Origin of the sequence: Rhizobium sp. LjRoot98 (assembly GCF_964252935.1) — a bacterium.
Taxonomy (GTDB): Bacteria; Pseudomonadota; Alphaproteobacteria; order Rhizobiales; family Rhizobiaceae; genus Pararhizobium.
In genome coordinates, this window is the sequence record NZ_CAXUPW020000021.1 from 1 (window position 1) to 42,631 (window position 42,631).

38 protein-coding genes are annotated in these 42,631 nt (G+C 58.5%); 15 read left to right on the forward strand and 23 right to left on the reverse strand.

Translation table 11 applies throughout. The annotated features are described in order from the left end of the window. The first annotated feature begins 157 nt into the window (after positions 1 to 157). Positions 158 to 313, forward strand: coding sequence for a DUF3309 family protein (locus ACSQ3J_RS29605; protein WP_436040939.1), 156 nt, complete (start codon positions 158 to 160; stop codon positions 311 to 313). Between the two features lie 54 nt (positions 314 to 367). Next, positions 368 to 616, forward strand: coding sequence for a YMGG-like glycine zipper-containing protein (locus ACSQ3J_RS29610; RefSeq protein ID WP_060503239.1), 249 nt, complete (start codon positions 368 to 370; stop codon positions 614 to 616). Between the two features lie 332 nt (positions 617 to 948). Here the strand turns inward: ACSQ3J_RS29610 and ACSQ3J_RS29615 are convergent, their stop codons facing one another. Further along, positions 949 to 1,866, reverse strand: a complete 918-nt coding sequence (locus tag ACSQ3J_RS29615) for a LysR substrate-binding domain-containing protein (protein WP_436040940.1) — start codon at positions 1,864 to 1,866, stop codon at positions 949 to 951. 135 nt (positions 1,867 to 2,001) lie between these two features. On the opposite strand from ACSQ3J_RS29615, the gene ycaC reads away from it, so the two are divergent. Then, on the forward strand, positions 2,002 to 2,628 hold the full coding sequence (gene ycaC / locus ACSQ3J_RS29620) for an isochorismate family cysteine hydrolase YcaC (protein ID WP_436040941.1): 627 nt from the start codon (positions 2,002 to 2,004) through the stop codon (positions 2,626 to 2,628). A 205-nt stretch (positions 2,629 to 2,833) separates the two neighbouring features. Here the strand turns inward: ycaC and ACSQ3J_RS29625 are convergent, their stop codons facing one another. Continuing rightward, the gene (locus tag ACSQ3J_RS29625) at positions 2,834 to 4,525 is read right to left on the reverse strand and encodes a SulP family inorganic anion transporter (protein ID WP_436040942.1); all 1,692 of its coding nucleotides are present in this window, start codon (positions 4,523 to 4,525) and stop codon (positions 2,834 to 2,836) included. 246 nt (positions 4,526 to 4,771) lie between these two features. Here ACSQ3J_RS29625 and ACSQ3J_RS29630 point away from each other — a divergent pair, with 246 nt between their 5' ends. After that, positions 4,772 to 5,122, forward strand: coding sequence for a potassium channel family protein (locus ACSQ3J_RS29630; RefSeq protein ID WP_436040943.1), 351 nt, complete (start codon positions 4,772 to 4,774; stop codon positions 5,120 to 5,122). 238 nt (positions 5,123 to 5,360) lie between these two features. On the opposite strand, the gene ACSQ3J_RS29635 is transcribed toward ACSQ3J_RS29630, so the two are convergent. The 3 genes from ACSQ3J_RS29635 to ACSQ3J_RS29645 all read right to left on the reverse strand — a co-directional run bounded on the left by ACSQ3J_RS29635 (position 5,361) and on the right by ACSQ3J_RS29645 (position 11,539). Continuing rightward, entirely contained in the window at positions 5,361 to 8,072 is a 2,712-nt protein-coding gene (locus tag ACSQ3J_RS29635) for a decarboxylase (protein WP_436040944.1), read from the reverse strand. Between the two features lie 96 nt (positions 8,073 to 8,168). After that, a complete protein-coding gene (gene aspT, locus ACSQ3J_RS29640) occupies positions 8,169 to 9,860 on the reverse strand; it encodes an aspartate-alanine antiporter (RefSeq protein WP_436040945.1) in 1,692 nt (563 codons plus the stop codon). 53 nt (positions 9,861 to 9,913) lie between these two features. Beyond that, complete coding sequence (locus ACSQ3J_RS29645; protein WP_436040946.1) at positions 9,914 to 11,539, reverse strand: bifunctional aspartate transaminase/aspartate 4-decarboxylase; 1,626 nt, start codon at positions 11,537 to 11,539, stop codon at positions 9,914 to 9,916. A 311-nt stretch (positions 11,540 to 11,850) separates the two neighbouring features. Between ACSQ3J_RS29645 and ACSQ3J_RS29650 the strand changes: the two genes are divergently transcribed. Both ACSQ3J_RS29650 and ACSQ3J_RS29655 read left to right on the forward strand, forming a co-directional pair. Continuing rightward, positions 11,851 to 12,318, forward strand: a complete 468-nt coding sequence (locus ACSQ3J_RS29650) for a hypothetical protein (RefSeq protein ID WP_060503232.1) — start codon at positions 11,851 to 11,853, stop codon at positions 12,316 to 12,318. A gap of 105 nt (positions 12,319 to 12,423) precedes the next feature. Next, entirely contained in the window at positions 12,424 to 13,536 is a 1,113-nt protein-coding gene (locus ACSQ3J_RS29655) for an AI-2E family transporter (RefSeq protein WP_060503231.1), read from the forward strand. Between the two features lie 168 nt (positions 13,537 to 13,704). On the opposite strand, the gene ACSQ3J_RS29660 is transcribed toward ACSQ3J_RS29655, so the two are convergent. From ACSQ3J_RS29660 to ACSQ3J_RS29690, 7 genes are all read right to left on the reverse strand, one after another. Then, the gene (locus ACSQ3J_RS29660; protein WP_436040947.1) at positions 13,705 to 15,543 is read right to left on the reverse strand and encodes a hypothetical protein; all 1,839 of its coding nucleotides are present in this window, start codon (positions 15,541 to 15,543) and stop codon (positions 13,705 to 13,707) included. A 118-nt stretch (positions 15,544 to 15,661) separates the two neighbouring features. Further along, complete coding sequence (locus ACSQ3J_RS29665) at positions 15,662 to 16,624, reverse strand: DUF2950 domain-containing protein (protein WP_436040948.1); 963 nt, start codon at positions 16,622 to 16,624, stop codon at positions 15,662 to 15,664. A gap of 27 nt (positions 16,625 to 16,651) precedes the next feature. Next, positions 16,652 to 18,103 carry a DUF3300 domain-containing protein gene (locus ACSQ3J_RS29670; RefSeq protein ID WP_436040949.1) on the reverse strand — a complete coding sequence of 484 codons (1,452 nt, stop codon included), beginning with the start codon at positions 18,101 to 18,103 and terminating at the stop codon, positions 16,652 to 16,654. Positions 18,104 to 18,358: 255 nt separating this feature from the next. Next, positions 18,359 to 19,186: a polyphosphate kinase 2 gene (gene ppk2, locus ACSQ3J_RS29675; protein ID WP_436040950.1), complete on the reverse strand. Its 828-nt coding sequence runs from the start codon at positions 19,184 to 19,186 to the stop codon at positions 18,359 to 18,361. A 17-nt stretch (positions 19,187 to 19,203) separates the two neighbouring features. Beyond that, complete coding sequence (locus tag ACSQ3J_RS29680; RefSeq protein ID WP_436040951.1) at positions 19,204 to 20,931, reverse strand: SulP family inorganic anion transporter; 1,728 nt, start codon at positions 20,929 to 20,931, stop codon at positions 19,204 to 19,206. Positions 20,932 to 21,027: 96 nt separating this feature from the next. Then, positions 21,028 to 22,185 (reverse strand): HlyD family secretion protein, encoded by a 1,158-nt coding sequence (locus ACSQ3J_RS29685; RefSeq protein WP_060510376.1) that lies wholly within the window; start codon positions 22,183 to 22,185, stop codon positions 21,028 to 21,030. Next, a complete protein-coding gene (locus ACSQ3J_RS29690) occupies positions 22,185 to 22,532 on the reverse strand; it encodes a DUF3302 domain-containing protein (protein ID WP_436040967.1) in 348 nt (115 codons plus the stop codon). Before ACSQ3J_RS29690 ends, ACSQ3J_RS29685 begins: the two co-directional genes overlap by 1 nt. A gap of 341 nt (positions 22,533 to 22,873) precedes the next feature. On the opposite strand from ACSQ3J_RS29690, the gene ACSQ3J_RS29695 reads away from it, so the two are divergent. Beyond that, on the forward strand, positions 22,874 to 23,179 hold the full coding sequence (locus ACSQ3J_RS29695) for a hypothetical protein (protein ID WP_436040952.1): 306 nt from the start codon (positions 22,874 to 22,876) through the stop codon (positions 23,177 to 23,179). Positions 23,180 to 23,365: 186 nt separating this feature from the next. On the opposite strand, the gene ACSQ3J_RS29700 is transcribed toward ACSQ3J_RS29695, so the two are convergent. From ACSQ3J_RS29700 to ACSQ3J_RS29740, 9 genes are all read right to left on the reverse strand, one after another. Beyond that, on the reverse strand, positions 23,366 to 24,673 hold the full coding sequence (locus ACSQ3J_RS29700) for a hypothetical protein (RefSeq protein ID WP_436040953.1): 1,308 nt from the start codon (positions 24,671 to 24,673) through the stop codon (positions 23,366 to 23,368). Positions 24,674 to 24,695: 22 nt separating this feature from the next. Further along, entirely contained in the window at positions 24,696 to 25,460 is a 765-nt protein-coding gene (hutC, locus tag ACSQ3J_RS29705; RefSeq protein WP_436040954.1) for a histidine utilization repressor, read from the reverse strand. Continuing rightward, a complete protein-coding gene (locus tag ACSQ3J_RS29710; RefSeq protein ID WP_436040968.1) occupies positions 25,457 to 26,485 on the reverse strand; it encodes a zinc-dependent alcohol dehydrogenase in 1,029 nt (342 codons plus the stop codon). The genes hutC and ACSQ3J_RS29710 overlap by 4 nt, the downstream gene beginning before the upstream one ends. Positions 26,486 to 26,487: 2 nt before the next feature. Continuing rightward, complete coding sequence (gene hisD / locus ACSQ3J_RS29715; protein ID WP_436040955.1) at positions 26,488 to 27,804, reverse strand: histidinol dehydrogenase; 1,317 nt, start codon at positions 27,802 to 27,804, stop codon at positions 26,488 to 26,490. A 43-nt stretch (positions 27,805 to 27,847) separates the two neighbouring features. Beyond that, positions 27,848 to 28,648 (reverse strand): ABC transporter permease, encoded by an 801-nt coding sequence (locus ACSQ3J_RS29720; RefSeq protein ID WP_436040956.1) that lies wholly within the window; start codon positions 28,646 to 28,648, stop codon positions 27,848 to 27,850. Continuing rightward, positions 28,645 to 29,589, reverse strand: coding sequence for an ABC transporter permease (locus ACSQ3J_RS29725; RefSeq protein ID WP_436040957.1), 945 nt, complete (start codon positions 29,587 to 29,589; stop codon positions 28,645 to 28,647). Before ACSQ3J_RS29725 ends, ACSQ3J_RS29720 begins: the two co-directional genes overlap by 4 nt. A gap of 158 nt (positions 29,590 to 29,747) precedes the next feature. Then, positions 29,748 to 30,863, reverse strand: a complete 1,116-nt coding sequence (locus ACSQ3J_RS29730; RefSeq protein WP_436040958.1) for an ABC transporter substrate-binding protein — start codon at positions 30,861 to 30,863, stop codon at positions 29,748 to 29,750. Positions 30,864 to 30,897: 34 nt separating this feature from the next. Then, the gene (locus ACSQ3J_RS29735) at positions 30,898 to 31,947 is read right to left on the reverse strand and encodes an ABC transporter ATP-binding protein (protein ID WP_436040959.1); all 1,050 of its coding nucleotides are present in this window, start codon (positions 31,945 to 31,947) and stop codon (positions 30,898 to 30,900) included. A 40-nt stretch (positions 31,948 to 31,987) separates the two neighbouring features. Next, positions 31,988 to 32,761 carry an SDR family NAD(P)-dependent oxidoreductase gene (locus tag ACSQ3J_RS29740; RefSeq protein ID WP_436040960.1) on the reverse strand — a complete coding sequence of 258 codons (774 nt, stop codon included), beginning with the start codon at positions 32,759 to 32,761 and terminating at the stop codon, positions 31,988 to 31,990. Positions 32,762 to 33,373: 612 nt separating this feature from the next. On the opposite strand from ACSQ3J_RS29740, the gene ACSQ3J_RS29745 reads away from it, so the two are divergent. The 8 genes from ACSQ3J_RS29745 to ACSQ3J_RS29780 all read left to right on the forward strand — a co-directional run bounded on the left by ACSQ3J_RS29745 (position 33,374) and on the right by ACSQ3J_RS29780 (position 41,772). Continuing rightward, complete coding sequence (locus ACSQ3J_RS29745) at positions 33,374 to 34,984, forward strand: arylsulfatase (protein ID WP_060510400.1); 1,611 nt, start codon at positions 33,374 to 33,376, stop codon at positions 34,982 to 34,984. A gap of 78 nt (positions 34,985 to 35,062) precedes the next feature. Next, entirely contained in the window at positions 35,063 to 36,040 is a 978-nt protein-coding gene (locus ACSQ3J_RS29750) for an AAA family ATPase (protein ID WP_060510402.1), read from the forward strand. Positions 36,041 to 36,049: 9 nt separating this feature from the next. After that, positions 36,050 to 37,000 (forward strand): DUF58 domain-containing protein, encoded by a 951-nt coding sequence (locus ACSQ3J_RS29755; RefSeq protein WP_060510404.1) that lies wholly within the window; start codon positions 36,050 to 36,052, stop codon positions 36,998 to 37,000. Next, a complete protein-coding gene (locus ACSQ3J_RS29760; RefSeq protein WP_436040961.1) occupies positions 37,000 to 37,527 on the forward strand; it encodes a DUF4381 domain-containing protein in 528 nt (175 codons plus the stop codon). Before ACSQ3J_RS29755 ends, ACSQ3J_RS29760 begins: the two co-directional genes overlap by 1 nt. Then, a complete protein-coding gene (locus ACSQ3J_RS29765) occupies positions 37,514 to 38,503 on the forward strand; it encodes a vWA domain-containing protein (protein WP_436040962.1) in 990 nt (329 codons plus the stop codon). Before ACSQ3J_RS29760 ends, ACSQ3J_RS29765 begins: the two co-directional genes overlap by 14 nt. Continuing rightward, positions 38,500 to 40,056: a VWA domain-containing protein gene (locus ACSQ3J_RS29770; protein ID WP_436040963.1), complete on the forward strand. Its 1,557-nt coding sequence runs from the start codon at positions 38,500 to 38,502 to the stop codon at positions 40,054 to 40,056. Before ACSQ3J_RS29765 ends, ACSQ3J_RS29770 begins: the two co-directional genes overlap by 4 nt. Further along, positions 40,056 to 41,372: a BatD family protein gene (locus ACSQ3J_RS29775; protein ID WP_436040964.1), complete on the forward strand. Its 1,317-nt coding sequence runs from the start codon at positions 40,056 to 40,058 to the stop codon at positions 41,370 to 41,372. The genes ACSQ3J_RS29770 and ACSQ3J_RS29775 overlap by 1 nt, the downstream gene beginning before the upstream one ends. A 94-nt stretch (positions 41,373 to 41,466) precedes the next feature. Then, positions 41,467 to 41,772, forward strand: coding sequence for a hypothetical protein (locus tag ACSQ3J_RS29780; RefSeq protein WP_060503211.1), 306 nt, complete (start codon positions 41,467 to 41,469; stop codon positions 41,770 to 41,772). Between the two features lie 334 nt (positions 41,773 to 42,106). Here ACSQ3J_RS29780 and ACSQ3J_RS29785 read toward each other — a convergent pair whose 3' ends face one another. Together ACSQ3J_RS29785 and ACSQ3J_RS29790 are read right to left on the reverse strand one after the other, a co-directional pair. Further along, entirely contained in the window at positions 42,107 to 42,340 is a 234-nt protein-coding gene (locus ACSQ3J_RS29785; RefSeq protein ID WP_436040965.1) for a multicopper oxidase domain-containing protein, read from the reverse strand. 81 nt (positions 42,341 to 42,421) lie between these two features. After that, the coding region (locus ACSQ3J_RS29790) for a hypothetical protein (protein WP_436040966.1) at positions 42,422 to 42,631 on the reverse strand (210 nt) is incomplete at its 5' end.

Here is a 42,631-nt window from a genome sequence, read left to right on the forward strand (position 1 = left end):
AAGAGCTGCGGAAGGGGAAGGACCGCGACTGTGCCGCTCGGCAATACTCTGCCACTCGGCCTTTAATGAAAATCTCACACGGGAACAAATCCCCGTGAGCGGCGTTACCGCAGCAGACCCCGTGCCTGGCACGGCAGAAACACGAAGAGGAAACAACATGCTCGGTACAATTCTCCTGATCGTCCTGGTGCTCTTGCTTATCGGCGCACTACCCAGTTGGGGCCACAGCCGCAATTGGGGATATGGACCGTCAGGTGGCCTCGGGCTGGTCATCGTGATCCTCCTCATCCTCGTATTGATGGGCCGCATCTGATCTGCCCGCACCGTCGCTTTTCGCCCATCAACACCCCTTGAAAAGGAACCAGTCATGAAGAAAATTCTCCTCGCAGCCGTTCTCATTCTTCCGCTCGCCGCGTGCACCCAGACCGAGAAGGGGGCCGGAATCGGCGCCGCATCCGGCGCCGTCATCGGAGGTGTGGCAACAGGCAATGTGCGCGGGGCAGCAGTCGGCGCTGCAGTCGGCGGCGTGGCCGGTGCCTTGATCGGTAATGCCAGCGAACCGGGCCGCTGCGTCTACCGCGACCGTTATGGCCGCCGCTACACGGCATCCTGCTGATCAGACAGCAGAGATAAGCCAAAACAGGAAAACGGGCTTTGGCCCGTTTTTTTTGCGTCTGGATACCCTGGAGTGAATGACCGCGCATTTGGATCGGTCATCGAGGACTTTTTGCTAATTCCGCACCTATGGACGACCTGATGGCACGTCCCATCAAACGCTAAACTTTTGGAGTGTTAACCAGCCTGCCGGGAATCCGCAACCTTTGCGGGCAAGGCTCCACACCTGACGAATCTATCCGCAAATGCTGGAGGAGAGCGTGAAAAACTCAGCCGCAATCCAAGCCGTCAGATACCGGAACCAGCCATTCAGGTTGCCCAGGTGGTTTACGGTCAGAAAAGGCTCTCATCAATGGTTTGCCGTTGAACGGCGCATTCTCGCGCCAGAAAATCGATGAGGGTGCGTACGGAGGGCAGCAGACCGCGCCGGGACGGAAATACCGCGTGCACGATGCCTGACGCTGGGCGCCAATCTGGCAAGACGGGCACCAATGTGCCTGCGGCAAGATCCTGCCAGATCATCATGGTTGGGAGTTGAACGATCCCGGCTCCATCGAGTGCCGCGTCCCGCAGCGCTGTCATATCATCGGTCAGGAAGCGGGGGCGATGGGGAATTGCAACCTGCTCGCCATCCCGTCTTTCAAGCCGCCATTCATAAGTATTGGATACAGAGGTCCATGCTATGCTGGGCAATCCCCGCAGATCGGCTGGCGTTGCGAGCGGTCTTTCGAGAAATCCCGGCCGCGCGACGAGATATTGTGAACTATCGTCCAGTTTCCTCATCAGGAGATCGGTCTGCTCCAAGGGCGGGAAGCGCACACGAATGCAGACGTCGAAACGCTCGCCGAGCACATCCACACGGCGGTTGGTGCTTTCCAGATGCAGTTCGACCTTTGGATGGGTCGTGAGAAATTTGGCAAACAGCGCACCGAATTGGAACGAAATGAGCGCGGTCGGGCAACTGATCCGAACCACGCCCTGTGGCTCATCGCGGTGCTGTGCGATGAAAGCCGTTGCAGCCTCCGCCTCAACGAGAACCGCCAGACAGCGGTGGTAGTATTCGCGTCCGAGATCGGTGACTGAAAAATGGCGCGATGAACGTTGGATCAGGCGGACGCCAAGCCTCTCCTCGAGAAGAGCGATACGACGGCTGAGTTTTGACTTCTGTACGCCCATGGCGCGTCCCGCTGGCGCAAAACCACCATGGTCCACCACCTGGACGAAAAAATAAAGGTCGTTCAGATCTTCCATCGTCCTATGAATAGAACGCTTCGTCGCCTTTGGCAATCTTCCGTGTCTTTCGTTGTTGATATATTCCTTCTCAACGCCACGGCGCGACGTGACGAGCTACGGCCCAAACCTTTAGCCACGAAAAGGAAATGTCCGATGACCAAGCCATATGTACGCCTCAACAGGGATGACGTTGCCGTTCTTCTCGTTGATCATCAAACCGGCCTGCTTTCTCTGGTACGGGATTTTGATCCGGACAAGTTCAAGAACAACGTGCTTGCGTTGGCCGATCTTGCAAAATATTTCAAACTCCCGACAATTCTCACGACCAGCTTTGAAAATGGCCCCAATGGCCCATTGGTGCCGGAACTCAAGGAGACATTCCCCGAAGCCCCGTACATTGCCCGGCCTGGCCAGATCAACGCCTGGGACAATGAAGAATTCGTCAAGGCGGTGAAGGCTACCGGCAAGAAGCAACTGCTTATTGCGGGCGTCGTTACCGAAGTCTGCGTCGCTTTTCCGGCATTGTCGGCCATCGAGGCAGGATTTGACGTATTTGTCGTCACCGATGCCTCAGGGACCTTCAATGAAGTGACCCGCCATTCGGCCTGGGACCGCATGAGCGCCGCCGGTGTCCAATTGATGACTTGGTTCGGCGTCGCCTGTGAATTGCACCGCGACTGGCGCAACGACATCGAAGGTTTGGGCACGCTGTTTGCTAACCACATTCCGGACTACCGCAACCTGATCACCAGCTACAACACGATGGCATCCGGCAAGTAAGCCGGCGCCAGCTACTCTCCATGGCAGCTGCATCCGCTGCCATGGAGTTGAAGGTTAAAGCAATACGTCATGGCCGCCACCTCCGGTGGAGGCCATGACGGCTCAGGGCTGTTTGTTCGAGCCAATAGCAGCAAGTTGCTGCAATCTTGCTGCACCGGTTGATGTCACCCTTCACGTTTTCCGGTCAGCGCGCAAATCCGAGACTTCAGGCTCCGGCAAGGGGTTGCGCCGGCATTGCCTCGATGCTGCTCTGGTAATGGCGGATCCCTGCCCGTGTGCCCGAAAACATGCGTGCGGCACCAAGCTGTGCAGCAAAACCCGATGCGCGCACGTAATCGAGCACCTCGGGATTGAGGTCCGCGAGCCATAGCTCAATACCCTGCCCCGCAAGGTTACGCTCTCCCTCCATGATCATCTGAAGGGCCGAATACTCGATATCCACAACGCGGCTGAGATCCATCAGCAAAATGCGTGGCTTTTCCTGATCGACCAGTTCGCGGATACGATCGCCGACCAACTGGGCATTCAAGAAGAAGAGGCGTCCCTCCGGCCGCAAGATCAGAAGGCCTTCGAAGGTTTCATCGTCCTGGCGCTCTGCCGTAAGCGGCCGCAGCAAATCCTCCCCTCGCTTGCGGCCAATGATATGGAGACGTGGATTGGCGACCTGGCTTGCGAGACCAACCAGCGAAAGGATAATGGCAACGATGATGCCTTGCAGCGTACCAAAAAAAAGCACTCCCAAGAAAGCTGCCAACGCCCAGCGAAACTCCATGCGGCGGGCCTTGCGGATCGACATGAACTCTGCGGGGTTGATAAGGCCGATGGAGTAGACGATCACAATGGCTGCGAGCACGGCCTGCGGCAGCAATCCGAGCAACGGCGCAAGTACCAGCATCGTCGCAGCGGAAGCCGCCGCGGTGACCAACGACGCTTTCTGCGTAGATCCGCCCACAGCACGCACCACCGCCGTCTGCGACGTGCCGCCTCCCGCCGGCATAGCGCCGAAAAAGCCGCCACCGAGGTTGGCGAGGCCTGTAGCTACCAGTTCGCGGTTGGGCCGGATCGGCTGATCCCCGGGCACGGCAAACGCCCGTCCGGCGGCAATCGTCTCTGTGAAACTCATCAATGCGATACCGCTTGCACCCGGAAGCAATTGCAAAATGAGATCGGTATCTGGCAAAGTCAAGGACGGTAGTGCCTGAGGAATGTGACCCACGATCGGCACGCCGCTGTCGCCAAGCCCAGCCATCCAGGACACAGCAATGCCTGCCCCGAGCACGGCGAGCGGCGCGGGGGAATGGGGCCACATCCGTTCCAGCAGTAACAAGAGCGCAAGCGCGGTCACACCAATGCCCAACGTGACGATCGATGCATGGGGCAAATCTTGCACGAAGTTTAGGATGTCGCGGAAAAAGCCCTGCTTGACGATATGAAGGCCGAACAGTTTCGGAAGCTGATCGAGAACGATCACCAGTCCGATCCCCGCCTTGAAGCCGGTCAAGACCGACGAAGATATGAAGTTGGCAACAAAGCCCAAACGGAGAGCCGCCGCCACTATGAGGAGCAGGCCTGTGAGTGCAGTCAACGTTGCTGTCGCCGTCAGCAACTGACCAGGCTCTCCGTCCGGCACGACGAGGGCAAGCTGGCTTGCCGTCAGAATGGCAAGGGTTGTCGTGGAGCTGACGCTCAGCACCCGGGAGCTACCCAGCAGCGCATAGACAATCATCGGCACGAAGGCCGTGTAGAGGCCGACGTTGACCGGTAAGCCCGCAACCGTTGCGTATGCCATCGCTTTCGGCAAGACAACCGCAGCAGCGGTCAGGCCCGCGATGATGTCCAGGCGCAACGTCCCGTCCGGCGGCAATGGCAATTGACCGGCATTCGGCAATGGAACCATGACTTTGCACCTCCATCAGTTTAACAGCGTCCGGCCGGTTGACACGCCGTTGCCCGAGGTCACCTGTTGATCGTTCCAGTCGCTGCATAGGCAGGTTAGCAAACGCCGAAATAGTGTAGTGTAACTATACCGGCACTGCAGGGCCGAAACTCGAATGGTAGAACCGCGACTTTCCATTTGTTTCATTTCTCGGCAACGGTAAGGGACCGTTGCGGGTGAAATGCAGAAATTCAGGGGCTTAAGCATATGCCAGCAAGCAAAAGGTCCAAGCCTAGTGCGAAGAATATGAGACGATTTTTCTTCTCCGAACTGCTACAGCAAATTCGCATTTTGTGGCCCTTGTTCTCCGGAATCCTCGTTATTATCATTGGGTCTGGAATAGTTGTTGGATACATCGAAGATTGGCGAATAGATGAATCATTGTACTTCACTTTCGTCACTGGACTGACCATTGGCTACGGCGATTTCGTGCCCAAACACCTCATGACCCGCCTATTGTCTCTGCTGATTGGCTTTTCCGGTATTGTCCTTACAGGCTTGGTGGCGGCCGTGGCCGTGCGGGCGCTCAATGCGACGGACGACGATAGAACGAAGTAGAAGGGTATCTCGTCGAGCTCGTAGCATGACACCGAAACCCGATAGACGCACCCAATCCCGGTGCTGCCGATAGTTTGTCAAACGGTCAGTTCCACCACGCGATCCCGCTGACGATCGGCGCAGCGGGGGTGTCTCCGAGAACGGCAATGGTACTGCCAAGGGATGTCCCGGCCCGCGCGTAAAAAGCCCGCGGATGAGCATGCAGCCCCGCTCCGCCTGCTTTCTCAGCAAAGATTGGTCATCTTTTCGCCTTCGCGGCCACAACACCCGGCTTGACCAGCTTCAGTCCCCGCGCCTTTTCGTAGCCATGGATTTCTTTCACATCCAATTTGCGCATGAAGTCGATCGTCTCCTGTGTCAGGACCTGTCCCGGCACCATGATTGGAAAGCCTGGCGGATAAGGAATGACAAAGTTTGCCGAAACCATCTCCGGGCCTTCGCGCAAACGCCGGTCGCATTCCGCACCGATGAGCGGCACATATTCGCATACCGAGGCATCATATGCTTTGAAGAAGGCGGTGCGCATGTCGCCCTCCGGTGTCGTCCGGCCAGCGTCGCCGCGGAAGGCCTCATGGAAGTGGCTGAAGTTGGGAAGATCAGGCACGTCCGTCATCAGCGATTTCACTCGCCTTGCGAACGTCGCACGTTCCCCCTCGCCGCCGTCGGCCAGACGTTTCTCGATCCCGCGGCATATCTCGACGAGAACGCGGACGAGATGCGCGACATCACTGCGCGTATTGTTGATATTCGATTGTAGCAGCACGCTGTTGCGGGATGTCTTGTTCAGCTGGATGCCGTACTCATTCGCCAGCAATCCCTTGAATTGGGTTCCATCAAAACCTGCAGTCCCGCAGACCAGTGTCATGCGGGTGGGATCAAGATAGAACTCATCTTCACGCATAGCCTTCACAACTGTGGCCCAAGTCGATCCAGGTGCCAGATAATCCGTGAAGCCGGACTGCCGATATATGCCGGGGATCATCTCATCAGCACCCAGAATGTGGAAGTACTTCGAGATCAGCGGATGTTCGTTCACCGCCCGGCGAATTTTGAGCGCAATCTCCAGCGCATTCATCACCAAGCCATAGCCCTCGAGCTCCATTTGCCGCCGGGCAACATCGAGACTGCCGATCAGCTGCTGGTTGGGGCTCGTCGAAGCGTGCGTGAACACCGCCTCGTGAAACTGGGCTTCAACCGTGTGAAAGTCCACGTCTTTCACCAGCAGCATGGAGCCTTGCCGGATCGCCGACATGGATTTGTGCGTCGAGTTTGTCTGGTAAACGCGAAGGCGAACCAGACGAGGATCGGGGATCAGGTGGGCGGCAAGCAGGGCATCATCCGTCGGATTTTTGCCGAGTTCCGCTTGTTGCCGTTCATACTCCTTGATCGAGCCTGGAGCGCGCAACCATTCCTCAAGATCCGCTGCGGCTCCCATCGCGGTGCGTGGACGCAGAAACGGTGAGAACCTGGCAAATCCGGACCATGCTTCATCCCACAGAAAAATCAGGTCAGGCTTGATAGCGAGACATTCCTGCATCACCCGCCGGACGTTGTACATGTGTCCATCGAAGGTGCAGTTGGTGAGATCCAGCAGCCGCAACCGGTCGAGACGACCCTCCGCTCTCAAGGCGAGCAGCGCGCGTTTGATCGTGGCGAGTGGGACGGCGCCATACATCGAGTATTCTGTCATCGGGAAGGCTTCGACGTAATATGGCTGCGCGCCTGTCAGCACCATGCCGTAGTGGTGCGATTTATGGCAGTTGCGATCGACAATGGCGATATCGCCAGGTGCCAGAAGCGCCTGCACTGCCATCTTGTTGGAGGTGGACGTACCGTTCGTCACGAAAAAGACGTGGTCGGCGCCAAAGGCGCGCGCTGCCATTTCCTGCGAGCGTTTGATAGTGCCGGTTGGCTCAAGGAGACTGTCGAGGCCGCCTGTCGTCGCACTGCTTTCGGCCAGAAACAGGTTGAGCCCATAAAATTCGCCCATGTCGCGGATCCAGTCGGATTTGAAGACCGACTTGCCGCGGGCGATGGGCAGCGCGTGAAATGTGCCGATCGGCCGACGGGCATACTTCTTCAAGTTGTCAAAGAAGGGGGTCTCATAACGCGCCTGCACACCTTCGAGAATGGCAAGGTGCATCTCCAGCGGTTCCTCCACCGCGTAAAAGACCCGGCGCACCGCATCGGCCGCAGGGTCACTGGCAATTTTCTCGACCTGCCGGTCGGAGAGTAAGTAGATGTCGAGTTCAGGCCGGATGCGCTTGAGGGAGCGTGCGAGGCGCAAGGCTGACATGTCCGGCCCCTCCTCTTCCCCCAGCGGATCGAGCACGGAGCGAAGGATTGGCGCATCATGACGGGAACGATAGGGAAACCCCTCGGCGAGAACCACGGAAATGATATCAGGGTTCAATGCCGCGGCACAAAAAGCGTCTTCGAAGGAGCCCACCAGAATCGGCTCGTAAACAAACGGATCCTCAGGCCTGCGCAGTTTGCGAAGTTCTGTCGCGAGCGCCGGCCATCGCGCCGCCGGCTGGCTATTAACGTACAGGACTTCGAAATAGGGTCGGCGACTGCCAGCCTCAGCCGTGCCGTGGGGTAGGACATCCGCCACTTCGGTGGAGGAAAGTTCCTCATGAATGTCCCACTCGCTCAAACGCTTGCGGTAAGCATGCGTCAGCAACCCGTTTGAAATGCGGCGTGCGAGCATTGCCGCCCCACCCGCATCATTCGCGGCAATGCGCTCTGCCAAGGCTGCGAGCAACCGTGCACCAGGATAAGCGTGATACTCCTCTGCCGCCGCGCCAGCAGCGATCGCGGCTTCCAGCGCCGCGCGCAAGCCGCGATTAGCCGCCCAGGCATCGGCCAACGTGGTGATTTCCCTCCAGCAGTCGTTACGCACTGAATGGATGAGCAGAAATTGATCGATATGTGTGGTCTCATTTTCCATCTGATGCTCCCAACTTGTCCAGATGCTGACCATGCCACCTATTTTCTACGATGACGGGTCGTCGCCACAATGGGTATTAAGGTTGCAGCCAGGCCGCTAGGCAACGAGCATCACGATCACCATTCCCCAGATCGTCAGGAGTGTGTTGCCGATGGCGTATGTGACTGTATAGCCCAGAGCCGGCACCTGGCTTTTGGCAGAATCTGTGATCATGCCCAGAGCGGCCGTGGTGGTGCGGGCACCTGCGCACGCCCCGAACAAAATGGCCGGATCGAATTTGAACAGATACCTGCCTGTGTACATTGCCAGGATCAACGGGATCGTGGTGGCGAGCACGCCCCATAAGAAGAGGCTGACGCCGAGTTCCTTGAGCCCAGCCACGAAGCCGGGTCCAGCGCTGATACCAACGACTGCGATGAAGATGTTCAGCCCAACCGAATTCATGAACCATACGGTCGATGAGGGTATCCGCCCAAATGTCGGATGCACCGATCTCAGCCAGCCGAAGACCAGACCGGCGATCAAAGCACCGCCTGCTGTCGACAGTGTCAGAGGCACACCGGCGATGTTAAGGACGAGCGAACCTATCAGCGCACCCAAGGTAATCGCAGCACCGATGAAAGCCACATCGGCAACGTCGGTCGCACGATCAGCATAGCCGATATTTGTCGTCGCCGCGGCAATGTCCTTCGACCGGCCGACAAGCGTGAGGATGTCGCCGCGATGGATCGTCGTGTTGGGCAGGATCGGGATCACCGCAGCGGTCGCGCCTCGAACGATTTTTCGCAGGAAGATACCGCGGGCAAGCGGTAGTTTGGCAATCTCCGACAGCTGTTTGCCATCAAGCTCCTTGCTTGTGACATACACATCGACGCCTTCGGCGGGAACATTCAGCAGTTCGGGATCATTGATCTCTTCCGCCTCACGGCCGAGCACGTCGACAAGGACATCTCGGGGGCCGACCAGGGCAACGACGTCGCCGGCCTGCAATGTTGTCTCCGCAGTGGCTTCCTGAATAGTACCGTTTCGACGAAATCGCTCTATGAAGACCCGTGCATTGGGCACGAGAGCCTCAGCCTGTGTTGCGGTGAGACCGACGACGGGACCATCGGGTTTGATCCGATATGCCCTGAGCTCGAAGCGATGCCATGCCGATCCCGCCCCGCCCAATTCGGCTGCCGCACTGTGGCGAGTTTCATAATCTTTACACGCGGCAGCGAGATCGATCCCGAGAAGCCGGGGACCGATGAGAGCCAGGATGACGGCCGAACCCGCCGTACCGAATATATAGGTTACCGCATACGCGATAGGCATCGCGTTCAGTGTTGTAGCGGTCTGATCCGCTGGCAAACCAAGGCGGTTGATCGCGTCCGTAGCAAGGCCCATAGAGGCGGAGATCGTTTGCGTTCCTGCATAAAGACCGGCAGCGGAACCAACATCATAACCCGCCAGCATGGCGATGATGACCGGAACCGCCAGGCAGTAAATGCAGACGACCACGGCAAAAGCGGCTTGTGGCAAACCGTCGGAAGCGATACCGCGGACAAATTGCGGGCCGACCCCGTATCCCACAGCGAACAGGAACATCAGAAAGAAAACCGACTTCACATTCGGCGAAATGACGATTCCCAACTGACCGATGACCACGGCGGCAAGCAGTGTCGAGGTGACGGCTCCAAGGCCAAGCCCCTTGTAGGTAAACTTGCCAACGAAGTACCCAATCGCGAGTGACAGGAAGAGGGCAATTTCGGGGTACTTTTGAAGCGTCGCGGTGAACCATTCAAACATGACGGTATGATCTCCTGAGCAGGGCTATACGGCAGGTGAGCGGGTTTCCTTTATCAAGGTTGCGCCATCTCTCCCTTGGAGGCTCGATAGGCCTGCAGATAGCCGCGTGCTACCGCCCGTATTGCGCGTCCGATAGCGTCGTAAGCTTCGTCAGGCAGGTTGGCGAAGGATACCCGCACCGACCAGTTTGCTGCCTGGAAACCGGATCCGTTGAGAACCACGATCCCGTGGTCTTCGGCGAGCTTGAAGGCGATGTCCAGCGGATGGATGTTCTCCTTGACCCAATCGGTGACTTCATCGCCAACATACTTCCGTGCCCAGAATTCATAGTCGATGATGCCGTAGTACCGGTCGAAATAAGGCCTGGCCTGGAATTCGATTCCCATACCGTTCATCAGCCTGTCGAAGCGGCGTTGGCAGATGGCCATGCACGCCTTCTGATAGATCTTGTCGACATCCATCATTTCCACGAGGCCGAACAGTGACATCATCACCTGCTGCGGAAGCGAAAGACCCGCAGTGTGATTGAGTGCCACATCGCGGCTGTCGGCAACGATGCGATCAATGAACTTCAGGTCTCGAGGCGTCAGCGTCAGCGCCTGATAGCGCTTGTCGAGGATTTTCTGCGTGGCTTCCGGATGATTACGGATCATCTTGTCGAAGATGTTGTCCTGGGCCACGGCAACGACCCCGAGACGCCAACCCGTGCAGCCGAAGTATTTGGAGTAGGAATAGACGCCAATGGTGTTGTGTGGCAGGTGGCCCATCACAGATTCGAAATTCGGCACGAAGGTGCCGTAAACATCATCCGTCAGCACCATCAAATCTGGACGTTTCGTCTTCACGAACTTGACCAGACGATCCATCGTCTCGGGATCCATGGCCACGGCCGATGGATTCCCGGGATTGACGATGAAAAGGGCCTTGACCGTCTTGTCCTCAAGCGGCTTCAGATCATCATCCGTCAGCTGGAAACGATCCTCGGCATCGGCCGAAATGTGTATCTGCTTCAGCGCATAATCTTCCAGATGCGGCATCTCCAGATAGGGCGTAAAGATCGGCGTGACCATCGCGATCGTATCGCCAGAGTTCAGCAGCCGGGCATTCTTCAGGGCCTTGAAGATATAGCACATCGCGGCTGTGCCACCCTCGACGGGGTATAGATCGAATTTCGCAGTGGGACGATGGCCCGCGCACATGGCCCACATCAGATACTCGTGGGTAATGGCTTCGTTGTGCACCAGGGAACGGTCAGGTACGGGATAGTGGTCGCCGATAATTGAATCGGTCAACTCATTGACGAACTTGTCGGGTTCGAAGGCGAATTTCTGGATTGCAAAATCCACGACCGCCTCCAGCGTCTCGGCGCCGGGCGTGTCGGGATCGCCCTTGCGCTTTTGCACCCAGGCTTTCAGACGGCTGTGGCACCCGTCTGTCGGAGGCATGCCGGCAAGGCCGGCTGTTTCATCGTGGAAAACCCGTTTGGATTCTGTGAGCGCGAATTGCCCTAGCAGAAAGAATGCCTCGCGCGCCCGCGTTGCGACCCAGTTCGGGTTTCCGCGCCCGGCGTTCAGATACGTGCGCCCGGCTTTGTCAGCTTGCGCCAAACGGATGAGTTCATCCTTGATTTCAAATGGGCTGAGATCTTCGAATTTGGCGTAGATACCGGCGTTGGCCATAACCTTATCCTCCTTGTAGCACAGCGCATTCCAATCGCGGAGCGTGGAGGCGTTGTTCCTTTGAATTTGCAGGACGATCCGTTGAATGCAGCGGATATGGAAGTAGGTTACGCTGTAGTCCGGGGTAGAATACGTTGGGAAACCGGTCTGCTCGGTCGATACGCGACGCCGAACCGCTAAGGCTCTGCGCAAGCTTTGCGGCAACCCGCCACCAGGGCGGATAACCAATACTAGGGATGTTCCCGTATGTTACTTCTGGCGTGCTCTATCAGAGCTTATTCTGAGGCTACCAACAATCCGGAGCCGCTGACATGCCGCAAAACCCTCTCGATCCGAACGCCCCCGTTCCCAGCGCGGACGAACTGCGCAGGGAGATGCTTGAGAAGCAGCTTAACGAGATGGAGCGAGAGGACAAAATCAGGGACCTCAAGCGTGAACAACTCTCGAAATTCACCGATGAGTTCTTCAACAAGCATGTCGGCGAACAGGAACGTTCAATCATCCGCAACGTCGTTTCGCGGGCAGTGAAAGATGGCAAGATGGAAGCTCTGGTCTATAGCTTCCCTTCCGACTTCTGTACCGACAGCGGCCGTGCCATCAATAACGCCGATCCCGATTGGCCCCAAACCCTGCAAGGCAAGGCCAAGGAACTCTTCGATCGCTTCAAGGAAGTGGCGCAGCCGCAGGGTTACCGTCTGAAGGCTATGGTGATCAATTTCCCTAACGGCGTCCCCGGCGACATCGGATTTTATCTCAACTGGGAACCACCGGTCACCTGACGCGGTGCGTCGGCGCCAATTCTTCGAGCTACCGGCATGCCCCGGCCGCAGCACGCTCTGGCACCGGGATCCAAATCGACGCGGTTTTCACCGAAAGAGTTGCCCATGGACGACAGGCAGACGCCGTCCGCCGAGCTGGACATCAGCGGACGTCCCAGCATTGAAACACGCATCACCGATTTCGTCCGCCTGGGCGTGGTCGTCCTGTTCGCCTACTTGTCCTATACGCTCGTCGCTCCCTTCATACTGATCGTAATCTGGGCAGCCATCCTCACCGTAGCTCTTTATCCGCTCTACGAACGCTTACAAGCATTGCTGGGCGGCCATCGCCGCATCGCGGCATTCTTGATCACCATTCTCTGCCTCGGTATCATCATCGGCCCGCTCACCGCCATTGCCTTGAATTTCGTGGAAGCCATACAGTGGCTGATCGTCAAGCTCTCGACAGGATCGCTGCATTTTCCCGCGCCCCCTCAATTCGTGCGCGACTGGCCGCTCGTTGGCGAGCGAATTTTCTCAGCCTGGGTGCTTGCCGCCTCAAATCTTGCGGGAACACTCGATCATTTGCAGCCGGCGCTTATCCAGGCCGGGAAATTCATCCTTGGCAAAAGCGCCGTCATCGGCCTGGGTCTGCTCAGCTTCATGACCTCAATCATCATTGCGGGCTTCTGCTTCGGCCATGGGTCAAAGCTTGCATCTGGTGGCGACCGGTTCGCCGAGCGCATCGCAGGTGAAAGAGGCCTAGGCTTCGTTCGCCTTGCTGGTGCCACCATAAGAAACGTTGCCAGCGGCGTTATCGGCGTTGCCGTCCTGCAGACGTTTTTAGCAGGGCTGGTGCTACGCTTTTTCGCCGTCCCGGCATCCGGAGGCCTGACCTTCGTGATCCTAATCCTCTGCATTATCCAGATCGGGCCTGCGCTGGTGCTGCTCCCCGTCGTCATCTGGAGTTGGACAACGCAAGACTTTACCTATGCCTTGTCTCTCACTTTACTGCTGGTCCCGGTCGCCATCATCGACAACATCATGAAGCCTCTGCTCGTCTCCCGGGGACTCTCCACCCCCATGCTGGTGATCTTCATGGGCGTGATCGGAGGCACGCTCGCCTACGGTTTGATAGGCCTTTTTCTTGGCCCGATCGTCCTCAGCGTTTTCTATGATCTTCTGGTCGCATGGGTGCGCGGCCATGCGTTACCCCATCAGCCGACGTCGTCCTCCTGATCCATATTTTCAGTAGAGCGGTTTGAAATAGCTCACCCAATAACGCCGTTTTCGCCAGGTTGGACAGTCTTCGCGTGGTGAAACATGGGGACAGGCTTCCTCACAGGCAGCCGATGTGTTCAGCGCACAGCATTCTCGATATTTCAGACTCCGGCGGCTTGCGTCTTTTCACTCTTGGGGTTGGGACAGTTCCTTGTTCTGGGATACGCGGGTTTGCGCAACCTCTTTGCCAACCCCTGTTGCGTTATGCAGGGATATATCGAGGCCCGCCTTTCGCAAACCATCTATAAAATGCTGTTGATCCTCGGCGCGCAGGATACGTGTGGCCACCTCTTTGCGCGGATCCTCGAGGAATTCAGGCGCGTTGCGTGCGAGCCACTCCCGTTCTCCCTGTGCCCGTGCCAGCTCTCCCATCTGCCCATAAATGGCGAGCAATATGAGGTGGTAGATCGGATTGTCGCGGAGATTTGAAGCCCGGGCCCAGTTCTCCGCACCGGGATAGTCTTGCTGCATATAGGAGCAGACAGCCATGGCCGACTGAAAATACTCTACAGGGCCAGGATTGCGTTTGACACTCTTGGAGACCAACTCGCAGCCACGGTCCCATTGGCCCGACAGAGCGAGGCGGAAACCGTATTCGCCCGCAAACTCGGTATCGTTGGGATTGATGGAGAATGCCCGCTCACCAATAATCAGCGCATTATTGACATCGCCACTGAAGAAACGTGCAAGCATCTCGGCCTCAAGCGCCCGTACATTGGCGGGATCAAGCTCAACTGCCCTTTCAGCAGCCTCAACGGCGAGGTCTATGGGCGGCGGGCTGGGCGATTTAAGCCGATAGCGGAAGCGCAATTCGTCGAGGTAGGTGAACGATAACAATGCCCATGCTGTCGCATAGTTGGGAAATTCAGCAACAACCTCCTTAAGGCAATTTTGAACTGAAGCGTGTGTCTGCCGGTTCAAGGCTGCACGGTAGCCATAGTATGACAAGGTACACGCGAAAGCCTTGGAGTCCTTCGATGAAGTCTGAGTGACCTCTGACGCATTCGCCTGAAAGATAACTCCGTACGGTTGCGCAAGCGAAGTCGCTATTTCGCTCGCTATCGTTGTTTCGATGTCAAAAAGCTCGCGCTGACCAAGTTGTGCATTATAGGCCTTCGTCCAGACAATTGCGCCATCGGCCTGATTTACCAGGCGTGCAGACAGGCGCAGCCGATCCTGATCCAACCTGACCCTGCCTTCCAGGCCATAGACCGGCAGATCGGAACTGGTGGGTAAACCTTCAGGCGAAGAAGTCGGTGATTTCCCCGCAATGACCACGATTTCCTTGAAGCGGGCCATCTGGGAGGTCACCTCATCTGTGAGACCCCGCGCGAGAGTGGCCGAGCTTGGCATCCCTGTGATGTCCTCGAATGGAGCAACAACAACCCTTGGGATTTTCGGAACGGTATCAGCCCCACCGCTCGATTTTGTCGTTTGGAACAGCTGAACCCCTGATTTATCAAATAACCAGACGCCCGCTACAAGGAGCACCACCACAGCGGACAGGAGACTCAGCACACCACTACTGGTCTTGAGCGTGGGAGTTTGGTTTTGCTGAGGCGGCCTCTCGGCATTTGGTGCCGTCTCATTGAAACGCGTAAATGCTGGAACATATCCGCCTTTCGGTATCGTGATGAGAACGGCATCTCTCTGACCGGCGAGCAGATAATAATGTTCGAGCGCACGCCGCACGCGGCCAGCTTCAATGCGAACGACGGGGTCGTTTTGGGCATCGAAGGATGCATTTCGGCCAAAGACCTCGAGCGCAATTGAGTAGGCCTTGATCCGGTCTGCACGCCCCTGCAAAGCTTCCTCGACCACGTAGCACAAAAATTTTTGAGCGCGGTCAGGGGCATCGAACGCCGGACTGGCGCGAATCTTTTCAAGTTGATCTCGTATTTCGCGGTCCAATGGAGGAACAAAAGCGTCCTCCGGAAGCGTTCCCGGAAGTGAAAAACTCATCATCTGCCCCCTACTCAAACGCCCGTTCAATGAACATTTTAACACGGCTAGGTAAAGCTAAAGAACTTTACGCAACAAGAAGCAGGTAGGCAACGAGAATTATATTACAATTTTCCGTCTGTTACTCGTTGACGACGTCCCAGGTGTCTCCGGGGTTAAACGCCCGGATTTTTTCAGCGACACTAGCGGTTTGATCTCCCAGGTCCGCTTCGTAAACTATGCCGCTTTTGTTAACGACGAACGTTTTGACACCGGTAATCCCATATTTCACCGGCCACGCGACCAATCCGAAACCCGCAATCATGTTGCCGTTGATGATATAATCGAATTTTCCACCCGCAACATTCTCTCCCTGCCCGGTGAGTATCCGGTATCGGTAACCGTTGTAGCCAAGCCCCGCCTTGGCCTTTTCAAGAGCATTGCCATCGACGAGAGCTGGGCCGGCGGGACTTTCCTCTCCATCCCCCTGCTCGGAAGGCCAGTAAAGCCCGTCATGCTGTCCATCACTGCTGATCAGCTTTTGCGCATACTCGAGCACGCCGTCACCATCGCGATCTTCCGAAGCGTAGTCTTCCTGAGCATCGACATAGGCCCGCATTGTCTCAAGGGTTGAAATTTCGTTCTCGCCAACGCGGCGGTTTGCGATCTCCTCAAGTCCGGCATAGGTGTCGAACGCCCACTTTCCCTCCTGCGTCTTCACCAGGGGGAAAGGCAAAGGCCAAAGCTGGTTTCCGATTTCCAGGATCTTGCCACCGTCCTGATCCTCGACGACGAGTTTTTCCTTCAAACCGGATTGAATTGCAGCGTAGTTGTCGCTCGCGCCATCACTGGATTTGGCTTTTGCGGCATCCAGTCCCAGGAGCTGCGCCAGCTTGTTGAAGTCGCCGCCATTAACGGTCGACTTGAAAGCCTCGACGGCCTGCTCCGGCGTGTCAAAACCAGTTGATTTCTGCGCTGCCATATATTCTTCGAGCGGCGGGTCGTTATCCTGATCCGCCGCCATGACAGGGGCTGTCAACAATGTTCCATTGAGAAAAATCGCCCCGAAAGTGATGAGCGTCAGTCCTTCACGCGCTAGTCTCATCGTCGTCATCTCCTCAGCATCGCTGTGTTACCGGCCCCGTCCGCCACCACGTCCACCACCGCCACCACGGTGAATCTGCCGCCCGCCGCCCCCGCGATGTCCCCCCATCGACTGAGGTCGGCGGTATCCGCCGCCGCTCATCGATTGGCGGCCACGGTGCGATGACATCTGCGTCTGACGTTTATTGCTGACGTTTCCAACAGCCGAGCGATTGCTAGACTTCCTGTTGACCTGCCCCCCCGGCTTCGGTTTGTTGACCTTGCGGTTGGCGTTGCTCTGCTTGTTGGACACCTTTTTGTTGTTCGCTGCGGGTCGGTTCGCGGCTGCCTTACCGCTGTTGTTTCGGGCCGCAGCTGCTTGGCCGGCCTTGTTGCCGGCGTTGCCGTTGGCTCTCGCAGTCCGGTCGCGGTCAGCGCGTTGGCGGTTGGCATCGACCTTGCTCTTTCGAACGTCGTCGACCGTCACCTTCGGTCTGTTGGCCATGCGATCCCCGCCGGCGGCGCGAGAATCCCTGGCGCGATTGGCGATATTGTTGCTGCGGTTCGCCTTGAAGTCGTTCTTGAACTTGCTGCGGTCGATATTGGCGATCTGGTTCCTGTCGAACTTGATCTTCGAACGGTCGATATTTTTCCAGTCGACGTCGCCCATCTTGAACTTGTCGCGGTCGATATCGATGTTGTTGAAGCACTTGTTGCAGTCGATATCGACATCGCCATTCCAGCGGCCGCCCCAAACTCCCCAATCGTCCCAGTCGATCACGGACGCCCAGATCGCAGCGCCGGTGATGGCGGCTGCGAAATACGGCGCCGAGGGATAATAGTAGCTCGGATAGGGCTCATCATAATATGTAATCGGCGCTTGCACGTAACCTGGCTCATAGAGCATTTCCGGTTCGTATTTCGGAACGTAGATCTTTTCCGGGTTCGCCGCCTGAATGACGACATTGTCGCCCTGGGTCTCGACCTTCACTTTCTCATCCGTCTTGATGACGCCATTGGCCACGGCCTTGTCGCGGAGGTTCTGGATGGCTATCAACACATCCTTCTGCTGGTAGGCAAGGGCACTACCGAGCGCTTGCGTCCAGTCGAGGTCGTCGCTCATCATCGAGACGATCTCGGGATAATTGAGCACCGAGATGATACTGTCGTCCCAGCTGTCCTTGGGTTTTGCGTCCTTGTCTTTCTTCTTTTGTTCAAGGAAGCGCTGCGCCTCGATGATCTGCAACGGATAAAGCGATGCCGAGGAGATCAGCGCCACGAGTTCATCCGGATAGAGCGCGATACGCGCCACCAGCACCTCGAGTTCATCTTCTGAGAGCAGGTCTGGTGTCTCATCAGCCTGGTTGTCATTTGCCGCCGCCGCAGAAGCAGGCTGTTGCGCCAAGGCGGGGTTAGATGCACAAACTCCGAAGCCAATCGCCGCTGCCAGAAACGTGGCAGCCAGAGAGCGAAGATCGATCGACAGTCCGCTGAATTTCATCACTTGAATCCTCACGTTCGCGGCAACGTCGAAGCAGCGCATCTGTGGAAGAGTACTGAACGACGGCAAGATACCGGGCCGGCATTGGCGCCAGCGACCAGGAAGCGGCAATCAGGCCAACAGGCCCCCATTCGATCCTGCTCCTCCATTGCAGCAAGCGGTAGTATTCCACCTGTAGATACATGTAACTTCGCGTGCGTAACGCCATCAATCATGTGGCCGCCGCCGACGATGGCGACGATGCGGCAACCGGGTTCACGCCACGTCGGGCACAGTCCGGCGCAAACCTGTATCCTCGATGTAGTCACTCGGCCGCTTTTGCCGTTTCCCCAGTTCCGGCGGTTCGAATTTGATGCGTTCGTAGGGAATGGACTGGAGGATGTGCGATATGCAGTTGATGCGCGCGCGTTTCTTGTCGTCAGAGGGCACGATCCACCATGGCGCATGCTCGCTGTCGGTCATCCGCAACATGTCATCATAGGCGCGGGAATACTCCCACCACTTCTGGTAGGATACAACGTCCATGGGGCTCAGCTTCCATTGGCGTACCGGATCGTCGATACGGCGACGAAAGCGGCGTTCTTGTTCATCCTCGCTCACGGTCAGGAAATACTTGAGAAGGATGGTGCCGCTTTCGACGATCGCTGCCTCAAAACGTGGCGCAAGTTCCAGAAAACGGCGCGCCTTTTTTTCGCTGCAAAACCCCATGACACGATCTACACCCGCCCGATTGTACCAGCTGCGATCGAAAATCACGACCTCACCGCCGGCTGGCAAGGCGGCAATGTAGCGCTGCATATACATTTGGGTCTTTTCGCGATCGCTTGGCGCCGGTAGCGCCACGACACGAAAGACACGCGGGCTGACACGCTCGGTAATACGCTTGATGATGCCGCCCTTGCCGGCGGCATCGCGTCCTTCGAAGATGATGACGATACGCGCGCCTGCCTTTTTTACCCACGCCTGCAAATGAGCCAGCTCGATAACGAGTTTCTCCATCTGCTCATCGTAATCGCGGACAGTGTTGCCGCCATTATCTTCGGACGGTGTGGATTCGCGCGTGCCCTTCTGTTTTTTAGCCATTGCAACTTCTCCCCGGTTTAGGACTTTCCGTCGATTGCGTTAAACTGCTCTGACTTCCCGGCGCCCAAAGTGTGGAAAGCCTGGAGGGCGTCATCCAGGTCCTCATAGATATGCGCTGCCCCGATGCGTTCGATCAGCCCAGCTCTTTCGAGCAGCGATCGTGCTTCCGCGTGCAATTCAGCCAAACACAACTGAATACCCCGCTCTTCGAATTCGACGCGAACCTCTTCCAGCATCGCAGCGGCGGTGCTGTCCATCTGGGCGATCGCACCCGCGTCGATAACGAACCAGCGGGTATCGGCAGGCAACACACTGGTAATTTCCCGCAGCCGCTCCCGCACATAGTCCGCGCTAAAAAACAGAAGGCTGCCTTGAAGGATCCAAACCACGACACCAGGCACCGCCTTTGCCTCGGCAACATGATGCAGCTTGTAGAAGCCGTCACGCCCTTCGATCCGTCCTAGAAAGGCATCACGCGGAAACATCATGCCGCGCAGCAGGTAAACCAGCGTTGCCGCAATGGCGATAACAACACCGTTGAGAACGCCGAAGCTGATTGCGCCCCACATAGAGATCAAGGCGAAAGCAAATTCCATGGGATTAATGCGCCAGATCGCGCGCAACTCGCCGACGTCGATCAAACTGAAGGCGGCGGAAACGAGGATCGCCGCCAATGCCGCGACCGGCAGGATGCGCAACGCGTCGTTCAGGAAAAGCAGCGCCGCCATCAGGGATGCCGCAGACACGAGGCTCGCAAACTGCGACTGCCCACCGATCGACAGATTTATCGCTGTCCGGGAATCCGAAAAACTGATGGGAAAGGCACCGAAAAGCCCCGACGCCACTTGGGCGCTGCCCAGGCCAACAAGCTCGCGGTTGGCATCGACCGGATCGCCGGTGCGCACGCCGAAGCTACGCGCCGTAACGATGCCAGAGCCAAAACTCACCAGAAATATAGCCGCCGATCCGAAGATCAGGCTGTCGAGCGGCACGCCTGAAAAAGCCGGCATGCTGAAACTCGGGATGCCGTGCGGGATTTCACCAACAACGGCAATGCCCATGGACTGGAAATCCAATAGCGAGGACAGGACCACAGCGAGAACAACAACAATGACTGGACCGGGCACCGGAGATCGAACAGCCTTTGCGGCAATCAGCACGATGAACATGAAAGCCGTCAATGCGATTGTCGGCCAGTGGATCAAGCCCACCTTGCTTGCGAATTCCATCAGCGGCGTGAACAATCCGTCAGACTCGATCTTTACGCCGGTCATGCGGCCAAGTTGGCCGATGAGGATCGAGACAGATATGCCAGCGAAGAAGCCGACAAGGATGGGCCGTGACAGGAAAGTAGCAAGGACGCCTAACCGCAGCAGACTGGCTGCGATGCAGATGCATCCTACGCCAACGGCAAGGAGCCCGGCAATCGTCACCCGGTCTGCCGGGTCCTCAGCGGGCATGCCAGCAATGATCGTGGTGATGGCAGCAGCAATCACGGTCATGGACGCGGCATCAGGACCGACGGTCAGCCGGCGGGAAGCGCCAAAAATCGCATAGGCAATCGCTGCCACGATACTGGCATAAATCCCAGTCTCTGGCGGCAAGCCTGCAATGGCAGGGTAGGCAATCGAACTCGGCAACCCGACGGCTGCGATCGAAAGCCCGGCCGAAATGTCGTTGCGGACCCATTCAGGCCTGTAACCGGCGAACCCTCTGAAGAGTGGCAAGCCAGAAACGTTGTTCATTTCGGTATCCAACCAATACCCGAAGCCCGCCGCGGGCTCGCTTTGCTGAGCGAACCCGTGACAGAACACGCGGGGCTTGATGAACCGCCCCCCATGTCAGTGCTCGAGGAACACATAGTTCATCCAGGCGCTCATGCGCAGGAGGACTTTGCGAAGGATGGCAACGTGATGCCAATGATGGGTGTAAACAGCGACATCCGCGACCACACCGCCCGGAAGCTGGTAGGCGCTTGTGTCTTCGAGAATATCGATTCGAGCGAGCGTTTGCCCCGCCTGCGAGCGCTCGGGCGATTGTGGATCGATCAGAGCGCCGGTGGGCTGGAGCTGCCCTTGGGCCATTACATCAATGATGGCGCCGACTTTTGCCTTGAAGATCTTGCCGGGCACCGCTTTGAATGACACCTCGGCTTCATCGCCAACGATCACCCGCTGCAACGAATTCTGGACGAAAGCCGCAGCCAACATCCGGTCCTCGCTATCGATGAAAACCATAACCGGCCGCAACGGCAGTGGATTTGCCATCATGCCCGGACGAAGAAAAACCTGAGTAACGTAGCCGTCGCCGGGCGCGCGGACCGTCGTTTGATCAAGATCGAACTCCGCGTTGAGAAGCTCTGCCTGCAAGCGGGCAACGGCCGGGTTCACGCCGTTAATCTCGGATTCGTAGGCCAACCGTGCCTGGCTAGCCTGGGCTTCCGCTGTGGCGACAGCTGCGACCTCGGTCATATAAAGACCACGCCGATTTTCGACGTCGAGTTCAGAGACTGCTGTGCCACCACCGCGCGCCTTCGATTTTTCGTAGATATCAAGGTAGCGTTCATAGCTTTGTTTCGAGCGATCGCGCGTGGATCTGGCACCCTCGACAATTGCGGTCGCAGCATCCAGCGATGCCTTGAGCTGAAGTACGGCTTGCTTGGCTTCAGCAAGCGCCGCTTTTTTCTGGTCGACAGCATATTGATAGGGACGTGGGTCGATACGAAACAGGATGTCGCCCTTTTTCAAGGGCGTATTGGCCTGAACCGGCACCTCTACGACAAGGCCACCCACAGCAGGAATAACCGGAGCAGACGTGAAGTAGATACGTCCATCACCGGAATATGGGTGATTGTAGCTCATCAGCAGGATCAACGATCCGATCAGAAAGATGCCACCCAGAACGGCTGTTGAAACACTCCATTGATTAACTGGAATGCGGAAGATCTTGAATACTGCGATGCAGAGGGCGGTGTACGTGAGGATGAGGAGCAGATCCATCAGACAGCCTCCCTCGGCTCTTGTTTCAGTTGTTGCTCCAGTTCGAGAACACGCGCCTGCAATACCGCAACCTCAGCATTGGCCTCGACTTCCGCCTGAAGCTTGCCGCTCGGCTGGATGCCCCAGCCTCGGTCCTCACGGTAAATCGTCGCCCAGATGAACAGAAACGGCCAGATTGCGTGCAGCGTGAAAAGACTGACCCACCCAGCCACATGGATGGCATCCTGATGCGGGTGGTTCCGCGCCTTTGCCAGAAGATGAGGGATGTCGTGAATGGCTATGACACCATAAAACAACGTGAGCACCATGAAGAAAAGGACACCCAAAGCAAAGTAGTCTAAGAACACGTTCACCCCTCCCGCAGCAGCACAAATTTTCCAATTTTTACCAATTTCCCGGCGCTTTACCAAGCAGGCTGCCAACAATGATCACCATTATCTTAGGCCGTTTTCGAAGGAGCAGCCTGTAGCATCACGTAGCCTCTATCGGTCGAGCTTGTATACGGTCCGACAATCCGCCAGGAACTCGCGCCTTGCCTGCCGGTCATGCGGCGGTATTGGCCTTGCAGGCGTAGGCCACGGTGTTAGCACGCGTGTAATCTCAAGTATGTTACCTCAAATATGACCCGCATCATTATATCCTCGCAGCTTATTACGACGAGACGCATCGCCTGACTGGAGATTTGGCCATGACGGAGCGGACTGGCTTCGAGTTGGAAGATGAGGGGCTGGCTGCGGCGCTCCGGCGATTTCCAACGCATGCGGCTCAGATGCGTACGTTGATCCAACGAAACGAGAGTTTTCGCGCAATGTGCGATGACCTCGCTTGCGTTGAGCAGGCACTTCTTTCGGTCGACAAAATGCCTAGCGAGATCCGCGATGAGCGCCGGCGCGAATTCACCGAGCTTGTCGATGGCCTGGCCGTCGAGATCGAGCGCACTTTGAGCCAAGTAAAAGTCATTTCAATTGCACAGTACATTAATCGTGGGCAATAGCAGAATAGCCGGGTCGCCCTGTGCACCGCCCCTGCTTTCGGCGTCGCGATCCACGTAGCAAAGCGGCCTCAATGATAGCAGCGTACCGGCAGGCTTGTTCGAAAGATTCACTTGCCAGGTTTGAAGGCACGCTCTGGGCTATTGTGCGTCCGGCCATCGCGCCCATTCCACCTGGCCCGGCTTTGATCAGTTTTCAGAAACACAATCGAAAGCGGGATCAATACGATCCAGAAACCGTGACATCGTGTCGGTCCCTGTCTCCGGTTCGCTCCCAACCATGACGGCCACTGCGATTGCTGTCAGTGAAGAGGTCGGGTTGTGGGTCGATGCCCCGGCCCTGATGTTCATCACAAGCGTCGGGCACAGGAAAAGTGCAAGCCGGACGACGCGGCGCCAATCGTGCGGAAGCAGGCCCCGGGCATCCAGCGCGCTCAAAAGAGGCCGCCACATATTGTCGGCTTTCACGTCCAGCAACTTGCGTCGCACCGCGCTCAAATCCCAGTCGGTTTCCAGGAAAAGTGTTCCAGCTTCGTAGCGTGCAACTCCCGAATATCGTTTTTCGGCTTCAGCTGGATCGTAGAGCCACAACGGATGTGCGAAAATATTATGGAAGGTCGTCTTTACTTCAGCCAGAAGCGCCGGCACGTTCTGTCCAGCAAAGGCCGGATCGAAATAGGATAGTTCCGCCCGGCCATCCGCCTCCGTGTACCAGACATTCGCATTGTGCGCATCGCCATGCGCGACAACGCCACCCGCGTCAGCAAGCTGGTCAGGTCTCAAGCGGACGCTCGCAAGGTCGAAGAGTTCTCCGAAGCTGTAACGATAGCGCTTGCCATTGATGACGATCCGGGCTTTCGAAAAAGTTTCCCAGTCAAGATCCACGCCTGGAAGAAGAAACTGTTGGCCGACATAGAAACTTTTGTAGCGCCCGCCCGGAATGGCGCCGGATTGCGGATCGGTGAGCCTGTCGTAGAACAGTCTATGAATCGGCTCGGCCGCCACCTCCTGCGGCGTTACCTCATGCAGGGTTTCGAGATAGACGGAAAGCACCCGGGCAGAAAGAACCTGTTCTGCAGCGACGGCTTTCGATTCCGCCGCCGGATCCGGCTGAAGGTCCAGCGCCCGCAGCACATCGGAAAAGCGCGGGTCGCTGCGCCGGCGGTAAATGAGGATTTGTTCGCCCGGCAGAACCGACATATAGAGCGGCTGATCAACAGGAAGCCCGGCACGCGCAAGAATGTCGGCGCGATAATATTCGCCGGACATCGCCTCTTCACCGTCCTCCTGATGAAATTTGAAGAAGAAGGACTGGCCGCCAGCGTCGAAAAAGCCGTTCAGCGAATTCAGGCTATACTGGTCGTGATTGATGCAGACCTGCTCCGCCTTCAGTGAAAACAAATCCAGAAGCAGGCCGGCCAGAAGTGCTGTTGCCGCCGGCTCATCGGTTCGCGCCATCCGGCGGATATCCGCTGTCCTGCTGTTGCTTTCGGTCATCTTCATCTTCCAGTCTCTGACGTTACTTCAACGATGACGGCGCATAGCGGCTGCCAAGGGAATACCGGTCCCCGGCGTAGGTGAGCCGATTAACCGTCGCGACTTTTGTGCCGGACCAGGTGCGGCGGTGAAGAAGCAGGCAGGGAGCCCCCTCTTCCAGCTTTAGCAGCCGTGCGGTTCCCGCATCCGCACCGATGGCGGAAATGACATGTTCCACTTCGGTCATCGGCGTCGAACGCTGGAGATAGTCGTAAGTGGTCATGACGGCGAAGTCTTGCTGCTCGTAGTCCGGCACGAGTTCGGAATTGACGAAGCGCTCCTCCACCTGGACAGGGATGCCGCTGTCGAAATGGACGACAATCGAATGGGAAACGCGAATCTGCCTACCGGCTTCGAAGGCTGCTAGGAGTTCGATTTCCGGCCTTATAGTCTCGAGAAGAATGACCTCGGCCCGATGTTCTCCGCCACGCCCGCTGATCTCGTTGGCGATGTTGGCGACCTCGATCAAGGTCGACTGCGGTTTGGGTGGCGCGACGAATGTTCCTACCCCCTGGATGCGCAGAAGATAGCCCTCGGATGTCAACTCGCGCAGTGCCCTATGAATGGTCATGCGCGAAACGCCGAGTGCCGCCACCAGATCATGCTCGGATGGCAGCTTGCGGTTCTTGTCCCATTCGCCGCTGCCGATATGCGCAAGGACATAGTCCTTGACCTTCTCGTAGAGCGGGCTCGCATTGTCCGTCAGTGGCTTCGTCGCAGCCGGCTTTGCGTCGGGGGATTGGCTCACGGGCGGTACTCGTCTTGGGTAAACCGAACGATCGTTTTGAGACCCGTTGCGTCCCCGTTGAGAAGGCGTTCATAGGCCTGCGGTATGGCATCCACCGCGATTTCCCGATCGATCAACTCGGCAAGGGCGGCCGACAGTCCAGGAAGCATGGCGACCGATTCCGGCAACTCGCTGGTAAAGGCGTGACAGCCGACGAGTGCTATTTCGCGCTCGACGAGCAAGTTCGGGTCAAGCTCGATGCGGCCGTGCGTGATGCCGACCAACGTCAGTGAACCGCCGCCACCAAGAAGGGCGATAACCTGCCTCAGGACATCGATATGGCCCGTCGCATCGAGCGCGTAGCGTATCACCCGTCCAGAAAGCGCGTCGCGGAGAGATTCTGTGTCGAGAGTGACACTTGCGGCCGCGGCCACCCGCGCAACCAGCTCTGCGCGATCCGGGTTGCGGTCACAAACAAGGATCGGGCCATCATGAAGGCGCGACAGCAGAAGAGCGGCAAGGCCTCCGATCGGGCCGCAGCCGATAACGAGAACTGGCTCGCCCGCCGGAACCGCGTGCCGGCGCACCGCATGCAGGGCGACAGCCAGCGGCTCGGCCATGGCCGCAATGGCGGGATCGAGGGCCGGATCATGTTTCACCAGCAACCGCGCCGGCAATGCCACTTGCTCCGCGAAGCCACCGTCGCAGATTTCTCCAACGAAGCCGAGATGATCGCAGATGTTCTGCCGGCCGCTTCGGCAGGCAGAGCATTCGCCGCACCAGAACCGGGAATCGGCAACGACGGTATCGCCAGCGCTGAACTCACGAACGCCAGCTCCGACCTCCGTAACCACGCCGGCAAACTCGTGGCCTGCAACCGAAGGCGACCGCGTGATCCACTGTCCCGTGCGAAAATTGTGAAGATCGGAGCCGCAGATGCCAGCGGCGCTAACAGCAACACGGACCCAGCCGGGCGCAAGGGTGCCGGGGATTTCGATATCCTCGACCCGCATATCGCCTGCAGCGTACAGCCTTGCCGCTTTCATCTTCACAGATAGTCCTTGCGAACATCAGAGACTGCATGCTCGTGCGAGGAAAAACCCTCGTAGCGGGCCAAGGTACGGGCGTGTTTTGCAAATTCCGGATAGGCCGATGCGGTGACATAACCGATCGACGAGCGTTTGACGAAATCGGCCACCGATAACGGCCCATAGGTACGTGCCCAGCGACTTGTCGGCAGAACGGCGTTGGGCCCGAGACCGAAATTGCCGATCGAGACCGGCGTATGCGGTCCCATCAGGATTTCCGCGGCTTCCGTGATATGGCCAAGATGGGCGAAGGGATCGGCCGACAGGATTTCCAGATGTTCCGGCGCATAGTCGTTGATGAAGCGATAGCTTTCTTCAAGGGAGGACGTGAGCACGATGCCGCCGCAGCGGCCGGTGAGCACCGCCTTCGAGAACGCCACCCGCTGTTCGGTCATGCGGGCCCAGTGATCGGGCAAGGCTGCGAGAGCTTCTTCTGCAACCCGGCGGCTATGGGTGACGAGATAGGCTGATGAATCCGGACCGTGCTCGGCTTCGACCAGAAGGTCGAGCGCCGCAAGGCCGCCCTTCACCGTATCGTCGGCAAAGATGACGGCTTCGGACGGACCGGCAGGCAGGCCGGGATCAATGACGCCGGACAGAAGCCGCTTGGCCGCGACAACGAAAGGGCTTCCCGGCCCAACGATCTTCAGCGCCGGTTTGATGGTCTGCGTACCATAGGCGACAGCCGCCACAGCCTGTGCACCGCCAACCTTGTAGACGTTGGAGACACCGGCGAGACGCGCTGCAACCAACGTCGCGGCATCCACGGACCCATCCGGCGCCGGCGGCGTGACAATGGCAATCTCCGGCACACCGGCGACGACGGCGGGAACGGCCGTCATCATGGTCACCGAAGGGAATGCGCCCTTGCCGCGTGGAACGTAGAGCGCAACGGACCGGATCGGGGTGAAGCGATCGCCGGCATAGGCGCCGGGACGCATTTCCTTCAGCCACATCGGTTCCGGTTTCTGCACCTCGTGAAAGCGCCGGATATTGTCAATGCCGAACCGGATGGCCGCAATGACATCCTCTTCCACCAGATCGAAAGCGGCGTCGAATTCGGCTTCCGTCGCCTTGAGCCGGCTCTCGTCCAGGTCCGCCTTGTCCAGATCGCGCGCATAGCGCACCAGGGCTGCGTCGCCCTCGACGCGAACCGCTTCGATGATCGGCTTCACCGTTTCCATGAAGCCGGAGAGGTCGGTCTCCGAGCGGCGCAAGAGCGCTGCGCGGCTCGGCGCATCCAATGCGGAAAGATCGTGAAAGGAAACATCTGACATGGCTGTTTTTCCCGTTTCGCCGGCGCACCCGCCGGCTTCTGCGTCATTTGGATTTGAGGAAGATTTCAAGACCGACGAGACGATCAAGCAGAACGATCGCCAGCGCCGCACAGGCGATGAAGACCACCGAGATCGCCGCAAGATCCGGCGTGATGATGGAACGGATGGAATTGTAGATCTGGACGGGCAAGGTGACGATACGCGCATCCGTCAAAAGCAGGCTCACCAGGAACTCATTCAGCGCCAGAATGAACATCAGCAGCGACCCGCTGATGACCCCGGGCATGACAGCGGGCAGAGTTACGTGAAAGAAAGTGGAGAGCGGTGGCGCACCGCAACTGGCGGCGGCGAGCTCAAGGTCGGGATCAAGGCTGGAGGCGCTTGCGGTTACGGCCCAGATCATGAACGGGAGGTTGATGACGCAGCAAGCAAGCCCGACTGGCCAGAGCTGGCCCAGAAGCCTCGCCTCACCGAAGATCAGCATCAATCCGATGCCAGAACCGATGAGCGGGATGGTGAACGGCAGCAGAAGATAGATTTGCACCGACTTTTCAAAACGGATTGCGTATTTTGCAAGCGCGATACCAGCCAGCGTCCCCACCGGGATGGCGACGACCGTGCAGATTGCCGACACATAAAGGGAACGCAGGAAAGCATCCCACAGATCCCGCGAGGTGGCGATCTTCTCATACCATTTGAGGGAAAAGCCCTCTGGCGGAAAGGTGATGATGTTTCCGGACGTGAACGATGCGCCAAGGATCACGATTGTCGGTGCCGACAGAAGAACGAGTACCGCGACGACGAAAATCCAGAGAACGATGGTTTTGCTCAAGGGAGCGGTCATTGGCGCGCCCTCCCCATGGCCAGCGTGCCGGCACCGAACAGAGTGAAGACCAGCCCCACCAGCAAGGAACCGGTAGCGACGAGCAGGAGCGCCAGCGTAGAACCCAGTCCCTGATCCGACGTGCGGAAGAACTGGTCGTAGATGGCGTTGGCGATAAAATCCTGGCTGCCGCCGCCAAGGATCGCGGGCATCGCGAAATCGGTGAGCGATAATGTCAGCACCACCAGTCCGGCACCAACCAGCCCCGGTCTGGCAAGCGGCAGCACCACGTGGCGGAAGGTACGGATCCAGTCGGCCCCAAGGGAGCCAGCAGCGGCTTCCAGCTCTTCCGGAATGGCGGTAAGCGCCGGAGCCAGCATCAAGACGGCGAAGGGCAGCATGTACTGAACAAGGCCGAAAAGCACGGCCCAGTAGTTGTAAAGAAGGCGGATCGGCGCGATGCCGACAAGACTAAGGGCCTCATTGACCATGCCCTGATTGCCCAGAATGATCAGCCAGCCATAGGCCCGCACAACCTGGCCGATGAAGAAGGGCAGAAACAGCGCGATCAGCAATAGCTTGCGGATGACCGGAGAGGACGTGCGCACCATCACATAGGCATAGGGAAAGGCGAGAATGAGGGTAGCGGCCGTGACCATCAGCGATCCCGCCAGGCTGCGCCAGGCAACGACCGCAAACAGGCTTTCGGTGAAGGCCCGCCGGTAGTTCGCAAGCGTATAGGTTTCCGACATCAGGAACGTGCTCGTATCCAATGTCCGCAGGCTGGCATCGCCGATCTGCCAGAGACCCAGCACCAGAAGACCGACAAGCAGCAGTGCAGGTGCGAGCATCAGCCACGGTATTGCACGGCCTAAGCGCGCGGGCCAGACGAAGGCCGCGAAGGCTTCCAGTGCATCCATGATGCGCCAGGTCAGGGGATAGGCAGATTTCGCCGCTCGCATGTCAGTCCTTGTTCGGTACCTGGGTCCGTGCTCGGGAGCGCTCCCTCATCTGGTCTGTTGGCCACCTTTCCTGCGTAAACAGGGAGAAGGACCGGGAGGCAGACACGCTCGCTCCCTCTCCCCACCGGGGAGAGGGAAATATTAGGGCATCCGAGGGCTCAACCCTGCATGATGGCCTTGAACTTCGAGAACCACTCGCTTTCGTTTTCCACCTGCACCTTGGAGGAGATGCGGATCAGGTGTTTGAAAGCGTCTTCAGTGGTGGGATAGGAGGGATCGTCGACGAGATCGGCGGGCGGCTTGACGCCCGGCACAACGCCCGGCAGACCGAGCCCGTCAAGCCAGATCTGCTGGGCCTCGACCGTCAGCGAGTGGTTGATATACTCCTTCGCCCAGTAAAGCTCGTTTGCCGGCAGACCCTTCGGGATCCAGAGGCCATCCGTATCGAACTTGGCCCCTTCTTCCGGCACGATCCACTTGATATCGATGCCGTTTTTCTTGGCTTCGCGCGCATTGGTGGAAATCGTGCAGGCAGCGTCGATCTCGCCCTTCTGGAACCACGTGGTAAAATCCGGGTCTTCACCGAGCAGCGGCTGCTGTTCCTTCATCTTGGCGACGAAATCCCACGCTGGCTGCATGTTGGCCGGAATATCCTCAAGCTTACCGCCGCCGGCGACCTGCGCGGGGAAATGGAAGCCGATGCCGTCATTGTAGAGTGCGATGCGGCCCTTGTACTTGGGATCAAGCAAGTCTTTCCAGGACTTCGGCGCACCGTTGGGAAAGGCATCCGGACGGTAGGCAAGGACATAGACATAACCGTAGGTGTTGACGATCGGATAACCGTCGAGGCCCACCGGCTTAGCAAGATCGGTCGTATTCTTCAGGTTGGAAAGATCCGACAGATCCTCGGTAACGCCGCGCAGCGCCGATTTCGTGGCGTTGGTGGTCGTGTCCCAGTTGATGTGGATCGGTGGCACGCGGCCTTGGGCTACGGCTGCCCAAACCTTTGGCTGGATTTCGTTGTCTTCCGTCAGATCGTGGCGGACTGCGATGCCGGTCTTGGCGGTAAAGCTATCGGAAACGCCGGCCTTCAGCGCGTCCACCCAGCTCCCGCCCCAGGCGCGAACGATCAACTCCTTCGGTTTTTCTGGCTCCTGCGCAAAAGCGCTGGACAAGCCCAGCGACGACAGGCCCGCAACGCCGCCGATTGTGGCTGCGCCTTGCAGGAACCGGCGGCGGCGAAGCATCAAGGATGTCAGCTTATCTTCCCTCATAATCATTCTCCTCTGGTTGACCGGTTTTTCCGGCTTACGGTTTGAATTCCAGGACATCGCCGGCGGTCCAGCCGAGATAAACGGCAGATCCGGCTTCCAGCTGGCTATGCGCAGACGGATCGTGATCGAAAACCCGAAGCAGCGCATCGCCAAGCGATGCGACCCGGACTTCGTAGACGACCCTCTCGCCCTCGAAAATGGCGTCCACGACCACCCCTTCGACAATCGTGTCGGTCCCGGCCAACCCGTCGCGGATGGCAGCGATGCGGATTTTTTCCGCCCGGATTGCCCGGCGCTCGCCGCCCTGTGCATCGAGAAAATTCGTAACGCCGATGAAGTTGGCAACAAAAGCGTTCGAGGGGCTCCGATAGGTCTCGGCCGGCCGCGCCTTCTGCTGGATTTCCCCACCGTCCATGACGATGATCTCGTCGGACACGACCAAGGCCTCCCGCTGGTCGTGTGTCACGTTGATCGTGGTCACGCCGAGCTCGCGCTGGATGCGGCGGAACTCAAGTTGCATTTCCTCACGCAATTTGCGGTCGAGAGCTGCAAGCGGTTCATCGAGCAAAAGCAGGTCCGGTTCGAACACCAATGCGCGGGCAATCGCGACACGCTGCTGCTGGCCGCCCGACAGTTCGTGCACCCGGCGCGCGCCATAGCCGCCAAGACGCACCATATCCAGGTAGCGTTCGACCCGTGCGGGGATGTCCCGCGCATCACTGCGCCGCATTTTCAGAGGAAAGGCGACATTTTCCGCTGCAGTCATATGCGGAAACAAGGCGAGCTTCTGGAATACCATGCCGATTGATCGCCGATGCGGCGGCACAGCGCTGACGGCTGCGCCGTTAATGAAGATTTCGCCGCTTGTCGGACGCTGGAAACCCGCGATCAATCGCAGCAGCGTGGTCTTTCCTGAGCCGGAAGGCCCCAGAATCGTCAGGAACTTACCCGCCTCCAGATCGAACGACGCCGACCGGACGGCATGGACCCCGTCATAGACCATGTTCACCGCCCTGACGGATACGGCAACACCGGCCTCCTCCGATTTGGCTTTGATCGACGATCCGTTGAGTACAGCCGGCATTATGCTTTCCCTCAGCGGCGCTCCAGCCGCATGTAAAATGTCAGATCGAGGCAAGATAGCCGCCGTCGACCGGTATGCAGTGCCCCGTCACATAGCGCGACGCATCGCTCGCAAGAAAGACGACCGCGCCCGCCACGTCTTCCATCTCGCCGAAACGGCGCTGCGGGATCTTTTCCAGCATCGCATCCTGCCACGCTCCGTCCTGATAAAAGACATCGGTCATCGCGGTGCGAAAATAGCCGGGGGCGATGGCGTTGACGCGTATGCCCTGCTGCGCCCATTCGGCGGCCAGCGCATGGGTCATGCCCATCAGGCCGGCCTTGGACGAGCCGTAAGGCGCTGCTGTGGGGACACCCACATAGGAGGTCAGCGAGCAGAGATTGACGATAGCGCCCCTTCGCCCGAGCGCGACCATGTTGCGCGCTGCTGCCTGCGCGCAAAAGAATGCACCCTTTAGATTGGTCGAAACAATCCGCTCCCACAATGCCTCGTCAACGTCGAGCGCCGGACGGATTTCTTCATAACCGGCATTGTTGATGAGGATATCAAGCCCGCCCAACGCGTGCGCGGCAGCATCGATGACAGAGGAGCAGGAATCGACATCGCGGACGTCGTGTGCGTAGGCAAAAGAGCGCTTCCCCATAGTGCTGATACGCGCTCTTGTCTCCTCGAGCCCCTTGACGTCCCGCGCCGTGACTGCGACATCCGCGCCGGCAGATGCGAGCGCTTGGGCTATTGCCTGCCCGAGACCACGGCTTGCACCCGTCACAAGTGCTTTTCGCCCAGTCAGATCGAAGAGTGCCGGTACATTCATCGGGCGTGCCACGGGTCCAATTGTTGTCTCTACCCCCTCATAGCATCACCTTTTTTGAAGGTTGTCTATACATATATGTACAAATAATAAGCTCATCCAACGAGTGGGCAAAAAGCAGTCAATTTTGAATTAATTGAGCGATACGTCATCTTATGGACATGCTGCCGAAACTGCCTGCCGCGCGCGGTTACGCCTCCCCAACGCCATCTGCAAGCCCGCACCCCTCAGGGACTTTACAGGCATTTCAGACATTCCGCCCTGGCTGTTGCCACCAGTTTTTTATTACAGCACGCAGATATGCGGCAGGCGAAGCGTTCAGCGACGCGGCGATGGCCCGCTAACCCTGCGAAAAAACACGCGTTGTGCTGGCATCGGGGACACATGCCAGGACGATGCATGTCTGGCGCCCCGATTGGCGCAAACACACAATTCCGCGGGCTTGTTACATCCGGATTTCCAGCTTGTTACCGTAACGTACTTCCGCCTACGCGGTTTTCCGGCAAACTCCCGAAGTCAAAGCGACGTCCACGTCGGGGCAGATTCCGGCCCGTCCGACCAAAAGGAGAGCGGAATGTGCAATGACTTTACCCGCTGCATGAGGAGAAAGCCGACATGAGTACTACCTTTTCGCGCCGCCTGCTGAGCGCCACCGCCGCAGTCGCGCTGACGCTGACGGCTGTGCCGTTTGCCGCCTCGCCAGCATTGGCGCAGGACGCAGCCCCGCCGAACATTCTCGTGATCTTCGGCGACGATATCGGCCAGACCAACATCAGCGCCTATTCCGACGGCGTTATCGGATACACGACGCCGAACATTGACCGCATCGCCAACGAAGGCATGAAGTTCACGGATTATTATGCCGAAAACAGCTGCACCGCGGGTCGTTCCACATTCATTACGGGCCAAGTCTGCCTCAGGACGGGTCTTTGCAAGGTCGGCGCTCCCGGCGTGACAGTTGGCTTGCAGGATGGCGACATTACGATTGCCCAGGCGCTGAAGCCGCTCGGCTATGCGACCGGGCAATTTGGCAAAAACCATCTCGGCGACCGGGATGAATATCTTCCCACCAAGCACGGCTTCGACGAGTTCTTCGGCAACCTCTACCACCTGAACGCCGAGGAAGAGCCGGAAGCCGCGAACTGGCCGAAGGACGATGCCGAGTTTCTCAAGGCATACAATCCGCGCGGCGTGATCAAGGCGTCCGCAGACGGCAAGGTCGAAGACACCGGCCCGCTGACGATAAAGCGCATGGAAACGATCGACGACGAGACGACGGCCGCCGCTCTCGACTTCATCGACCGCCAGGCAAAGGCCAAGAAGCCCTTCTTCACCTGGATGAATACGACCCGTATGCACCTGTTCACCCATGTTCGCCCCGAATACAGGGGCAAGAGCGGGATGACGGGCAACGAGTATGGCGACGGCATGTGGGAGCACGACCAGGACGTCGGCAAACTTCTGAACAAGCTCGATGAGCTCGGTATCGCCGACAACACGATCGTCGTCTACGCGACCGACAACGGCCCCAACCAGTTCTCCTGGCCGGATGCTGCAACAACCCCGTTCCGCTCTGAAAAGGACACCAACTGGGAAGGTGCGTTCCGCGTTCCGGCGATGGTTCGCTGGCCCGGCCATGTCAAACCCGGCCAGGTCTCCAACGGTATGGTTTCCGGTCTCGACTGGTTTCCGACCCTGCTTGCCGCCGCTGGCGATCCTGATGTGAAAAATCGCCTTCTGACAGGCTGGAAGCCTGAAGGAAGCGACGCGAGCTTCAAGAATCACCTCGATGGCTACAACCAGCTCGACTACATCACCGGTAAAACCGACAAGAGCGCGCGCAACCAGTTCTACTATTTTGATGATGACGGCAATCTCGTCGCAACCAGGTTTGATGACTGGAAAGTCGTCTTCCACGAACAACGCACACCTGGCGGGTTCGGCGTTTGGCAGGACCCCTTGGTCACCCTTCGTCTTCCCAAGCTGTTCAATTTGCGCATGGACCCTTATGAGCGGGCTGATACAGTCTCCGACCAGTACAATGACTGGCTGGTGCGCAACGACTTCCTACTCGTGAAGGGCCAACTCCAGGGTGCCGCCTTCCTCGAGACCTTCGTCAAGTACCCGCCGAGCCAGCGCGTCGCCAGCTTCAACATCGAAGGCGTACGCGAACAGGTGAACAAGGCGATCGACCAGTCCTTCAAGGATCGCGGCATCGAGAAGTAGGCCCTGCCACCGTTGCGAAAGAATGACCTGCGGACGCACGTTCCCCCGTGCGTCCGGTTCAAACAAACGGAGTTCGGCATGACAGCACGCGACGATATCCTGGCGCTTGGCAAGAGGATCGGCCAATCCATTATCGGCCAGGATGAAATGGTCGAACGCCTTTTGCTCGGCCTGCTTGCCAATGGCCACCTCTTGGTCGAAGGTCTTCCCGGTTTGGCAAAGACCAGGGCAATCAAGAGTCTCGCAAAGAACCTGAATGCGGAACTGTCGCGCGTTCAGTTCACCCCCGACCTGCTTCCGGCCGATATCACCGGCTCGGAAGTCTATTTCAGCGAGGGCGGCAAGGGCGAGTTCAAGTTCCAGCAGGGGCCGATTTTCGCCAACCTGATCCTCGCCGATGAAATCAATCGCGCACCCGCCAAGGTACAGTCGGCGCTTCTCGAAGCAATGGAAGAGCGGCAGGTCACGGTCGGCGGCAAGAGCTATCCATTGCCGGAACTGTTCATGGTGATGGCCACCCAAAACCCGATCGAGCAGGAAGGCACCTATCCGCTGCCGGAAGCCCAGCTCGACCGTTTCCTGATGCATGTCGAGGTCGGCTATCCCGACGAAACCTCCGAGGCCGCCATCATGCGGCTGGTGCGCAGCGAAGAGAGCGCTGACGGGCAAAAAGCCAAGTCAACGGCAGCCGAACGGTTGGATCCGCAGGCAGTCTTCGATGCGCGCAAGGAAATCGGCGCGGTCACCGTGTCGGAACCTGTCGAGAAATACATCGTCGCTCTGGTCTTTGCGACACGCTATCCGGAGCGCTACGACAAGGATCTTGCCAAGCTTCTCCAAGTCGGCGTCAGCCCCCGCGGCGTCATCGGTCTCGACAAGGTATCGCGCTCTTACGCCTGGTTTAAAGGCCGTGATTATGTCACCCCGGATGATGTCAAAGCCGTCGTGCACGATGTCTTCCGCCACAGACTCATCCTGTCTTATGAGGCGCACGCTTCGGATACGACACCCAACACGGTCATCGACCGCATCGTCGAACTCGTCGCGGTATCGTAAGGAGTGGCGATGCCCACGACTGAGAACACGCAAGGCGTTCATGTCTCTACCGACCAGCTCGTGGCGCTGGAAGCGCGTGCCCGTGACTTGAGCTTCGTCCAGAAGTCCCGCAGCCACCAGCAGCTTTCGGGCCGCATGCAATCCTCGATGCGCGGCCGCGGGCTGACGTTTGAGGAATTGCGCGACTACCTGCCTGGTGATGACATTCGCTCCATCGACTGGCGGGTGACAGCGCGCACGAACAAGCCCGCCGTGCGCGTCTACAGTGAGGAGAAGGAGCGGCCGGCCCTCATCATCGTCGACCAGCGCATCAACATGCTCTTCGGCAGCCGGCGCTCGATGAAATCGGTGACCGCGGCCGAAGCGGCGATGCTTTGCGCGTGGCGCGTCCTTGGTTCCGGCGATCGGGTTGGGGGCTTCGTCTTCAACGATACCAGTATCGATGAAGTCCGGCCGCACCGCAGCCGCGAATCGGTGATTACGCTCGCGGCCAAAATCGCGGCTCAGAATGAGAGCCTCGACGCCGCATTCGCCGGAACGCCATCGCCCGCGGCGCTGGACACCGTGCTGCAACGCGCAGCAGGCGTCGCCCATCACGATCATCTTGTGATTGTCGTCAGTGATTTTGATGGCCACAGCACCACGACGCGGGATACCCTTCTCCGGTTGGCGAGCAGGAACGACGTCATCTGTATCCTGGTCTATGATCCTTTTCTCCTCGACCTTCCCACGTCAGGCGACATCGTGGTCAGTGGCGGCCGGCTGCAGGCAGAACTGTCGCTGAACCGTGCCGACATCAGGAAGGCGATCGATACGTTTGCCAGGGATCGTGGCAGGGAACTGCGTGACTGGCAGCGGCAACTTGGCCTGCCAATGCTCCCTGTCTCGGCGGCAGAACAAACCGCGCCGCAACTCCGCCGTCTCCTCGAGCAGGCCGCCTGGCGGCAGCGGAGGCGTTGATGGAACCCGACAAGGTGGCGCCTCTTGATCCGCTGACAAAGCTCGCTCTCAAGCAGCTGAAGGACATATCGGTTCCAGAGCCAGTGTCATGGATGCCGCAGACTTGGGGATGGGGGGTGGTCGCCTTTCTGTTGCTGTGCCTGATCGTGTTTCTCTCGCTTCAGGCACTCCGCCGCTACCGGGCGAACGCCTACCGCCGGCAGGCGCTTGCCGAACTGCGCGCCATCGAACTGCGCATCCGGGAACCCCAGACCCGCCACGACGCTGTCGATGAGCTTGCTGAACTTCTGAAGCGTGTCGCACTCGCCGCTTGGCGGCGCGAAGACGTCGCGGCTCTATCAGGTGCGGCCTGGGTCGATTTTCTTGAAAAACATTCAGAGGCTGGCACAGCGCAATCCTTGCGGACGCTGCTCGATGCTTACGAATACAGCCATGATCCCGGTTCAGGCGGCATGCCCCACACCGTCTTCGATGACTTCATTTCCTCGGCGAGGTCATGGATCGGACGGCATCATGTATCAGCTTGACCTTCCCTGGCTCTTGGCTGTCATACCTTTGCCGTTCCTGGTGTGGCTGCTCCTTCCCGCCCATCGGGAGACGGCTGCATCGGTAAGGTTGCCATTCTTTCGCCAGGTCGCCGAGGCCGCTGGCATCGACCCCACGGAAGGTTCCGTGATCGCGCGGCGCAGTTGGACGCAGCTGCTCTGCGAAACGCTCGTATGGTGTCTGATGGTCGTGGCCCTCGCCCGCCCGCAGTTCGTCGAACCGCCGATCGAGAAGGTCGAACCACAGCGCGATCTGCTGCTGGCGCTGGACCTGTCACAGTCAATGGATACCAAGGATTTCCGTTCGCCTGACGGCAGCACTGAGGCCCGCGTCGATGCGGTCCGCAAGGTGGTTGCCGATTTCGTCACGAAGCGCCCTGGCGATCGCATCGGGCTGATCGCCTTCGGCGACGCGCCCTACCCACTCGTGCCCTTCACGATGGATCACAAGACGGTCCAGGCGGTAATTACCGATACGCTTCCTGGAATTGCAGGCCCGCGGACGGCGCTCGGAGACGCCCTTGGGCTTGCCATCAAGATGTTCGAGAAAACGACCGTTCCCGAGAAGGTTCTGATCGTTCTCACCGACGGCAATGACACGGCCAGCCGGATGCCCCCGGCGAAGGCCGCCGACATTGCTAATCAGAAAAAAGTCGTCATTCACACGGTCGGTATCGGCGACCCGAAGGCGACCGGCGAAGATAAGCTCGACACTTCGATCTTGCAGAAGATCGCCACTGATACGGGCGGCCGTTATTTCTTCGGACAGGACCAGACACAGCTCGCAACCATCTACGACACGCTCGATAAGATCACGCCGCAGGACCAGAAGAACCTCTCCTGGCGGCCGCGCATCGAGCTGTTCCACTGGCCGCTTGGATTGGCGATCGTCATCCTTGCCGCATATTATCTTTTGGCCGGGCTGGCAGGGCTCTTCAGAAGGAGGGCATCGGCGTGATTGAAGACTTTCACCTGCTGAGGCCGTGGTGGCTGCTCGCGCTTGCCCTCCCCGCAATCATCGTCTGGATATCGTCGCGCTCTGCCGATACACGCCGCCAATGGAAAGGCATGATCGAACCGCATCTTCTGGACAGTCTTGTCATAGACAGTTCATCCGGGTCACGCATGCGCCCGTCATGGCTGCTGGCCCTGGTACTGTCTTTGGCAATCCTGGCTGTATCCGGGCCGACTTGGGAGCGGGAGTTGCCCCCCTTCGTCGAGGACACTGCTCCACTCGTCATCGCCGTCGATCTTTCTCCAGCCATGGATGCGATCGATGTCAGCCCGTCGCGGCTGGAACGTGCCAAGCTGAAGATCAAGGACATCATCACCGGACGCTCCGGTGCGCGCACCGCAGTCGTTGCGTACTCCGGATCCGCCCATCTGGTCCTGCCGCTCACCGAAGACGGGTCGCTGATCGAGACCTACACGGATGCCCTGGCGACACGGATCATGCCTGTCGATGGCAAGGATACGGCCAAGGCTCTCGAGCTTGCCGAAACCACCCTTGCCTCGGAGGATGTGCCAGGCACGATCCTGTTTCTGACTGATGGGATCGAACAGAAGGCATTCGATGCCTTCAAGCTCAAGTCGAAGCAAGGGATCATTGTGCTTGGCATCGGCACGCCTGACGGTGGCCCCGTGAAAGGGGCGGATGGCAGTTTTTTGACCGATGCAGCCGGCGGGCGGGTCACTGCAAAGCTCGACGTCGAAGGATTGAAGAACCTCCACGCGCTCACCGGCGCGGATGTCGCCACATTCACGGACGACGATACCGACGTCCGGTGGGTATCGCAAAGAATCCGCACCAACTTCGCCCAGAAACGGGCGGCCGAAGGAGATCACTGGCGTGACGCCGGATGGTGGCTGATCGGTCCATTGCTGCTTCTGTTCGCTCTATCTTTCCGCAAGGGCTGGATCGTGCGGGTTGGCGTGGTTCTCCTTTCCGCCCACTTGTTACTGCCCTCGGATGCCCGGGCCGCCGACTTTGCCGGCATGTGGCTGACACCGGACCAGCAGGGACGCATGGCCTACGAGAACGGCGATTTCGAAGGTGCAGCAGCACACTTCGCCGACCCCATGTGGAAAGGAACATCTTTCTATCGCGCCGGGAAATATGCTGAAGCGATCGACGCCTTTGCCACCGTTGATAGCGCCGAGAGCTGGTACGATCAGGGAAATGCACTGCTGCATCTCGGCAAGCTCGATGAGGCGGTCACCGCTTATAAAACCGCACTGAAGAAGCGGCAGGGGTGGCCCGACGCCGCCGCAAACCTTGCCATTGCCGAAAGGCTGGTGAAAGTGAAGAAGGACGAAGAGCAGGAGCAGCAGGACGACCCGAACCTGCCGCCGGACAGTATCCAGTTCGACAACAAGGGGAAACAGGGCAAGGCGGGCAAGATCAACATCGCCGAGCAGACCTCGGAACTCTGGATGAAAAATATCGTCGTCAGTCCGGCCGACCTCATGGCGCGCAAATTCGCCATCGAAGCCCAGGGAAAGAAGCCATGATGCTGCTCCGCGCCGTCGTCGCATTCTGGCTCGTGCTGGGCTCGGTGGCCTTTGCAGCCGAACCTTTCACGCGCGTTGCCATCGAAGACAAAGGCAGCATCGTGCCAGGCCAGCAGGTTCGGATCACGGTCGACGTCTTCGTGCCGGATTTCTTCACGTCGCCGCCAGAACTTCCACTGTTCGACCTGCCAAACGCGATGGTTTCTTTGGTCGATGAGCGCTCTCAGAACCTCATCGAGACGATCGACGGCGTGCAGTATGCCGGAATCCGGCGGACGTATGCTGTGGTTCCAGAGACCTCCGGAACGTTCACGCTGCCGCCTGCGGTGATCACCCTTGGCTATTCGCAGGACGGCAAGCCCCTTCCAGGCCAGGCAGTTCTGCAGCCGCTGAGCTTCACCGTTGCAGATCCTCCCGACAGTTCCGCCGCCACGCCGGCGTTTCCCGCGCGCGGCGTGACGATAACCCAGTCTTTCGATCGCGATCCATCCAAGCTGAAGGTTGGCGACGCAGTGGTTCGAACGATGACTATCTTCGCCGAGAACACGCAGGCGATGATGATCCCGGCCATCCCCGCCGTTGCCGCCAACGGCCTGAAACAATATTCGAAATCTCCGCAGCTCGCCGACGGTGTGGAAACCGATGACCGCAGGACGGGAAGCACCCGGACGGAAACCATAACCTATGTTGCCGGGACGGAGGGAACGTTCGAGATCCCCGCCATCTCCTATCCCTGGTTCAACGTCGATACGCAGGCCAGCGCAATGGCTACGCTTCCAGCGGCCACAATGAGGGTGGCAGCGCCCGCTTCGGCTCACACGGGGCTGGCGCCTCAGCTCGAGCAGGAAGTTGACACCAGTGCACACGCCTGGCTGACCAGGAAACATCTTCTGGCGGCAGCGGCGGCTGCCATCGGTTTAGCGGCGGCAGGCTATGTCCTCCTCCGCCTGTTGCCCTGGATAACAGAGAGACTGCGAACGCGCAGGAATGCACGCCGCAATTCCGAGCGCAGTGCGTTCGCGGACCTGATCGCGTCGATCGGATCCGGGGATCCCGGCATCATCTACCGTCATCTGGAAATCTGGACTCGCGCAGCAGGCTACAAATCGATCGCGGACTGGGTTTTGCAATGCGGCGACGACGATGCCGCGACGCAAATACGCAAGCTGGAGAGTGAACTCTTTGGTGCCGGTCGCAATCGCCCCGCTCTTGACCGGGCGGCACTGAGACACGCTATCGAGGCTTGGCGGAAAATTCCAAAACCGGGGGACACCAGGCATGCCGCCTCATTGCCCGGACTAAACCCGATCGCCTAAACTGGCGGAGGAAAAGCTCGTGCAAGAAAGTTTGGGTTGACCGCTGTCGATAGCAAAGCGACACTCTGCTTGCAGCAAAGCTGGAGACAAAGCGATGGACGAACCAGGCAGGTGGCGCCCCATGGGCAGCGCACCGAAAGACGGTAGCCGTATCCTCATCACGGTCCGCCCGTCTGAACAGGGGCCGGCGGAAGTTGACCTGGCCTACTGGTCGAATGGCGATCAGTTCGGCGTAGAAGGTTGGCGCGCCTCTGATTCGTCCCCTGGCTGCGTCATTGAATATGCCGAGCCGGAGCTGAAGTGCTGGATGCCAATGCCGTCCGCCAATGGCAATCGCACATCCATGCCATTGCCCTGGGAAGGCGACGACGCCCAGCGGTTCGACGGATCGGGAATCTAGCGAACCCGCTGCGGCGTATTGCACGCCCGGCAGCCCTGCTGTGAAAGCAAGACAGCGAACGGCAGTGAGGATCAGAAAGGCAGGCACAACAGACCGGGGGACGTACATAACCGTTTTTCCGGCCTGTTTGCCCTGATGGGTGAAGCCTAGTATTTCCGATGCAATCCGATCCATGGCTAGGCTCACTTCCCCAAATGAGCATCCGGGAGCCGACTTTCCGCTGGGACCGACCGACGGAAAGCCCAAGGGACCGGACCAGCGCTCTCCGTCCTTCAACGACAAACGCCCGCCGCGAAAAGCGTCGCGAGCCTTTTGTTTCATTCGCTGAGCCGAATCAGGCTCGAACGTCAATCGTACCCATCATGCCGAGCTGTTCGTGCTCGAGGATGTGGCAGTGATACATGCGTGGGCCTGGCATATCCTGACGCAGCAGTATCCTGACCGTCTCGCCTGCCACGATATTCACGGTATCCTTCCAGGCGCGATAGGGTGGCGTGGTGATCTTCCCGTCCTTTTCATGCTCGACAATCTGAAGCTGCGCCCCATGCACATGGAACGGATGCCCCATGTCCGCACTCGACGCGGATAGGAGTTGTCGGAGTATGGCAGGCCATCGAGTTTCACGTGACGGGACGGTCGCTCGGCGGGGCTATCCAGAAGCCGGCAAGCCAGCTTCTCTCCCGGGGAGAGGCCTTGTACGAAGGATGCTGCATGGATCGGCTTTGCCGAACAGGATAGAGGCCCGCTTGCAAAGGCCAAGCTTGCCGACCTCGTGGTGCTCGACAAGCCGTTCTTCAGTAAGCATTGCGAACACCCCACGTTTTAACGGGATTTGAGTTCGCGCATAATTCTTATCTTT

Bases quoted from the DNA above. Each gene is read 5' to 3' on its own strand.
- ACSQ3J_RS29720 (WP_436040956.1), bottom strand. From the start codon at position 28,648: ATGACCGCTCCCTTGAGCAAAACCATCGTTCTCTGGATTTTCGTCGTC.
- ACSQ3J_RS29610 (WP_060503239.1), top strand. From the start codon at position 368: ATGAAGAAAATTCTCCTCGCAGCCGTTCTCATTCTTCCGCTCGCCGCG.
- ACSQ3J_RS29630 (WP_436040943.1), top strand. From the start codon at position 4,772: ATGCCAGCAAGCAAAAGGTCCAAGCCTAGTGCGAAGAATATGAGACGA.
- ACSQ3J_RS29710 (WP_436040968.1), bottom strand. From the start codon at position 26,485: ATGAAAGCGGCAAGGCTGTACGCTGCAGGCGATATGCGGGTCGAGGAT.
- ACSQ3J_RS29740 (WP_436040960.1), bottom strand. From the start codon at position 32,761: ATGAATGTACCGGCACTCTTCGATCTGACTGGGCGAAAAGCACTTGTG.
- ACSQ3J_RS29685 (WP_060510376.1), bottom strand. From the start codon at position 22,185: ATGGATCTGCTCCTCATCCTCACGTACACCGCCCTCTGCATCGCAGTA.
- ACSQ3J_RS29650 (WP_060503232.1), top strand. From the start codon at position 11,851: ATGCCGCAAAACCCTCTCGATCCGAACGCCCCCGTTCCCAGCGCGGAC.
- hisD (WP_436040955.1), bottom strand. From the start codon at position 27,804: ATGTCAGATGTTTCCTTTCACGATCTTTCCGCATTGGATGCGCCGAGC.
- ACSQ3J_RS29665 (WP_436040948.1), bottom strand. From the start codon at position 16,624: ATGAGACTAGCGCGTGAAGGACTGACGCTCATCACTTTCGGGGCGATT.
- ACSQ3J_RS29680 (WP_436040951.1), bottom strand. From the start codon at position 20,931: ATGAACAACGTTTCTGGCTTGCCACTCTTCAGAGGGTTCGCCGGTTAC.
- ACSQ3J_RS29785 (WP_436040965.1), bottom strand. From the start codon at position 42,340: ATGGGGCATCCGTTCCATGTGCATGGGGCGCAGCTTCAGATTGTCGAG.
- ACSQ3J_RS29730 (WP_436040958.1), bottom strand. From the start codon at position 30,863: ATGAGGGAAGATAAGCTGACATCCTTGATGCTTCGCCGCCGCCGGTTC.
- ycaC (WP_436040941.1), top strand. From the start codon at position 2,002: ATGACCAAGCCATATGTACGCCTCAACAGGGATGACGTTGCCGTTCTT.
- ACSQ3J_RS29625 (WP_436040942.1), bottom strand. From the start codon at position 4,525: ATGGTTCCATTGCCGAATGCCGGTCAATTGCCATTGCCGCCGGACGGG.
- ACSQ3J_RS29735 (WP_436040959.1), bottom strand. From the start codon at position 31,947: ATGCCGGCTGTACTCAACGGATCGTCGATCAAAGCCAAATCGGAGGAG.
- ACSQ3J_RS29725 (WP_436040957.1), bottom strand. From the start codon at position 29,589: ATGCGAGCGGCGAAATCTGCCTATCCCCTGACCTGGCGCATCATGGAT.
- ACSQ3J_RS29760 (WP_436040961.1), top strand. From the start codon at position 37,000: ATGGAACCCGACAAGGTGGCGCCTCTTGATCCGCTGACAAAGCTCGCT.
- ACSQ3J_RS29700 (WP_436040953.1), bottom strand. From the start codon at position 24,673: ATGACCGAAAGCAACAGCAGGACAGCGGATATCCGCCGGATGGCGCGA.
- ppk2 (WP_436040950.1), bottom strand. From the start codon at position 19,186: ATGGCTAAAAAACAGAAGGGCACGCGCGAATCCACACCGTCCGAAGAT.
- ACSQ3J_RS29615 (WP_436040940.1), bottom strand. From the start codon at position 1,866: ATGGAAGATCTGAACGACCTTTATTTTTTCGTCCAGGTGGTGGACCAT.
- ACSQ3J_RS29695 (WP_436040952.1), top strand. From the start codon at position 22,874: ATGACGGAGCGGACTGGCTTCGAGTTGGAAGATGAGGGGCTGGCTGCG.
- ACSQ3J_RS29780 (WP_060503211.1), top strand. From the start codon at position 41,467: ATGGACGAACCAGGCAGGTGGCGCCCCATGGGCAGCGCACCGAAAGAC.
- ACSQ3J_RS29755 (WP_060510404.1), top strand. From the start codon at position 36,050: ATGCCCACGACTGAGAACACGCAAGGCGTTCATGTCTCTACCGACCAG.
- ACSQ3J_RS29775 (WP_436040964.1), top strand. From the start codon at position 40,056: ATGCTGCTCCGCGCCGTCGTCGCATTCTGGCTCGTGCTGGGCTCGGTG.
- ACSQ3J_RS29745 (WP_060510400.1), top strand. From the start codon at position 33,374: ATGAGTACTACCTTTTCGCGCCGCCTGCTGAGCGCCACCGCCGCAGTC.
- ACSQ3J_RS29605 (WP_436040939.1), top strand. From the start codon at position 158: ATGCTCGGTACAATTCTCCTGATCGTCCTGGTGCTCTTGCTTATCGGC.
- ACSQ3J_RS29750 (WP_060510402.1), top strand. From the start codon at position 35,063: ATGACAGCACGCGACGATATCCTGGCGCTTGGCAAGAGGATCGGCCAA.
- aspT (WP_436040945.1), bottom strand. From the start codon at position 9,860: ATGTTTGAATGGTTCACCGCGACGCTTCAAAAGTACCCCGAAATTGCC.
- ACSQ3J_RS29655 (WP_060503231.1), top strand. From the start codon at position 12,424: ATGGACGACAGGCAGACGCCGTCCGCCGAGCTGGACATCAGCGGACGT.
- ACSQ3J_RS29765 (WP_436040962.1), top strand. From the start codon at position 37,514: ATGTATCAGCTTGACCTTCCCTGGCTCTTGGCTGTCATACCTTTGCCG.
- ACSQ3J_RS29635 (WP_436040944.1), bottom strand. From the start codon at position 8,072: ATGGAAAATGAGACCACACATATCGATCAATTTCTGCTCATCCATTCA.
- ACSQ3J_RS29645 (WP_436040946.1), bottom strand. From the start codon at position 11,539: ATGGCCAACGCCGGTATCTACGCCAAATTCGAAGATCTCAGCCCATTT.
- ACSQ3J_RS29670 (WP_436040949.1), bottom strand. From the start codon at position 18,103: ATGAAATTCAGCGGACTGTCGATCGATCTTCGCTCTCTGGCTGCCACG.
- ACSQ3J_RS29660 (WP_436040947.1), bottom strand. From the start codon at position 15,543: ATGATGAGTTTTTCACTTCCGGGAACGCTTCCGGAGGACGCTTTTGTT.